General features: G+C 63.1%; 50 protein-coding genes and 4 pseudogenes. 24 read left to right on the forward strand and 30 right to left on the reverse strand.

Annotated elements, in window-relative coordinates:
• Positions 1-226, forward strand: a pseudogene (locus YY7_RS58620) (IS701 family transposase); the annotation flags it as partial.
• A 598-nt stretch (positions 227-824) separates the two neighbouring features.
• Here YY7_RS58620 and YY7_RS0130135 read toward each other — a convergent pair.
• Both YY7_RS0130135 and YY7_RS0130140 read right to left on the reverse strand, forming a co-directional pair.
• Positions 825-1,589, reverse strand: coding sequence for an MBL fold metallo-hydrolase (locus YY7_RS0130135; RefSeq protein ID WP_245287461.1), 765 nt, complete (start codon positions 1,587-1,589; stop codon positions 825-827).
• A gap of 91 nt (positions 1,590-1,680) precedes the next feature.
• Positions 1,681-2,664, reverse strand: coding sequence for a polysaccharide deacetylase family protein (locus tag YY7_RS0130140; RefSeq protein WP_035691279.1), 984 nt, complete (start codon positions 2,662-2,664; stop codon positions 1,681-1,683).
• A gap of 200 nt (positions 2,665-2,864) precedes the next feature.
• Between YY7_RS0130140 and YY7_RS0130145 the strand changes: the two genes are divergently transcribed.
• Both YY7_RS0130145 and YY7_RS64505 read left to right on the forward strand, forming a co-directional pair.
• Complete coding sequence (locus YY7_RS0130145; RefSeq protein ID WP_028166480.1) at positions 2,865-3,779, forward strand: LysR family transcriptional regulator; 915 nt, start codon at positions 2,865-2,867, stop codon at positions 3,777-3,779.
• 129 nt (positions 3,780-3,908) lie between these two features.
• Positions 3,909-4,142: pseudogene (locus YY7_RS64505) on the forward strand (IS5/IS1182 family transposase); the annotation flags it as partial.
• Between the two features lie 137 nt (positions 4,143-4,279).
• On the opposite strand, the gene YY7_RS0130150 reads toward YY7_RS64505, so the two are convergent.
• On the reverse strand, positions 4,280-5,461 hold the full coding sequence (locus tag YY7_RS0130150; RefSeq protein ID WP_028166481.1) for an MFS transporter: 1,182 nt from the start codon (positions 5,459-5,461) through the stop codon (positions 4,280-4,282).
• 103 nt (positions 5,462-5,564) lie between these two features.
• On the opposite strand from YY7_RS0130150, the gene YY7_RS0130155 reads away from it, so the two are divergent.
• Positions 5,565-6,524 carry a LysR family transcriptional regulator gene (locus tag YY7_RS0130155; RefSeq protein WP_028166482.1) on the forward strand — a complete coding sequence of 320 codons (960 nt, stop codon included), beginning with the start codon at positions 5,565-5,567 and terminating at the stop codon, positions 6,522-6,524.
• 263 nt (positions 6,525-6,787) lie between these two features.
• Positions 6,788-8,038: an acyltransferase family protein gene (locus YY7_RS0130160; protein ID WP_080663910.1), complete on the forward strand. Its 1,251-nt coding sequence runs from the start codon at positions 6,788-6,790 to the stop codon at positions 8,036-8,038.
• A gap of 2 nt (positions 8,039-8,040) precedes the next feature.
• On the opposite strand, the gene YY7_RS0130165 is transcribed toward YY7_RS0130160, so the two are convergent.
• From YY7_RS0130165 to YY7_RS0130180, 4 genes are all read right to left on the reverse strand, one after another.
• Positions 8,041-8,580 carry a c-type cytochrome gene (locus YY7_RS0130165; protein WP_028166484.1) on the reverse strand — a complete coding sequence of 180 codons (540 nt, stop codon included), beginning with the start codon at positions 8,578-8,580 and terminating at the stop codon, positions 8,041-8,043.
• Complete coding sequence (gene soxC / locus YY7_RS0130170; protein WP_028166485.1) at positions 8,567-9,832, reverse strand: sulfite dehydrogenase; 1,266 nt, start codon at positions 9,830-9,832, stop codon at positions 8,567-8,569. The genes YY7_RS0130165 and soxC overlap by 14 nt, the downstream gene beginning before the upstream one ends.
• 184 nt (positions 9,833-10,016) lie before the next feature.
• Complete coding sequence (locus YY7_RS0130175; RefSeq protein ID WP_028166486.1) at positions 10,017-11,504, reverse strand: amino acid permease; 1,488 nt, start codon at positions 11,502-11,504, stop codon at positions 10,017-10,019.
• Between the two features lie 73 nt (positions 11,505-11,577).
• Positions 11,578-12,786: a cytochrome P450 gene (locus YY7_RS0130180; RefSeq protein WP_028166487.1), complete on the reverse strand. Its 1,209-nt coding sequence runs from the start codon at positions 12,784-12,786 to the stop codon at positions 11,578-11,580.
• 175 nt (positions 12,787-12,961) lie between these two features.
• Between YY7_RS0130180 and YY7_RS0130185 the strand changes: the two genes are divergently transcribed.
• From YY7_RS0130185 to YY7_RS0130200, 4 genes are all read left to right on the forward strand, one after another.
• Positions 12,962-13,390 (forward strand): SRPBCC family protein, encoded by a 429-nt coding sequence (locus tag YY7_RS0130185; protein WP_028166488.1) that lies wholly within the window; start codon positions 12,962-12,964, stop codon positions 13,388-13,390.
• Between the two features lie 288 nt (positions 13,391-13,678).
• Complete coding sequence (locus YY7_RS0130190; RefSeq protein WP_028166489.1) at positions 13,679-15,415, forward strand: ATP-binding protein; 1,737 nt, start codon at positions 13,679-13,681, stop codon at positions 15,413-15,415.
• 84 nt (positions 15,416-15,499) lie between these two features.
• The gene (locus YY7_RS0130195; RefSeq protein WP_028166490.1) at positions 15,500-16,078 is read left to right on the forward strand and encodes a peroxidase-related enzyme; all 579 of its coding nucleotides are present in this window, start codon (positions 15,500-15,502) and stop codon (positions 16,076-16,078) included.
• Between the two features lie 21 nt (positions 16,079-16,099).
• The gene (locus tag YY7_RS0130200; protein ID WP_028166491.1) at positions 16,100-16,591 is read left to right on the forward strand and encodes an MgtC/SapB family protein; all 492 of its coding nucleotides are present in this window, start codon (positions 16,100-16,102) and stop codon (positions 16,589-16,591) included.
• Here YY7_RS0130200 and YY7_RS0130205 read toward each other — a convergent pair.
• Positions 16,588-17,214 (reverse strand): ParB-like protein, encoded by a 627-nt coding sequence (locus YY7_RS0130205; protein ID WP_028166492.1) that lies wholly within the window; start codon positions 17,212-17,214, stop codon positions 16,588-16,590. The two genes, YY7_RS0130200 and YY7_RS0130205, sit on opposite strands and share 4 nt — an antisense overlap.
• A gap of 294 nt (positions 17,215-17,508) precedes the next feature.
• Here YY7_RS0130205 and YY7_RS0130210 point away from each other — a divergent pair, with 294 nt between their 5' ends.
• The 6 genes from YY7_RS0130210 (at position 17,509) to YY7_RS0130235 (ending at position 22,335) form a co-directional block, all read left to right on the forward strand.
• The gene (locus tag YY7_RS0130210; RefSeq protein ID WP_028166493.1) at positions 17,509-17,850 is read left to right on the forward strand and encodes a hypothetical protein; all 342 of its coding nucleotides are present in this window, start codon (positions 17,509-17,511) and stop codon (positions 17,848-17,850) included.
• A 194-nt stretch (positions 17,851-18,044) separates the two neighbouring features.
• The gene (locus tag YY7_RS0130215) at positions 18,045-18,350 is read left to right on the forward strand and encodes an acyl carrier protein (protein ID WP_027583603.1); all 306 of its coding nucleotides are present in this window, start codon (positions 18,045-18,047) and stop codon (positions 18,348-18,350) included.
• An 11-nt stretch (positions 18,351-18,361) separates the two neighbouring features.
• A complete protein-coding gene (locus YY7_RS0130220; protein ID WP_028166494.1) occupies positions 18,362-18,835 on the forward strand; it encodes a 3-hydroxyacyl-ACP dehydratase FabZ family protein in 474 nt (157 codons plus the stop codon).
• Positions 18,828-20,015, forward strand: coding sequence for a beta-ketoacyl-ACP synthase (locus YY7_RS0130225; protein ID WP_028166495.1), 1,188 nt, complete (start codon positions 18,828-18,830; stop codon positions 20,013-20,015). The genes YY7_RS0130220 and YY7_RS0130225 overlap by 8 nt, the downstream gene beginning before the upstream one ends.
• Before the next feature lie 32 nt (positions 20,016-20,047).
• Positions 20,048-21,325: a beta-ketoacyl-ACP synthase gene (locus YY7_RS0130230; protein WP_028166496.1), complete on the forward strand. Its 1,278-nt coding sequence runs from the start codon at positions 20,048-20,050 to the stop codon at positions 21,323-21,325.
• A 74-nt stretch (positions 21,326-21,399) separates the two neighbouring features.
• Positions 21,400-22,335 carry a lipid A biosynthesis lauroyl acyltransferase gene (locus YY7_RS0130235; protein WP_028166497.1) on the forward strand — a complete coding sequence of 312 codons (936 nt, stop codon included), beginning with the start codon at positions 21,400-21,402 and terminating at the stop codon, positions 22,333-22,335.
• A 117-nt stretch (positions 22,336-22,452) separates the two neighbouring features.
• Here the strand turns inward: YY7_RS0130235 and YY7_RS0130240 are convergent, their stop codons facing one another.
• The 8 genes from YY7_RS0130240 to YY7_RS0130275 all read right to left on the reverse strand — a co-directional run bounded on the left by YY7_RS0130240 (position 22,453) and on the right by YY7_RS0130275 (position 31,973).
• Positions 22,453-23,562, reverse strand: a complete 1,110-nt coding sequence (locus YY7_RS0130240; protein WP_035691283.1) for a polyamine ABC transporter substrate-binding protein — start codon at positions 23,560-23,562, stop codon at positions 22,453-22,455.
• A 4-nt stretch (positions 23,563-23,566) separates the two neighbouring features.
• Positions 23,567-24,736, reverse strand: a complete 1,170-nt coding sequence (locus YY7_RS0130245; protein ID WP_028166499.1) for an aminotransferase — start codon at positions 24,734-24,736, stop codon at positions 23,567-23,569.
• A gap of 7 nt (positions 24,737-24,743) precedes the next feature.
• Positions 24,744-25,073: a rhodanese-like domain-containing protein gene (locus YY7_RS0130250; protein ID WP_028166500.1), complete on the reverse strand. Its 330-nt coding sequence runs from the start codon at positions 25,071-25,073 to the stop codon at positions 24,744-24,746.
• 110 nt (positions 25,074-25,183) lie between these two features.
• Positions 25,184-27,109, reverse strand: a complete 1,926-nt coding sequence (locus YY7_RS0130255) for a potassium transporter Kup (protein ID WP_028166501.1) — start codon at positions 27,107-27,109, stop codon at positions 25,184-25,186.
• Positions 27,110-27,257: 148 nt separating this feature from the next.
• Positions 27,258-29,156 carry a potassium transporter Kup gene (locus YY7_RS0130260; RefSeq protein WP_028166502.1) on the reverse strand — a complete coding sequence of 633 codons (1,899 nt, stop codon included), beginning with the start codon at positions 29,154-29,156 and terminating at the stop codon, positions 27,258-27,260.
• Between the two features lie 140 nt (positions 29,157-29,296).
• The gene (locus tag YY7_RS0130265; protein WP_028166503.1) at positions 29,297-30,127 is read right to left on the reverse strand and encodes an OmpA/MotB family protein; all 831 of its coding nucleotides are present in this window, start codon (positions 30,125-30,127) and stop codon (positions 29,297-29,299) included.
• 34 nt (positions 30,128-30,161) lie between these two features.
• The gene (locus tag YY7_RS0130270) at positions 30,162-30,935 is read right to left on the reverse strand and encodes a motility protein A (RefSeq protein WP_028166504.1); all 774 of its coding nucleotides are present in this window, start codon (positions 30,933-30,935) and stop codon (positions 30,162-30,164) included.
• A gap of 207 nt (positions 30,936-31,142) precedes the next feature.
• Positions 31,143-31,973, reverse strand: a complete 831-nt coding sequence (locus YY7_RS0130275) for an SDR family NAD(P)-dependent oxidoreductase (protein WP_028166505.1) — start codon at positions 31,971-31,973, stop codon at positions 31,143-31,145.
• A 121-nt stretch (positions 31,974-32,094) separates the two neighbouring features.
• Here YY7_RS0130275 and YY7_RS0130280 point away from each other — a divergent pair, with 121 nt between their 5' ends.
• Both YY7_RS0130280 and YY7_RS0130285 read left to right on the forward strand, forming a co-directional pair.
• Entirely contained in the window at positions 32,095-32,517 is a 423-nt protein-coding gene (locus tag YY7_RS0130280) for a hypothetical protein (protein ID WP_245287462.1), read from the forward strand.
• Between the two features lie 316 nt (positions 32,518-32,833).
• A complete protein-coding gene (locus YY7_RS0130285) occupies positions 32,834-33,460 on the forward strand; it encodes a TerC family protein (RefSeq protein ID WP_028166507.1) in 627 nt (208 codons plus the stop codon).
• A gap of 17 nt (positions 33,461-33,477) precedes the next feature.
• Here the strand turns inward: YY7_RS0130285 and YY7_RS0130290 are convergent, their stop codons facing one another.
• The 4 genes from YY7_RS0130290 to YY7_RS0130305 form a co-directional block, all read right to left on the reverse strand.
• Entirely contained in the window at positions 33,478-34,248 is a 771-nt protein-coding gene (locus tag YY7_RS0130290) for an RraA family protein (RefSeq protein ID WP_433994536.1), read from the reverse strand.
• Positions 34,249-34,440: 192 nt separating this feature from the next.
• Positions 34,441-35,322, reverse strand: a complete 882-nt coding sequence (pssA, locus tag YY7_RS0130295) for a CDP-diacylglycerol--serine O-phosphatidyltransferase (RefSeq protein ID WP_028166509.1) — start codon at positions 35,320-35,322, stop codon at positions 34,441-34,443.
• Positions 35,323-35,399: 77 nt separating this feature from the next.
• Positions 35,400-36,098, reverse strand: a complete 699-nt coding sequence (locus tag YY7_RS0130300; RefSeq protein ID WP_028166510.1) for a phosphatidylserine decarboxylase — start codon at positions 36,096-36,098, stop codon at positions 35,400-35,402.
• Between the two features lie 142 nt (positions 36,099-36,240).
• The gene (locus YY7_RS0130305; protein ID WP_051397007.1) at positions 36,241-38,214 is read right to left on the reverse strand and encodes an ABCB family ABC transporter ATP-binding protein/permease; all 1,974 of its coding nucleotides are present in this window, start codon (positions 38,212-38,214) and stop codon (positions 36,241-36,243) included.
• A gap of 230 nt (positions 38,215-38,444) precedes the next feature.
• On the opposite strand from YY7_RS0130305, the gene YY7_RS0130310 reads away from it, so the two are divergent.
• Positions 38,445-39,050, forward strand: coding sequence for a TIGR00730 family Rossman fold protein (locus YY7_RS0130310; RefSeq protein ID WP_028166512.1), 606 nt, complete (start codon positions 38,445-38,447; stop codon positions 39,048-39,050).
• A gap of 86 nt (positions 39,051-39,136) precedes the next feature.
• Here the strand turns inward: YY7_RS0130310 and YY7_RS0130315 are convergent, their stop codons facing one another.
• The 4 genes from YY7_RS0130315 to cysS all read right to left on the reverse strand — a co-directional run bounded on the left by YY7_RS0130315 (position 39,137) and on the right by cysS (position 43,169).
• The gene (locus tag YY7_RS0130315; RefSeq protein ID WP_028166513.1) at positions 39,137-39,514 is read right to left on the reverse strand and encodes a VOC family protein; all 378 of its coding nucleotides are present in this window, start codon (positions 39,512-39,514) and stop codon (positions 39,137-39,139) included.
• A gap of 135 nt (positions 39,515-39,649) precedes the next feature.
• A complete protein-coding gene (gene cimA, locus YY7_RS0130320) occupies positions 39,650-41,248 on the reverse strand; it encodes a citramalate synthase (protein ID WP_028166514.1) in 1,599 nt (532 codons plus the stop codon).
• Positions 41,245-41,757, reverse strand: coding sequence for a GNAT family N-acetyltransferase (locus YY7_RS0130325; RefSeq protein WP_028166515.1), 513 nt, complete (start codon positions 41,755-41,757; stop codon positions 41,245-41,247). The genes cimA and YY7_RS0130325 overlap by 4 nt, the downstream gene beginning before the upstream one ends.
• On the reverse strand, positions 41,757-43,169 hold the full coding sequence (gene cysS / locus YY7_RS0130330) for a cysteine--tRNA ligase (RefSeq protein ID WP_028166516.1): 1,413 nt from the start codon (positions 43,167-43,169) through the stop codon (positions 41,757-41,759). Before cysS ends, YY7_RS0130325 begins: the two co-directional genes overlap by 1 nt.
• Before the next feature lie 290 nt (positions 43,170-43,459).
• Between cysS and YY7_RS53235 the strand changes: the two are divergent.
• Positions 43,460-43,764: pseudogene (locus YY7_RS53235) on the forward strand (hypothetical protein).
• 157 nt (positions 43,765-43,921) lie between these two features.
• Entirely contained in the window at positions 43,922-45,097 is a 1,176-nt protein-coding gene (locus YY7_RS0130340; protein WP_051397008.1) for a DUF2865 domain-containing protein, read from the forward strand.
• On the opposite strand, the gene YY7_RS0130345 is transcribed toward YY7_RS0130340, so the two are convergent.
• From YY7_RS0130345 to YY7_RS0130355, 3 genes are read right to left on the reverse strand one after another with little or no spacing between them, the layout of a single operon-like run.
• Positions 45,098-46,849, reverse strand: coding sequence for an NAD+ synthase (locus tag YY7_RS0130345; RefSeq protein WP_028166518.1), 1,752 nt, complete (start codon positions 46,847-46,849; stop codon positions 45,098-45,100).
• Positions 46,850-46,894: 45 nt separating this feature from the next.
• Positions 46,895-47,248, reverse strand: a complete 354-nt coding sequence (locus tag YY7_RS0130350; RefSeq protein ID WP_028166519.1) for a diacylglycerol kinase — start codon at positions 47,246-47,248, stop codon at positions 46,895-46,897.
• Positions 47,249-47,251: 3 nt separating this feature from the next.
• Positions 47,252-48,640: a class II 3-deoxy-7-phosphoheptulonate synthase gene (locus tag YY7_RS0130355; protein WP_028166520.1), complete on the reverse strand. Its 1,389-nt coding sequence runs from the start codon at positions 48,638-48,640 to the stop codon at positions 47,252-47,254.
• A 171-nt stretch (positions 48,641-48,811) separates the two neighbouring features.
• Between YY7_RS0130355 and YY7_RS0130360 the strand changes: the two genes are divergently transcribed.
• Positions 48,812-49,717 (forward strand): alpha/beta hydrolase family protein, encoded by a 906-nt coding sequence (locus YY7_RS0130360; protein WP_028166521.1) that lies wholly within the window; start codon positions 48,812-48,814, stop codon positions 49,715-49,717.
• Between the two features lie 934 nt (positions 49,718-50,651).
• Positions 50,652-51,756: pseudogene (gene cax, locus YY7_RS53240) on the forward strand (calcium/proton exchanger).
• Between the two features lie 37 nt (positions 51,757-51,793).
• On the opposite strand, the gene YY7_RS62125 reads toward cax, so the two are convergent.
• On the reverse strand, positions 51,794-51,970 hold the full coding sequence (locus YY7_RS62125) for a hypothetical protein (protein WP_196237355.1): 177 nt from the start codon (positions 51,968-51,970) through the stop codon (positions 51,794-51,796).
• A gap of 293 nt (positions 51,971-52,263) precedes the next feature.
• On the reverse strand, positions 52,264-52,449 hold the full coding sequence (locus YY7_RS64810) for a hypothetical protein (RefSeq protein WP_155255377.1): 186 nt from the start codon (positions 52,447-52,449) through the stop codon (positions 52,264-52,266).
• Between the two features lie 517 nt (positions 52,450-52,966).
• On the opposite strand from YY7_RS64810, the gene YY7_RS0130385 reads away from it, so the two are divergent.
• Entirely contained in the window at positions 52,967-53,725 is a 759-nt protein-coding gene (locus YY7_RS0130385) for a Crp/Fnr family transcriptional regulator (RefSeq protein ID WP_035691291.1), read from the forward strand.
• A 772-nt stretch (positions 53,726-54,497) separates the two neighbouring features.
• Positions 54,498-56,456 carry a hybrid sensor histidine kinase/response regulator gene (locus YY7_RS0130395; RefSeq protein WP_028166524.1) on the forward strand — a complete coding sequence of 653 codons (1,959 nt, stop codon included), beginning with the start codon at positions 54,498-54,500 and terminating at the stop codon, positions 56,454-56,456.
• Between the two features lie 438 nt (positions 56,457-56,894).
• On the opposite strand, the gene YY7_RS0130400 is transcribed toward YY7_RS0130395, so the two are convergent.
• On the reverse strand, positions 56,895-57,299 hold the full coding sequence (locus YY7_RS0130400; RefSeq protein ID WP_028166525.1) for a four-helix bundle copper-binding protein: 405 nt from the start codon (positions 57,297-57,299) through the stop codon (positions 56,895-56,897).
• Positions 57,300-57,475 lie beyond the last annotated feature (176 nt).

The following is a 57,475-nucleotide window of genomic DNA, read 5'->3' on the forward strand; positions in this document are numbered from 1 at the left end:
TCACTTCGAAGGGCGATCATGGCAAGGTCTTCATCGCCACGCCTTGATGACAATGATTGCCTACGCCTTCCTGCAACATCGTCGCCTCGCATACGCGGGGCGGAAAAAAAAGAATCAACGGGCCTCCGCCTCAGCCAACCATGCCAGCCGTACGTCACGCCATCGTCGATCTCATCCTTCGGCCGCCGTCTCAGCAGTGCCCATATTGCCGAAAGCAAATCCGTGAAAAACAGCGGCGAAAACACAATCTGCCAAAGTAGTGTTAGGCCGTGTACCCACAAACCCTGCGGCGTGATGCGACGAACGCAATGTCCGCTTTGCCCCTATAGCGGCCGAGTTCGTGCGGCAGCGCAATATGTCGCGATGGGCCAAAACCCGAAATGGCTCGGTATTATTTCATCTCACCCATCGGCGACAATGAAGGATTATCCTTGTCGCCGCTGGTGAATCGGCCGCTCAGCGGCCCGAGCGATGGATCAATTCCGCCACGTTCGGCAGTACCCTCATCACGACCGCATCGAGTCCGGCTGAGTTTGGATGAAATCCGCTCCTTCGCACATTGGGCTGCGAGTCGTCCCCGCGCACTATCAAACTTCGGATAGAACAGCATACCGTGTTCGCTGGCGAACTGGAGAACATCGCGACGAACGCCTTGCTATTTCCTCGCCTAGGCAGGCGCGAGCCCGCGCTCCAAAGCGCAGCCCGATGAGAGGCTTCGCGGAAGCCATCCAGAAGCGTTCCGCGGAAAGGCTCTGGACTGTTTCGTCGCTTCGCCCCTCGCAATGACGAGTGGAGAGCGTGCCTCGGGCTATTTCGGCCTCCTGTCAAGCTACTGCGAATTCGAGTGGCATGCCCTTTTCGATTCGAGTCAGGCGATTTGCCAGACCGAACGTGCGGAAGACATCGGCGAGTTGTTCCTGGCTCTCCCGCAAGTGGCCCCAACCTTCGTTGTGAACCGAAACCAGTCTCGAATTCGGAAACGCGTGCGCGGCTTCCAAAGCATCCTCGCTACCCATTGTCATGCGGAAACGCCCTCGCGGCTCCGCGGCACCGGTGTACAGCACGACAACCTTTGGAGAGAAGCGGCGCGCAACGTCCGCGGTGCCATCGAACCAGAGAGTATCGCCGGTGATGTAGATGAGATCACCCGGCTCATTAACCCCGAGGGCAAATCCAACCACGTCGCCAGCGTCGACCCCGATCGGTCCATGGCGTGCCGGTGTCGCCGTCACGAACAGCTTCGTGCTGCGACCCACCTCGAGCGAGCGCGTCTCGAACGGCCTCAGGCCGACGACACTTCCGCCGAGACGCTGCGCCCCCGACTTTGTCGTGTAGATCACACCGATGCTGGGCAGAAGAGCGCGGCCAGAGTTGTCGAGATTGTCGAAATGATGGTCGTGGCTCAGCAACACGGCGTCGAGCCTGCCTATCTGCTCGACCGAAAGGGCAGGCCCTGCGGTCTTCAGGTGCTTCACAGGGCTATGTGGTCCCTGATACTGCCCGGGCGGGTCAAACGTCGGATCCGTCAGCAGGCGAATGTCGTCAATCTGAATGAGGACAGTCGGGCCGCCGATCAAGGTCAGCGTCATATTCGAGGCAGTCATGGCCACTCCTGGTCGATCGCGCTGTCCGGCCGAATGTCACACACGGCGGTAACCTTCGGCCAAGCCGTGCACTCCATCAGGCCGACGGCCCCGAAAGACCGGTCTTCTGCACAGGGCCACGATCGAGATACGGGGTCTTGTCGCGCGTCTTCAGCGCCCAATTCGCGATCTCGTCCTTACGGGCAAACCAGACGGCCGGCTTGCTCTTTGCGTATGTGAAAAAGCGATCAAGGGCGCGCACGCGATTGGCGTGACCGGAGAGGCGGTCATGGACCGCCATCACCATCATCCGACGGCGACTGGCCCCTTCCTCATAAAGCTGATCGAATTCGTCCTTGAGCGACTGCTCATAGGCAGCCGGGTTATAGCCCTCGAATGGGTAAGACACGATGTCGTTCAAATGGAAAGTGTAAGGCACTGTGACGAAATCGCCGCCCCTGACTGGCAGAATGAACGGCTCGTCCATACTGGCTTCGTCCAAATAGTAGGTGAAACCGAGCTCTTTTAGGATATCGAGTGTGTGCGGGCTGTTGCGTACCCAATAGGCGCTCCATCCCTTCGGCATCTGGCCGGTCGCGCGCTCGATGCTGTTCATGTTGTCGATGATGAACTGCCGCTCATCAGCCGGGCTCAGATCATAGCTCGCCGACCAGGTGCGGCCGTGGGCGGCCGCTTCGTGTCCGCGACGCACGACCTCTTGTGCCAAAGCGGGATCCTTGTCGACCGCTTGCCCGATCATGAAGGCGGTGACCTTGATGCCGTGCTTGTCGAACAGGTTGAGCAAACGCGGCGTGCCCTCGTAGATGCCGTACTGGAACACGCCGTTAGTCGGCATGTCCGGCAAGCCGTCCTTGATCGGTTCGGGGATCACGCCAGGAGCGCCGGAGAGGGGCTGACCGCCGCCTTCGTACATTAAGGAAATGCTGATCGCGAGACGCGCGCCATTGGGCCAGAGCGAGGAATTGTCTGTCATTGTCGCCTCCTTTCCTTCGACCGTTACATTCAGCGTCATTGCAGCAGCCGAGGCACCGGTGGAGGTCAGAAATTCGCGGCGGTTCATGATGGACCCTCCAAATCCGGGATCAGAAGTGCTGACGCGTCGCAAGTTATTACGCCTACGGATCGTCGAGGCCCACCAGGGCCTTGATGGAGTCGGCGAACTGCTTCTGGCTCTATCAGCCGTGGCTACCGTGAATAATTTGGCTCATGCAAACATTCGGAGTAGTCTAAAAAAATCACTTTCATAAATACGAGATCTGTATGAATGATCGCTTCACCTCAATGCGGCTGTTCGTGCGGGTCGCACGGAGCGGCAGTTTCTCCGTGGCAGCGCGCGAGATCGGGATTACGCAGCCGACCGCGTCTAGGATCGTGGCGGCGCTGGAGAAGCAAATCGGCGTCGCATTGTTGCTGCGCAGCACGCGGGCTGTGACGCTCACGGAAGCCGGCGCGGATTATCTCGCTCGGTGCGAGGCGATCCTCGCAGCGCTCGATGAAGCCGATCATGCTGCACGGGGCACCGGTGAGTTGCGCGGCACCCTGAGAGTGGCGGCGTCTCCGTCCTTCGCTTCTCGTACGATCATGCCAAAGCTCGCCAAGTTTAGCGATCGGCATCCGAAGCTGCGCATGGAATTTTCGCTCGACGATGCTCGGCACAACCTCATCGAAGATTCCGTGGACGTGGCCGTCAGGATAGGCTCCCTCGATGACAGCACCGCTGTGGCGCGCAAGATTGGCACTCTTCACCGGGTTCTCGTCGCCGCCCCGTCGTACCTGGCGCGAGCTGGTGCTCCTTCCGTGCCGGCTGAGATCACCAAGCACACGCTCATTGTGGGACCTGCGGGTGGGTCTTCAGAGGCATGGTCGTTTCGTAAAGCCAGAAAGGCTGTTTCAGTTCGCATCCAAGGACGATTTGTTATCAGCGCGACGGAAACAGCGTCTGCCGCTGCAGTTGCAGGCTTGGGTATCTGTTCGACCAGCCAGGGAAGCGTTCGGGCTGAGCTGCGGTCGGGAGCACTCGTCAGGATCTTGCCAGACTGGGAAGTTGGTTCGGCCGACATCAACGTGATTTTGCCGGCTGGCCGCGCCGCCAAGGCGTCAGCTCGTGCCTTCGCCGAGTTTATCGCGGAGCGAGTTCATGAAATGGAGCGGGACTTTCCCTGGGAAGGAAATTGAAATCGCCGGTATCCGTGACCTCGGGTCACTCGTGAGGAACCTCGACTCCTTTGCGTGATTTTTCTGCGGCCACGATGTCCGTTGTGGGTCATTTTCGACGGATTCAACAGGGGTTGTCGGCAGGTTAATGACGCCGACTGGATCAGAGAGCTTGCCATGAAGAAGGGCGCGTGGGCCAACATCCCGCCGAAAAGCAATCGCAGCGATCCGATCTGCTTCAGCCCCTATCTCTACCGCGCTCGCAACCAGGTCGACCGGTTCTTCAACAGGATCGAACAATGTCGTCGGGTGGCGACGCGTTACGACAGGCTCGCTGCCAACCACCTTGCCTTCGTTCAACTCGCGTCAATCAGGCTATGGCTGCGCCTTAATGAGTCCGCGTCCTTGCGCCCCACGCTCCGATATATCTCAAGGACGAAGGCGAGAAACGTAATCCGCCATTCGCTTTCGACCAAACTGGCCGGATTATTTCGAGCTTCACTGTGGAAATCGGCCGGCGCCTATTTCGCAGGACAGGTCGCCGCCCGGGCCTGCGGCCGATCCAGGCGCAGGCTCCACAGCGCCAGGACAAGACCGGCCGAGGTGATCGCCGCCGCAACCAGCGGCAGTGCGGTGAGACCGAGTCCATGATCGATGGTGATCCCGCCGGCCCAGGCGCCGAATGCATTGCCGAGATTGAAGGCGGCGATGTTGAGGCTCGAGGCGAGCGTCCGTCCGGCTTCGCCTGCCGTTTCGAGCACCCGGAGCTGCAGCGGCGCTACGGTCGCGAACGCCGCGATGCCGAGCAGTCCGACCAGCACGATGGTCAGCACCTTCAGCGGAAGCACAGCGGTCATTGCGACCAGGACGACCGCGAGCGCGGCCAGCGTTCCGATGAGAGCGCGCGGCAGGCCTCGATCGGCCAGCCGTCCGCCGGCAACATTTCCGATCGACAGCCCTACCCCGAACACCAGGAGGATTGGCGACACGGCCGCGTCGGAAAATCCGGTGACGCGTGTGAGGATCGGCTGGATATAGGTGAAGACCGTGAACACCCCGGCAAAGCCGAGCACCGTCATGGCGAGGCAGAGCTGGACCTGCGGACGAAGCATCACCGCCAGTTCATCTCGGACCTTCACCGCATTGCCGTCCTCGCCCACGTGGCCCGGCACGAACAACGCCACGATAGCAAAGGCCCCGACGCCGATCGCGGTGACCGCCCAGAACGCCGCGCGCCATCCGAGCGATAGCCCGATCCAGGCGCCGAACGGCACGCCGAGAATGGTCGCCACTGTGAGGCCGACGAACATCGTTGCGATCGCGGAAGCGCGCTTGTCCTCGGCGACGAGGCTTGTCGCGACCACCGAGCCGACGCCGAAAAACGTGCCGTGTGCCAATGAGGTCAGCACCCGCGCGGCCATCAGCAACCCATAGCTCGGCGCCAGCGCACAGGCGGCGTTGCCGAGTGTGAAAATGGCCATCAGCGCCAGCAGCACGGCCTTGCGCGGCATCCGCCGCGTCGCGAGCGTCAGGATCGGCGCGCCGACGAACACGCCCAGCGCGTAACCCGAAATGAGCAGGCCCGCGGCCGATACCGACACCTGCATGTCGGCAGCGACCTGCAGCAGAAGACCCATGATGACGAATTCAGTGGTACCGATGCCAAAGGCACCGGCGGTGAGCGCAAGGACAGCGATGGGCAAGGACGTGGCTCCGGACTGGAAGGACGGCAAGCCCGGAAATAGCGTTGTGACGTTGCGAGAATTAGAGGGCGACAAGTCCAATCATTTGTGACACCAGTTCAACATGGTTCGATCAGACACCAACCGCTCCGGCGAAATGGAAGTGTTCGTCCGCGTCGTCGATCGCGCCGGCTTTACTGCCGCAGCGCAGAGCCTGCGGCTCACGCCCTCGGGCGTCAGCAAGCTGGTGTCGCGGATGGAGGCACGCCTCGGCGCCAGACTGATCAACCGCTCCACGCGCAAGCTGCAGCTCACGCCGGAAGGTGAAGCCTTCTATCAACGTGCGGTCCGCATCCTCGCCGAGATCCAGGAAGCCGAACATGAAGCCGCCGCCGGTGCGACGCCTCGAGGCCATCTCACCGTCAACAGCAACATCCCGTTCGGCACATTGCATATCCTTCCGCTGGTACCGCGCTTTCTTGCCGAGCATCCCGGGATCACGCTCGATATCGTCCTTACCGACACCGTGATCGACCTGATGCAGGAGCGCGCGGACGTCGCGATCCGCGTCGGCCCGCTGCAGGTGTCGCGGCTGATCGCGCGCAAGCTCGCGACCAGCCGCATGGTCGTCGTGGCCTCGCCGGACTACCTCGCCAAACATGGCACGCCCAAGACGCCGACTGAGCTCGCCAACCACCGCGGCATCGGCTGGACCTTTCCACGCACGATCCGCGGCTGGCCATTCCGCAAGGGAGAGCGGATCGAAGAGGTGCTGCCGCCGCCGATGGTCCGTGCCAGCGACGGCGAAGCCGTGCGCCGGCTCGTTTTGGGCGGCGCAGGGCTGGCGCGCCTTGCTTTGTTCCACATCGGTCCGGACATCGAGGCCGGACGATTGGTGCCGGTGCTTCAAACTCTCAATCCCGAGGACCGCGAAGATATTCACGCGGTCTATGTGGGCCACGGCGGCCCCCTTCCCGCTCGCGTGCGCGCCTTCATCGATTTCCTGTCGCGCCACATCCGGCTCAGCGACCCCGCGCTCAAGCGAACGGCCGACGGCAAGTGGAAGCTGGTGAGGAAATCGTAAGGGGGCGGGTTAGCGTCCCACGCTGCGCGATAATCAACGAGCGCGGGAGAAGCGTAGTCCTGCCGTTCGCTCGTACGAATACGCCGTGGTCATTCCGGGGCGCGCGCCCGGAATGACGGCTCCGTCATTGCAATCGTAAGCGAATCATCCGCTGATTTACCAAACCTCAGAGAACCCCGATCACCCCGCCGCTCCGCCATCACCGCTGGCCCCCGCCTTGCTCAAGGACATGCCAAACGCATTGCCGGCGAAAGAGGCGTATCATGGCGGGACAGACATCTTCGGGCGTGGGCCGGTTTGAGGCACTTGATGCAATGCGCGGTATCTGCGCGCTGCTCGTGGTGCTCTTCCACATCCCCATTTACCATGCGCTGAAGGGCACCCAGCCGTTCGTGAACCTGCAATTCTGCGTCGACATGTTCTTTGCCCTGTCCGGCTTCGTGCTCTGTCACGCCTATGGCCAGCGCCTTCACCAAGCCGGCGATGGCGTCCGCTTCATGGCGATGCGGTTCGCGCGGCTCTGGCCGCTGCATATGGTGATGCTGGCGCTGTTCGTAATGATCGAAGTGAGCAAGATCGTCTTCATGCGCACCGACGGTTCGTTCTCGCTGGATTCGGTACCGTTCGGCGCCGGGCACACGCTCTACGAAGCCGTCACCAACATCCTGTTCCTCCAGTCCTTCAACCTGCATGGCGGCCTGACCTGGAACGGCCCCGCCTGGAGCGCGGCGGTCGAGTTCTACGTCTCGATGCTGTTCGCGGTCATCGTCGTGCTGTTCCCGCGCCGGCGGCGCGAGATCTTCCTTGGCCTCTGCCTTGCGGCCGGAATGCAGCTCTACGAACGTTCGCCGGGAACGCTGTTCGTCTCCAGCGATTGGGGCATGCTGCGCGCGATGTTCTCCTTCTTCGCGGGATGCCTGGTCTACGACCTGCGCCTCTATTCCAACGGCCGGCTCGACATGCCGAACATATTGGAGGTCTCGTGCGCGGTGCTGGTTGCCGTGTTCGTGTTGGTTACTCCATCCGGCGGACCACAATATCTGTTTCCACTGCTCGCCGCGGTCGTGATCTGCGTGTTCTCGTTCGACCAGGGCAAGATCTCGGCGGTGCTGCGCTCGCCTGCGCTGCAGAAGCTCGGGCTGTGGTCCTATTCGATCTATATGATCCACACCTTCATCTTCCAGATCATGCGGAGCGCCGCCTCCTTCCTCGGCCACAAGCTCCACCTCGAACTGGTGGCATGGCACAATGACGACAAGCTGGTGGTGCTGGGAACACCAACGCTGGCGCTGGTGGCCGCGCTGGTTCTTTCCGTGGTCCTCGTCGTCCCCGTCGCTGCGCTCACCTATCGCTGGATCGAGAAGCCCGCGATGGACATGGCCCGACACGCGCTCTCCGGGACGGCGCGCGCGGAAGCGCCGCTCGGCTTCGGCGCGGCAATATGGCGGCTGTTCAGTGCCGGCGTGATCCGCGCGGCGGCCGGCTTCCGCGCCGTTCGGCTGCGGCTGCCGTAGAGCTAGCGCACGTCTGGCCGCGGATCGGAAACGAAGTTGTCGCGATTGGGCATCTTGATAGCGGCGAGCGTCTTCGCGTCGAGCACAGCGTCCGCCGGAACGAGGCCGTTGAGATTGAGGATGTAGGCGGAGACCGCGTAGACATCCTCATCGCTCAGCGACTGCGGCGCGTTCTGCGGCATGGCGCGGCGGATATAGTCGAACAGTGTCGGAGCATAGGGCCAGTAGCTGCCGACGGTGCGCACCGGCTTTGCGCCTGCAAGCGTGCCCTGGCCGCCGACCAGGCGATCGCCGACACCGCCCTGCCCGTCGGCGCCGTGGCAGGCGGCGCATTGTTCGCTGACGACCACGCGGCCGCGCTCGACGTTGCCGCTGCCGGGCGGCAGGTTCGATCCATCATGGCCGATGTCGATGTCCCAGCCCTTGATTTCCCCCGGCGTCGCCGCGCGTCCGATATGGAAAGACTCCTCGGCCTGCGCGGCAGCAGCGAGCCCGGCGATCACGGCGGCCAGCAGGGCGACATGCGATCTAAGCCAGCGCATTGCTCACCTCCCCATTCGCGGTAATGCGCCACGGCCAGATCGCGTTGTTGTGGTAGTAATGATTGACGCCGCGAACCGCGAGCAATTCGGCGAGCGTCGGCTGCACATAGTCGGTCTCGTCGATCGCGCGGCTCTGGATCACGGCGGGAGTGCCGTCCCACTGCCAAGGCAGGCGAAAGCGGGTGAGCGCGCGGGTCAGGACCGGCTCCTGAAGTTTGGCCGTCTGCCAGCTCTTGCCGTCATCGACCGAAACCTCGACGCGCTTGATCTTGCCGTGCCCGCTCCAGGCGATGCCGGATATCTCATGGAAGCCGGTGTCGTTCAGTTTCTGTCCACCCGAGGGACGCAGGATGATCGATTTCGCCTCCATGGTGAAGGTGAACTCGCGTGCCGTTCCGTCGGGCATCAGGTCGGTATATTTGGAGGTCTCCTCGCGCGAATAGACAGGCTCCGCGGCGGCCTTCAGCCGCCGCAGCCATTTGATGTTCATGTTTCCCTCGAAGCCCGGCAGCAAGAGGCGCAACGGATAGCCCTGCTGAGGGCGCAGCCGCTCGCCGTTCTGGCTGTAGACCAGCATGGCGTCGTCGAGGCATTTCTCGATCGGGATCGAGCGCGTCATCGCCGCCGCATCCGCGCCCTCGGCCACGAGCCACTTCGCTTCCTTCTGCAGGCCGGCTTCGTCAAGGACGTCCTTCAGCATCACGCCGGTCCACTCGGCGCAGCTCACGAGGCCGACGAGGTCAGACGCGGTCTTGCCATAGGGCTTGGTGTAGACGGGATTGCCGGAACACTCGATGAAATGGATTCGCGACTGCGACGGGAAACGACGGATGTCGTCCATCGCGAAGATCAACGGACGGTCGACCAGGCCATGCAGCATCAGCCTGTGCTGCGCCGGATCGATGGTCGGCACACCGCCGTGATGGCGTTCGTAGAACAGCCCGTTCGGCGTGATGATGCCGTCAAGCTCCTGCAGCGGCGTGCGGCCGGACGCCGAGAGATATTGCGGCAGCGTCTTGGAGATGTTCTTGACGACGCCCTTCTCATAGACCGACGGCGTACCGTAGGGCTGATCGCCCATCGGTGCGCCGGGTGCCTTCATCCATTCGGGAATGTTGGGCGGAAGGTTGCCGGTGTCCGCCGCGCCTGGTGTCGCGCCCAGCGCGGCCCCGCCCGCGACCGCCGCGCCGGCTTGCAGGAAATGCCGGCGGGATGGTCGTCGTTCGCGGTTGGCGATTGTTCGCTCGCTCATGGACGTTCTCCCTTGCCGCTCTCGTTGATCGATCTCACGCTAGCACCGAACGCTAAGCACACACCTTCACATCTGCAAAATCACCCGAGCGTCATGTCACCGACGCAGCGCCTTCCAGAATATTTCGATCGGACGTGGACGATGCCTTGGATGAATTTGCTGCTGGCCGAATCGTTCCGCCGCGTCAGCGCTGATCGCCCGCGCGCAGACGACTATGCGTCCGGCCATAGGCGGCATAGATCACAAGGCCGATCACGAGCCACACCGCGAGCCGGATCCAGGTGTCCATCGGCAGGCTGAGCATCAGGAAGATCGAGGTTGCAGCCGCGGCCGGGCCCACCAGCCAGATCGCCGGCGCCCGGAACGGACGCGGCAGGTCGGGATCGACGACGCGCAGCACCATGGTGCCGATCGAGACCACGGCGAACGCGAACAGCGTGCCGATGCTGACGAGTTCGCCGACCAGCCCGATCGGCAGCAACCCGCCGAGAAGGGCAACGACGATGCCGGAACCGATCGTGGCGACATGAGGCGTCCTGAAACGCGGATGGATGTTTGCGATCGCCGGCGGCAGCAATCCATCATAGGCCATGGCGCGGAAGATCCGGGGCTGCGCCAGCAGCATCACCAGTATCACCGAGGTCAGGCCGAACAGGATGCCGAGTTTGATGACCGGCGACAGCCAGCCAACGCCGGCCGCATCGATCCCGACCGCAATCGGGTCGGGAACGTTCAGCCGGTCGAACGGGACGATGCCCGTCAGCACGAAGCCGACGGCGACATAGAGCGCCGCGCAGATCACGAGCGAGGCGAGAATGCCGATCGGCATGTCGCGCTCCGGCGACTTCGCCTCCTGCGCGGCGGTCGAGACCGCGTCGAAACCGATATAGGCGAAGAACACCACGGCCGCGCCGCGGAACACGCCGGACCAGCCGAAGACGCCGACGCCCGCATTCGGCGGAATGAAGGCCCCTTCGGGATTGCTCGCGGTGACCCAGTTCGCGGTCGTGAACGAGGAGATCGTGCAGGCGATGAAGAGCAGAATGACGATCAGCTTCACCGCGACGATGAAATTGTTGAACCGCGCCGACTCCCTGATCCCTGCAACCAGCAGCGCCGTGATGAAGACGATGACGACCATCGCCGGCACGTTGAAGATCGCGCCCGTCGACGACCATGCGTGCGTGGTCGCGTCATAGCTCAGCGGCGCAGACGCGAGCTCCGGCGGGATCGTAAGGCCAAAATCCCTGGCGAAGCTGACGGCATAGCCGGACCACCCGATCGAGACCGCGATAGCACCGACGGCATATTCCAGGATCAGGTCCCAGCCGATGATCCAGGCCACAAATTCGCCGAGCGTCGCATAGGCAAAGGTGTAGGCGCTGCCGCAGACCGGGACGGTCGATGACATCTCCGCATAGCAGAGACCCGCGAAAGCGCAGGCCACCGCGCCGAACGCGAAGGAAAGCGTCACCGCAGGTCCTGCATTTGCCGCCGCGGCGTGTCCGGTCAGGACGAAGATGCCCGCGCCGATGACGGCGCCGATCCCGAGCGCGACGAGATTGAGCGCCGACAGCGTGCGCCGCAGCGGCGAGGCCCGCGCGTCTCCTTCCACGCCTGCGGCCTCCTGCAGCAGGTCGGCTGTCGATTTCCTGGCCCAGATGTCTGCCAAGAACCGCCTCCTCGCAACTTCGACCCCGGCGGCCGGTCGTACAGGCTAGCATGGTCTCGATACGCTGCGCCGCTCACGCATTCGGCACCACGGGCAACTTCTCGATCATCCGTATCCCGGGACGGCGTCGCCAATGGATCTCCGACGGCTGAACCGCAAGCTGAAGCTTTGGCCAGCGGGTGAACAGCGCCTTGAGTGCGCAGATCGCCTCGATCCGCGCGAGCTGGTGACCGAGGCAGAAATGGATGCCCGTGCCGAAGGAGATGTGGCGGTTCGGACGCCGCTCGAGATCCATTTGCTCGGGTTGCACGTGCAATGCGGGATCGAAATTGGCCGCCACGATCATGGCCATCACGCGATCGTTCTTCTTCAGGGCGACGCCGCCGAGCTCGACATCGTGCCGCACATAGCGCGGCTTCGAGAATTGCACGGGCGAGACGTAGCGCAGGAATTCCTCGACCGCGAGGGCGGCGCGGTTCCAGTCCGCCTCGAGCCAGTTACGCATCTCAGGATTCTTCAACAGCTCGAACACCGATCCGCTGATCAGATGCGTCGTGGTTTCGGAACCCGCGCCGAGCAATAGCATCACCATCGACACCATTTCGTCTGCCGTGATGCGGCCGCCTTCTCTCTCGACCTGCACCAGTTCGGCAATGAGCCCCTCGCCGCCCTCTTTGCGCGCTACTTGGAGGCGTTCCTCCAGATAGCGCCGCATCTTCCCCAGGGTAAACAGCATCCGCACGAAGCCGAAGGCGTTCGTAATCTGCCCCATCGCATTCGCCCAGCCGATGAATTTCAGCCGGTCGGCCGCTGGCAAGCCGAGAAGCTCGCAGATGACGGAGAGCGGCAGGATGCGCGCATAGCGCTGCACCAGATCGGCGGGGCTACCCAATGCGAACAGTTGGTCCGCAAGGCCGTCCGCGATCGCCCGGATGTGCGGCTCCATCCCGAGCACGGCGCGACGGCGGAAGGCCTCATCGACGATGCCGCGCAACCGGCTGTGATCCGGCTCGTCCTTCGTCAACATGCTGTTGGCGATCGTCGCAATGGATTTCGGCATCCACCACTGCAGTCCCGCGAGCGCCCCGTCGTCCTTGCGCAGCGTGAACGTGGAGGAATCCTTCAGCATCTGTGCGGTGGTCTCATAGGTTGTGGTGACCCAGACTTTGCCCACGATCGGGAATCGCGTGGCAACCACAGGCGCACTGGCTCGCAGCGCCGCGACAGCGGTCGCGGGATCGCGGAAGAATTCTTCGCTGGTAAAATCGATGCGGGGCGCCATCGGTCCCCCCTCCACCTTGCCCCGATCAAGGTGGTGCGGCGCGCGCCAAGCGCAAGGCGCGATCGCGCGGCGGACATAGCACTGTTTTCCCGCCCTTTTTCGGGCGTTCCCGGAACCGCTGCGCCGCGAAATAGTTTGCGCCACGAGGCAAGCAGAATGACAGGGAGACTGACGCATGCCGCAAATCATCGTATCCGTGCCGATCGGCGAGAAATCCACGGACCTCTGGCGGGAGATCGGCTCCTTCGGCGCGGTGGGCCGATGGCACCCGATGCTGACGAGGGTGGAAAGCGAAGGAGACCACGAAGGCTGCGCGCGGGTTGCCGAGACGTGCGACGGCAAGCGACAGACCGAACGGCTGATCGAATTCGCACCGAATGAGCGCTTCTATCGCTACAGGATGGAGGCAACCGCGATGCCGATCCGCAACTATGTCGGCGAGTTCCGCATCGAGGACGCGCCGGACCACAGCAGCAGGGTCGTATGGTCCGCGCATTTCGACCTGATGTCGGACGAAGCATCCGGTGCGGCGGACGCGGTCAAATCATTCCTGAAAGCAGGTCTCGACCATCTTGCCAGTACCCACCCCCGACCTCCGGCGTGATCATTCCGCGAGGCGGTGCGGGGCGCGCGTAGTTGACAGCGCAGCCGCCGGTATCGTGCTCTTCTGAAGTGGTAAATCGATCGTTAATCGGAACCACAGGCCGAGTTCTAACCAGAAAACCCTGATTTTCCGGCGCAACTTGGCCCGCTGGCCAGCACCCAGTGGCAAATCCTGAATCGGATGATGTGGATTTAGCAAATTCGGAAGGGCGGCGGCTTAACCCTTTGTGCAGCCCCGCTTCCCATAGTGGGAATCCAGCTCAATCTCCCAACATCCGGGTCCGGAACTGTGACATCCTTTGGACGTGTGATTTCGGTGCGCGGCTCGCAAGCCCGCGTCGGACTCCTGGCAACCAGCCAGATGCCGTTTTCGGAAGTGCGCGCGACCGTCGGCCGCTTCGTCAGCATCCGGAGTGCGTCTTCCGTGATCGTCGCCATGATCACGGAGGTGAGCTGCGAAGACCTGCCGACATCAGACAATTATATCGCAACCGCCTCCGTCGACCTGCTCGGCGAAATCCTCGGCGGCGACCGTCCCAAATTCCAGCGCGGCGTCACCAACTACCCGACCATCGGCGACACCGTAGACCTGATCAGCGCAGAGGAACTGCGTACGATCTATGCGCCGAGCGGCTCCGACCAGATCAATGTCGGCACTCTGCAGCAGGACCGTTCAGTCACCGCCTATGTCGATATCGAGGAGATGCTGTCCAAGCACTTCGCCGTGCTCGGTTCGACCGGCGTCGGCAAGTCCACCGGCGTGTCGCTGCTCCTCAACGAGATCCTGAAGTCGCGGCCGACCCTGCGCATCTTCCTCCTTGACGTGCACAACGAATACGGGCGCTGCTTTGGCGACCGCGCCCAGGTGCTCAACCCGCGCAACCTGAAGCTGCCGTTCTGGCTGTTCAACTTCGAAGAGATCGTCGACGTGCTGTTCGGCGGCCGCCCCGGCGTGCCGGAAGAACTCGACATCCTTGCCGAAGTCATCCCGATGGCGAAGGGCATCTACACCCAATACCAGAATGCCGACCGTATCGGACTGAAGCGCATCGATCCCAAGCAGATCGGCTACACCGTCGACACGCCGGTGCCGTATCGTCTTGTCGACCTGATCGCGCTGATCGACGAGCGCATGGGCAAGCTCGAGAACCGCTCCTCGCGCATCATCTATCACAAGCTGATCTCGCGCATCGAAACCGTCCGCAACGATCCGCGCTACGCCTTCATGTTCGACAACGCCAATGTCGGCGGCGACACCATGGCGGAGGTCATCAGCCACCTGTTCCGCCTGCCCGCCAACGGCAAGCCGATGACAGTGATGCAGCTCGCCGGCTTCCCGGCCGAGGTCATCGATTCCGTCGTGAGCGTGCTCTGCCGGATGGCATTCGATTTCGGGCTGTGGAGCGACGGCGTCTCGCCGCTATTGTTCGTCTGCGAGGAGGCGCACCGCTACGCGTCCGCCGACCGCAATATCGGCTTTGGCCCGACCCGCAAGGCGGTCTCCCGTATCGCCAAGGAAGGCCGCAAATACGGCGTCTATCTCGGCCTCGTCACCCAGCGCCCGGCCGAGCTGGATGCCACCATCATCTCCCAGTGCAACACGCTGTTCACGATGCGGCTCGCCAACGACCGCGACCAGGCGCTGTTGCGCTCGGCGGTTTCCGACGCCGCGGCCAACCTGCTGTCGTTCGTGCCCTCGCTCGGCACTCGCGAGGTGTTGGCGTTCGGCGAGGGCGTGGCGCTGCCGACGCGGCTGCGCTTCAAGGAGGTGCCGCCGCATCAGCTTCCGCGCAGCGAAGCCACCATCGCGACCGTGCCGTCGGTTGCCGCCGGCCACGACATGCATTTCGTCTCGGCCGTCCTGGAGCGCTGGCGCGGCGCGACCTCGCACCGCGACGTGCCCAACGACCCCGCGATCAGCGAGCGGCCCGCCGCGCGCAGCACCACGCTGGATGCGCCGATGCTGCAGCCTTCGATGGGACTCGATCCGGACCGCTTCTCGCTCCTGAAGAAGCCATTGCGCTGAGCGCTTTCAGCCGGGCGCTTGCGCTCGCGCCATCATCGACTATGGTTCCGGCCAAGCTGCATTGCCTTGAGCCGGAACCCGCCCATGACTGAGCCGATCGCAACACGCTTTCCCACGCCTTCCCTCGACAAATTGCCCGAGGATATCCGCGAGCGTATCCTCGCAGTGCAGGAGAAATCCGGTTTCGTGCCGAACGTCTTCCTGGCGTTCGCCTTTCGCCCGGACGAGTTTCGCGCCTTCTTTGCCTATCACGACGCGCTGATGGAGAAGGCCAGCGGCCTCTCCAAGGCCGAGCGGGAAATGATCGTGGTGGCAACGAGCGCCGCCAACCAGTGCCACTACTGCGTGATCGCGCATGGCGCGATCCTGCGTATCCGTGCCAAGAATCCGCAGATCGCCGACCAGATCGCCGTCAACTATCGCAAGGCCGACATCACGCCGCGCCAACGCGCCATGCTGGATTTCGCGATGAAGGTGAGCCGCGAGGCGAGCACGATCTCGGAGACCGATTTCAGCGCGCTCGAAGCGCACGGGTTCAGCGACGACGACATCTGGGACATCGCGGCGATCGCCGCCTTCTTTGCACTGTCAAACCGGATGGCGAATTTCACCGCGATGCGCCCGAACGACGAGTTCTACATGATGGGACGGTTGCCGAAATAGCCGGCCGCCGAGGTACGCCGCGTGCTTGAATGGAGCGATATCATCCTGCGCCTTGGCGTCGCCACGCTGGCGGGCGCCCTGATCGGCCTCAATCGCGATCTGCGCGGAAAGCCGATCGGCTTGAAGACGCTCGGCATCGTCGGACTGTCCACCGCGACAGTCGTGGTGGTCGCCGTGCAGTTCACCGAAGTCGGCAAGATCACCGACGCGACCAGCCGAGTGATCCAGGGCATCTTGACCGGCATCGGCTTTCTCGGCGCCGGCGTCATCGTCCATGAGAGAGAACACTTCCGCGTCCGTGGATTGACGAGCGCCGCCTGTGCCTTTCTGGCCGCCTGTATCGGGATCGTCTCCGGAGCCGGAGAGTGGCGGATCGTCGCGACAGCCCTGGTGATCGCGCTCGTGCTCCTGACGGTCGGCCGCCGCACCGAGCGCTTGCTGCATCGCGCGCTGGGCGGCAACGGCGATTCGAACGAACACGGCACGCCACCGCAGCCGCCGACAGGCCGCTAATCATCCGAGGCTGGTCCGCACCAGCCCGGCAGGTAGACCGCGTCCTTGCTTTTTGCCGCCGCGAGCGCCTTCTCCATCGCCGTGTCGAAATCAGCGTCCACAAGCTTGCGGGCGACCCTGCGGCGCAGGAAATCTGCCCACAGGAATTCACTGAACGGCGTGGTATCCTTGGCAAAGCCGCCGGCACGGCGCAGTTCGCCGGCAAGGCTGCGGAACGGATCATCCTTCAGGTCGACCACCGATTTCGGCAGATCGCGAAAATGCCTGCGTTCACCCTTGGCGTCATAGGGATAGACCCAGCGCTTGTTGTCCATCACCCCCCAGAATGCATCGCGCTCGACCATGGTGAGATCGCCGATCACGGTGACAAGCACATCCTTGACGCCCTCATCGTGCAGCGCGCGGGCGAGATGGTGATGGTCGACGACGTAGTGGCGCTCATCGGGCCCGAGCACCACCGGGATCATGTGCTGGCCGAGCATTTCGGCGCGCTTCTTCGCTGACTTGTGCTCGCGCCAACGCTGACGCTTCTCCTTTACCTCCCTCATGCCGACCGTCATCTGAGTCGGGCGCAGGGACATGATCGTAACCGGCTTGAGAATCGGCTCACGCGTATTTGCCATGGTTCACTCCCTATTGCTGCCGACGGAAACCATCGAGGGCCGGTTCCACTATGGCACGGCGCCACCAGGGATTGAATTCCTTGGTCTCTCGTTTCGATGAGCTGTGAACAGAGGATCCCCCACGACGCGCGAGGGTGCATCGCACACATCGCCGCGATGCCTTGCGCCCATCGCGCCACTGTCAGTTCCATGAAGTGTCGCGGGGATCACGTTGCGAGAGCGCGCACCAATATTTTACGTGAGGACCGCGCACGGCGTGCTAAACAGGATCACAACTTCTGCGGACGGACGGCAGTGAAAACCCAGCGGCCTATCAGCTCGGACGGTGAGCACGTGGTGCTCAAATTCCGGCCGCGCACCTCCGCCCATCCGCCCGCCCACCACGAGCAATCGCTTGAGGCGGGAAAGCCCGGGCAAGTGGCCCGGGACCTTTCCCATTACGAGCGCCCGCGCGAGGAGCCCGATGACTTCCGCCAGCGCATGCTGGCCAATATCGCGGCCTTCGCTTTCACGGTGGCGCTGACCGCAATCGGCATCTGGTTGGCCGTGAGCATCGCCGACCTGCGCAAAACTCAGGATTGCGTCCTGATGGGCCGGCGCGATTGCGCGCGGATTTCGGTGATGCCGAGGGGCTAGCGCTGGAACCGCAGCCCTATCTGCTGCCCAACAAAGCGGCTCCACAGACAAGGCCAAGCTCCATTGAACTCGCGGCCCCGCTCCGATATACGGGCACTCGAGTCCGCCCGGGGGAACAGGGCATTCCGGGGCAAATCAGCCCGCCGCCTCCCGATCGTCCCGGAATTTATCGCCAATATATCAAAGGCTTAGTGATGTCTTCCACATTCGAGCAGATCGCCAACATTATCGCCGAGACCTGCGATATCCCGCGCGACACGATCAAGCCGGAAAGCCACGCCATCGACGATCTGGGGATCGACAGCCTCGACTTCCTCGACATCGCCTTTGCGATCGACAAGGCGTTCGGGATCAAGATGCCACTTGAGAAGTGGACCCAGGAAGTCAACGACGGCAAGGCCACGACCGAGCAGTACTTCGTGCTGAAGAACCTCGCTGACCGCATCGACGAACTGGTCGCGGCCAAGAACGCAGGCACGGGCACGGCGTCGGGCTCGTAACCGAGCGCCCCATGCAGCTCGAATATTTCACGCTCATCGATCGCATCGTCGACCTCAACATCGGCGACAAGACGATCGTGGTGGAAGCTGACGTTCCGCAGACCAGCACGATCTTCGAGGGCCATTTCCCGGGCTATCCGATCATGCCTGGCGTGCTGCTGACGGAAGCGATGGCGCAGTCGTCCGGCTGGCTACTGCTCGGCCTGATGAAGTTCGAGCGGATGCCCTTTCTCGCGATGATCAAGGAAGCCAAGATGCGTGGCTTCGTCAACCCGGGCGAGGTACTGACGATCGAGGCCAAGGTCGAGCATGAAGGTTCGGGCTTTGCGGTGACGTCGGCCAAGGTTCGGGTAGGCAAGGAATTGAAATGCAGCGCCGATCTGACATTCCGCCACATCCCCTTCCCCCATCCCGATCTTCGCGTGCACATGGACGCGATGGCCAAGAAGATCGGCTTTCCGCTGCAGGCGCTGACGCATGACTGAGCGGAAGGAAGTCTGGATCACCGGCATTGGCGTCCTTTCGTCGCTCGGCGAAGGACTGGACGCGCATTGGGATGCGCTCAACGCCAAGCGCATCAACATCGACGACAAGCGGTTCGCGCCCTACATCGTCCATCCGCTCGCCCCCGTCAGTTTCGACGCGCAGATCCCGAAGAAGGGCGACCAGCGCCAGATGGAAGCCTGGCAGCGCATCGGCACCTATGCTGCGGGGATGGCGCTGGATTCGGCCGGCGTCAAAGGCAATCAGGAAATCCTGTCCCGCATGGACATGATCGTCGCGGCCGGCGGCGGCGAGCGCGACCTCGCGGTCGATACGGCGATCCTGAACGCCGATGCGCGTGGCAATTTCAGCCCCGGCTTCCTCAACGAGCGGCTGATGAGCGAGCTGCGCCCGACGCTGTTCCTGGCGCAGCTCTCCAACCTGCTCGCCGGCAACATCGCCATCGTTCATGGCGTCCGCGGCACCTCGCGCACTTTCATGGGCGAGGAAGCCTCCAGCATCGATGCGGCGCGGATTGCGGTGGCGCGCATCGAGGCCGGCCAAAGCGACATTGCGCTGGTCGGCGGCGCCTATAATGGCGAACGCCTCGACCTGCTCGTCCTCTTCGAATTCGGCGACTTCAACCTGACCGGAGAGTTCACTCCGGTCTGGGCCCGCGAGAACAACAGCGGATTCGCGCTTGGTTCCGCCGGCGCGTTCCTGGTGCTGGAATCCCGTGAGCACGCCGAGGCGCGCGGCGCCAAGCCTTATGCCAAGCTCTCCAAGGTGGTCGCCGACCTCGCACAGCGTAAACAGCCGGGCGCGGTGACGAAGTCTCTGGAGGCGCTATGGTCGAAACTCGGCGTCGACGACGATGTCGGCGTGGTGGTCACCGGCGCGACCGGCGCCGAGCCCGTCACGTCAGAGGAGCGCGCGTTCCTGCGCCAGCACCAGGGCCTTGCCGTACGCGCCACCGGAACGATGTTCGGCCACACCGTGGAGGCCCAATTCCCGCTCGGCGTTGCCCTGGCGGCGCTCTCGGTCTCACGCGGCGCGCTGTTTCCGCCGAACGATCCGACCGGCTTCGAGGTTGAAAAATCCGATCCGCCGACCCAGATTGTAGTGATGGGAACCGGTCACTGGCAGGGCGAAGGGATGGCCCTGGTTGAGGCCGTCAAGTAGGGCGCATTCGCGCGAGCATCGACGGGGGAAGCATGGCGACACCACGCGATAAGTTTGGCAGGCCGATCGTTGTCGTGACCGGCATGGGCATCGTCACATCGCTCGGCGCCGGCAAAGCCGACAATTGGGCCAAGCTCGTTGCCGGCGAATCCGGCATCAAGACGGTCACCCGTTTTCCGATCGATGGACTGAGGACCACGATGGCGGGAACGGTGGATTTCGTCAGCGTCGATCCGTTCACCTCGACCAGTCTTTCTGAGCGCATCGCCGAAATCGCCACCGACGAAGCGCTGGCGCAATCCGGTATCGGCAGCAAGGGTGACTTTCCAGGCCCGCTCTTCCTCGCAGTTGCGCCGGTCGAGACCGAATGGCCGCAGCGGCTCGAACTCGGGCGCACGATCGACAAGAAGGAATTCGACTACTACGACATGCTGCGTGCGAGCGGTGGGGGCAGGTTCGCCCCCTATCATGATCGCTTCATGTTCGGTTCGGTCGCAAAATACCTCGCCGAGAACTTTGGTACCAAGGGCTCGCCGATCTCGCTGTCGACCGCCTGCGCCTCCGGCGCAACCGCGATCCAGCTCGGCGTCGAGGCGATCCGTCGTGGTGAGGCGGATGCGGCGCTCTGCGTTGCAACCGACGGCTCGGTAAATCCCGAGGCCGTGGTCCGCTTCTCCCTGCTCTCCGCACTGTCGACGCAGAACGATCCGCCGCAGGCTGCCTCCAAGCCCTTCTCCAAGAATCGCGATGGCTTCGTGATGGCGGAAGGCGCCGGCGCGCTGGTGCTGGAGAGCTATGAGGCGGCCACCGCGCGCGGCGCGAGGATCCTGGGTGTCGTCGCCGGCTGCGGCGAACTGACTGATTCGTTCCACCGCACCCGCTCGAGCCCGGACGGCAAGCCGATCATCGGCTGCATGCGCAAGACGCTGGCGGACGCCGGGATGGAGCCGGAGCAGATCGACCACATCAACGCGCACGGGACAGCGACGCCCGAGAACGACAAGATGGAATATCTGACGACCTCGGCGGTCTTCGGCGAGCAGATCTCGAAGATTCCGGTGTCGTCGAACAAATCGATGGTCGGCCACACGATCTCCGCGGCCGGTGCGGTCGAGGCGGTATTCTCGCTGCTCACGCTCGAGCATCAGCGGATTCCACCGACCATCAACTATGACGTACCCGATCCGACCATTCATTTCGACGTGGTCGGCAACAAGGCGCGCGACGCCCGCGTCACTGCCGTGATGTCCAATTCGTTCGGCTTTGGCGGGCAGAACGCCTCATTGATCCTGACGCGCGAGCCGGCCTAGAGCATGATCGGAAGAACTGATCTCCGGTTTTCCGAAGAGATCATGCTCAACCAAACGCTGCGCCGCTTGTCGCGATGAACCGCCTCCAGCTCCTTCGTGCCCGCGCGCGCCTTCGCGACGCCATCAAGCCCGTGGGCGAGGCGGCGGTGGGCGCGCTGACGATCGCTCTGTTGCGCACCACGCGCTGCTTCGATCCGTTCAAGACTGCCGATTTCTTCGGGCGCGCTGCGCATTTCATCGGTCGCAGGCTGCGTGAGGACCGGATCGGTCGCGAGAATCTGAAGGCCGCGTTTCCGGAAAAATCGCCTGAGGAGATCGAGAAGATCCTGGCCGGCGTCTGGGACAATCTCGGCCGCATCGGCGCCGAATTCGCCCATCTCGACCATATCTGGGACTACGACCGCGACCATCCCGAGAACAGCCGCATCGAATTGTCGCCGCGGACCATGGAGCTGTTCGATCAGATCAGGGACGACGGCAAGCCGGCGCTGATCTTTGCCGCGCATCTCGGCAATTGGGAATTGCCGGCGCTGGCGGCGGTTGCGCACGGGCTCGACACCGCGATTTTGTTCCGCCGGCCGAATAGCGAAGCCGCCGACCGTGCGATCGAGAAGATCCGCGCGATCAAGATGGGCACGCTGATCCCCGCCGGCCGCGACGCGCCGCTCCGGCTTGCGCAGGCGCTGCAAGACAACAAGCACGTCGCCATGCTCGTCGACCAATATCTGACCAACGGGGTCGAGGTCACCTTCTTCGGCCGCAAGACCAAGGCCAACCCGACGCTGGCGCGGCTCCGGCGTCAAGTGGAATGCCCGATCCACGGCGCCCGCATCATCCGCCTGCCCGACAACCGCTTCCGCGGCGAGCTGTCGGAGGAAGTGAAGCCCGTGTTCGACGCGTCCGGGCAGATCGATATTCAGGGCACGATGCAGGCCGTCACCAATGTGATCGAAGGCTGGGTGCGCGAATATCCGGAACAGTGGCTCTGGCTGCACCGCCGCTGGCGGTGAGCCGACTGCTGCCTTAGCGCGTCATTGCGAGCGTAAGCGAAGCAATCCATTGCGCCACTTGCGGAGATATGGATTGCTTCGTCGCTGCGCTGCTCGCAATGACGGCGGCAGCGAGCCTCACTTCCCCGTCTTCACCCTGGTCCAGAGCCGGTTGATGATCCGCTGGGTGGCCGGGTCGCGCGCGGTGATGACGAACAGTTTCTTCTGGGTCGCTTCGTCCGGGTAGATGTCCTTGTCGTTGAGAATCTTCGGATCGATCAGCTTCTGGCTGGCCAGGTTGCCGTTGGCGTAGGACAGGAAGTTCGAGTTCTTCGCAGCGACGTCCGGCCGGTAGAGGTAGTTGATCAGCTCATAGGCCTCGGCGACGTTCTTGGCGTCCGAAGGAATCGCGAGATTGTCGAAGAACATCTGCGCGCCCTCTTTCGGGATGGCGTAGCCGATTTCGATGCCGTTCTTGGCTTCGACCGCGCGGCTGCGCGCCTGCATGATGTCGCCCGACCAGCCCACCACGAAGCAGATCTCGCCGGAGGCGAGCGCGCTCAGATATTCCGAGGAATGAAACTTGCGAACATAAGGCCTGATCTTGCTGACGAGGTCAGCGGCCTTCTCGAGATCGGCTTGCTTGGTGGAGTTCGGATCAATGCCGAGATAGTTCAAGGCCGCGGGCAGGATGTCGTCAGCGGAATCAAGCATATGGATGCCGCAATCCTTGAACTTCGCGAGATTCTCCGGCTTGAACACCATGTCCCAGCTATCGATTCTGGCGTCGGGGCCGAGAATCTTCTGCGTCATTTGGACGTTGTAGCCGATGCCGGTGGTGCCCCACATGTAATTGGCGGCGTAGTTGTTGCCGGGATCGTAGGTCGCGAGCTCTTTGGTCACCACCGGCCAGGCATTGGCGAGATTCGGCAGTTTCGCTTTGTCGAGCTTGAGGAAGACCTTTGCGGTGATCTGGCGCTGCAGGAAATAGCCGGTCGGCACCACGACGTCGTAGCCGGACTTGCCCGCGAGCAGCCGCGTTTCCAGCGTCTCGTTGGCATCGAAGGTGTCGTACACCACCCTGATGCCGGTCTCCTTGGTGAAGTCCTCCAGAACACCCGGCGCCATATAGTTCGACCAATTGTAGAAATTGACCGTGCGTTCCTCGGCGCAGGCGGATGAGGAGACGAGCAGAGCCGCGGCAAACAGGGCGGCGAGACAAATTGAATGACGGCCCTGCCCGTGCATCTCTCTACCTCTTTCGACGGTGCACCGCGTCCGACAGACGCTCGAGCGCAGTGTCGAGGGTTGCATCCTTCTTTGCAAAGCAAAAACGTACGACCGAGGTCACCGCGTCCTTTTCGTAGAAGGCCGAGACGGGGATCGCCGCCACCTTGTAGTCGGTCACGATGCGCCGGCAGAACGCCTCGTCGGTCTCGTTGAGCCCGAGCGGAGACAGGTCGACGGTGAGGAAATAGGTACCTTGCGATTTCAGGACGGGAAAGCCGAGGCTCTCCAGTCCCTTTGTCAGCCTATCCCTGCTCCGCGCCAGATCCTTGCGCATGTCGTGAAAATACGCATCCGTCTTGCCGAGCCCATAGGCTACCGCCGCCTGCAGGTTGGGCGCGGTGGTGAAGGTAAGGAACTGATGCACCTTGGCGGCAACCCGCAGAAGCGGCGGCGCGGCGCAGACAAAACCGATCTTCCAGCCGGTGAGTGAAAAGATCTTGCCGGCGCTACCGACCTTGATGGTGCGGTCCCGCATGCCCGGCAGCGTGATCAGCGGGATGTGCTCGCGGCCATCGAAGATCACGTGCTCCCAGACCTCGTCGCAGATCGCGACCACGTCGAACTCCTGGCAGAACCGCGCCAGCAGTTCGAGGTCCTCGCGCGGATAGACCACGGCGGACGGATTGAGCGGATTGTTGAACAGCACCGCCTTGGTCTTGTGATTGAAGACGCTCCGCAGCATCTCCTCGTTCAAGCGCCAGTGCGGCGGCTCCAGCCGCAACAGGCGCGGAATGCCTCCGGCCTGACGGATGATCGGTAGATAGGAATCGTACACCGGCTGGAAGACGACCACTTCATCGCCCGGTTCGACCACGGCCAGGATCGATGATGTCAGCGCCTCGGTGCCGCCCGAGGTCACCATGACTTCCGTCATGGGATCGAGGTCAAGTCCGTGCCAGCGGCCGTAATGGGTCGCGATCGCCTGCCTGAGCTCGGGGATGCCCATCATCGACGGGTACTGGTTGTAGCCGTTGACGGAAGCGTCCGCGGCCGCGCGGCGGATGTCTTCCGGACCGGGATCGTCCGGAAAGCCCTGGCCGAGATTGATGGCATTATTGTCGCGCGCGAGCTGCGACATCGCTTCGAAGATGGTGACGGGAAGGTCTGCGAAGACCTTGTTCATGGAAGTCATGGAAAGGTCAGCCGCCCGTCTTGGTCGGCAATCCCGCAGCCTTCCAGCCCAACATGCCCCCTGCCAGATGCTTGTCGTAAGGCAACCCCGCCGCCTGCGCCGCGAGCGATGCCGTCACCGAGCGCTTGCCTGAGCGGCAGGCAAACACGACCTCTTTGCCCTGCGGATCCGGAATCTCGTCCGGATCAAACGTCGACAGCGGCACGACGACGCCATCCGGATAGGCCTCAGCTGCGACCTCGTTGGGCTCGCGGACGTCGACCAGGAGATAGCGTCCATCCGCTATCCCGTTCGACACTTCCTGAGGCGTTAGATCATGCACCTTGTGGTCGGCCACGCGCGTTCTCCAGACAATTCTTGGGCTCAGCCAGCCCCGGTTTCGGGCGCAAAGTCGCCTCTTGCGCGGGGAAAATCAAGCACCGCAAACAGCTTAGGACCGGCAAAAAGCTAGATCGTGACCTGCGTTCCGACCTCGACGACGCGGCCGGTCGGGATCTGGAAATAGTCGGTGGCGTCGTTGGAGGCGCGGCTGAGCGCGATGAACAGATGGTCCTGCCAACGCGGCATGCCGGAATGCGCGGCGGGCTTGAGCGAGCGCCGCGACAGGAAGAACGAGGTCGACATGATGTCGAACTGCCAGCCGAGCTTGCGGGCGATCGCCAGCGTCTTCGGCACATTCGGCGATTCCATGAAGCCGAAGCGCAGCGTCACCTTGGAGAAAGTCGGGCTGATCTGCTCCATTCGCACCCGCTCGGACGGGTCGATCCGCGGCGTCGGCGCGGTCTCGATGGTGAGAATGACGTTCTTCTCATGCAGCACTTTGTAGTGTTTTAGACTATGCATCAGCGCGGTCGGCGCGCTGGCGGGATCGCTGGTCAGGAACACCGCTGTGCCCGAGACGCGCTGCGGTGGCCGCTTCTCCAGCATCGCCACCAGATCGGCGAGCGGGAATTCCAGCTTGCGCGACTTCTCGAACAACAGCCGGCTGCCGCGCCGCCACGTGATCATCAGCGCCATCACGGCGCCGCCGAGCGCCAGCGGCACCCAGCCGCCCTCAAGCACCTTCAGAAGGTTTGCCGTCAGGAAGGTGAAGTCGAGAAACAGGAAGGGCGCGATCAGCGCGGCGGCGGCGATCGGCGACCATCGCCAAACCTTCCACACCACGACAAAGCCCATCATGCCCGTGACCACCATGGTGCCGGTCACCGCGATGCCGTAGGCCGCGGCCAGCGCGCTGGAGGAGCGGAACATCAGCACCAGCAACAGCACCGCGATGAGCAGCATCCGGTTGATGCGGGGAATAAAGATCTGCCCCGAATGGGCTTCCGAGGTATGGCGAATCTCGAAACGCGGCAGCAGGCCGAGTTGGATCGCCTGGCGCGTCAGCGAATAGGCGCCGGTGATGACGGCCTGGCTGGCAATGACGGTCGCGACGGTGGCAAGCACGACCATCGGGATCAGCGCCCAATCCGGGAACATCAGGAAGAACGGATTCTCGATCGCCTTGGGATCGACGATGACGAGCGCGGCCTGCCCCATATAATTCAGCACCAGCGCCGGCAGCACGATGAACATCCAGGCGAACTGGATCGGCCGTTTGCCGAAGTGCCCGAGATCGGCATAGAGCGCTTCCGCGCCGGTGACGGCGAGAAACACCGCGCCGAGGGTGACGAACCCGATCACACCGTGATGAAGCATGAAGGAGACCGCATACAGCGGATTAAAGGCCAGAAGGACCTCGGGATGCTTGATGATCTGCGGCACGGCTGCAATCGCCAGCACCGCAAACCAGACGCACATGATCGGTCCGAAAAATGCGGCGACCCGCGCTGTGCCATGGGATTGCACGGCAAACAGCACCACCAGGATCAACGCCGTGACCGGCACGACATAATGTTCGAAGGTCGCGGTGACGAGCTTGATGCCTTCGATCGCCGACAGCACCGACAGCGCCGGCGTGATCACCGCGTCGCCGTAGAACAAGGCCCCGCTGATGATGCCGAGCATCACGACCGCGCCGGCGCCCTTGGTAACGGCGCGTTCGGCCAGTGCCATCAGCGCCAGCGTTCCACCCTCGCCGTGGTTATCGGCGCGCAGCAGGATCACCACATATTTGAGCGTGACGACGACAATCAGCGCCCATAGGATCAGGGAGAGCACGCCGAGGACCGCCTGCGTCGTGGCGACGCCACTGTGCTCGCTGGCCGCGACAACGGCTTCGCGCAGGGCGTAGAGCGGGCTGGTGCCGATGTCTCCGTAGACGACGCCGATGCTGCCGAGCGTCAGCGCTCCGAACCCTGCCGTGGAATGCGCCTCTCCATGTCCACTGGCCGCGGGCGTTTCCGCCGCGGTGACCGCACTCTCGGACGACATGGGAGGGAGCCTCTATTGTTCACTGCACAATGAAACAGCGCGGCAGGCCTATATCCTCGCTCGAATGCATAGGTTAGGCGAGAAATGGGTTTCCGCCATGCATTTTACACATAGCTCGGTCGTTTAACCAGCCACAATCGTGCGCCGGTCAAATAGTTACCTGGGTGCCGACCTCAACCACCCGCCCCGTCGGAATCTGAAAATAGTCGGTGGCGTCGTTGGCGGAGCGGCTCATGGCGATGAACAAGTGATCCTGCCACAGCGGCATGCCCGACTGCGCCGCGGGCTTGAGAGACCGCCGCGACACGAAGAATGACGTCGCCATGATATCAAACTGCCAGCCGAGCTTGCGGGCGATCACCAGCGCTTTCGGAACGTTCGGCGACTCCATGAAGCCGAACCTGAGGCGCACCTTGGAAAACTTGTCGCTGGTGCGTTCCATGTAGACGCGCTCGGAAACATCAACGCGCGGCGTCTGCGCCGTCTCGATGGTCAGGATGACATTCTGCTCGTGCAGCACCTTGTTGTGCTTGAGATTGTGCAGCAGCGCGGTCGGCACGAAGCCGGGATCGCTGGTGAGGAAAACCGCGGTGCCCTTGACGATGTGCGGCGGCCGCTTCTCCAGGCTCTTGATCAGATCGTCAAGCGGCACCTCGATGCGCCGGGTCTTGGCGATCAGGATGGCCGTCCCGCGCCGCCAGGTCCAGATCATGGCCGCCATGGCTGCGCCGAACAAAAGCGGCACCCAGGCGCCCTCGAATAGTTTGAGGAGATTGGCGCTCAGGAACGTCATGTCGACCACCACGAACGGCACGATCACCGCGGCCGCGGTCGCTGCGCGCCAGTTCCACAATTTCCAGATCACCACAAAGCCCATGATGCCGTCGGCGACCATGGTGGTGGAGACGGCGATGCCGTAGGCCGATGCCAGTCCGCTCGAGGTGTGGAACATCAGCACCAGCAAGAGGACGCCGACCAGCAGCAAGCGGTTGACGCGCGGCAGATAGATTTGCCCGGCATGGGACTCCGAGGTGTAGCGGACCTCGAAACGCGGCAGCAGGCCGAGCTGCACCGCCTGCCGGACCAGCGAATAGGCGCCGGTGATGACGGCCTGGCTCGCGATCACGGTGGCTGCGGTCGCGAGCACCACCAACGGCAGCAGCAGGAAGTCGGGAACCATCCGATAGAACGAATTCTCGATCGCGGATGGGTCGGAGAGCACCAGCGCCCCCTGCCCGAAATAATTGAGCAGAAGCGACGGCAGCACGAAGAACAGCCAGCCGGACTGGATCGGCTTGCGGCCGAAATGGCCGAGATCGGCATAAAGCGCCTCGCCGCCGGTGACGGCCAGGAACACCGCGCCCAGCGTCACCAGCCCGATGGTGCCATGCGTGAGCAGGAACTGGAGCGCGTAATAGGGATTGATCGCCGCCAGTACAGATGGGTCATCCTTGATGTGGACCAGCCCCATCACGGCGAGCGTGGCGAACCAGACCACCATCACGGGCCCGAAGGCGGAGGCTACCCGCCCGGTGCCGATGCGCTGGACCGAGAACAAGACGACCAGGATGACGATCGTGACAGGCACCACGTAATGTTGGAGTGCGGGCGTCGCGAGCTTGAGGCCTTCGACCGCCGACAGCACGGAAATCGCCGGCGTGATCATGGAATCGCCGATGAACATCGAGGCGCCGACCACGCCGAGCGCCAGCAACAGCCAGCTTCTCCGCCCCAGCGCCCGCTGCCCCAGGGCCATCAGCGAGAGCGTGCCACCCTCGCCGTTGTTGTCGGCGCGCAGGAGCAGCAGCACGTATTTCGACGTGACGACAATGAAGAGCGCCCACAGGATCAGCGACAGCACACCCAGGACGATGATTCGGGATACCGGCTGTCCATGCGTCGCGCCGGCAACTGCCTCGCGGAACGCATAGAGCGGCGAGGTACCGATATCGCCGAACACCACGCCGATACTGCCCAGCGTCAAGGCCCAGAAGTTGGACGTGACCGGCCCTTCTTGGACCTCGCTGGATGAGACGCTGACAGCCATGGCGGGAGGAACGCCCCATCTGCTAGTTTGATCCGGCGCCGCTATCCACGCTTCCGCGTTCCCTGTCAACGGTTGCGGCGGCCGCGACAAGCGCGTAACGGTCTCCGGCGGGACTGGCGGCCGATAGTAAATTCGGCGGATTACGGCTTCAAGCCGGGCGGCAGCGGCGGATCCTCACGCATCAAGGTGATGGTGACGCGACGGTTTGCCGCGAGCGAAGGATCGTCCGGAAACAACGGCTGGCTGTCGGCCTTGCCCGAGACGGCGAAGATGTGCGAGGGGGGCAGCCCTTCGCGCTCCAGGATCTGGCGCACCGCGTTGGCGCGGTCCGCCGACAGGTCGAACGCTCCGTAGTCGCTGCGCGCCGGCACGAAACCGGCGGCGGTGTGGCCGACGATGGATACGCGCAGGGGCGTTGCCTTAAGCGGCCCGGCGAGCTTCTGGATCAGCCGCCGTGTCCGGTCGTAAGGTACCTTGGAGCCGTCGGCGAACATCGAGCGGCCGTCCTGGTCGATGATCTCGAGGTTGAGGCCCTCCTTGGTTTCCTCGAACATGATGTGCTTGGACATTTCGGTCAATTCCGGCATGTCCTGCAGCGCCTGCCGCAGCGAAGCGGACGCGAGCGCGAAGGCGCGGTCGGTGTGCAGCTTGGCGCCGTTCTCCTGGTTGCGCTCCTTTTCGTCGGGCGTCGGCTTGTCCGACGTCTCCTCCGGAGAGATATGCTCGACATTCTTCAACTTCGGCCGCGTCGGCAGGCCGTCGGATTCGATGATACCGGAATAGCGCACATTGGTCTGCGAGCCGAAGGCGTCGCGCATCGAGCCTGCGACGATCTTCAGCTTGTTGTTGTCCATGCTGGAGAAGGCGACGAGCATCACGAAGAAGCTCATCATCAGCCCCATCAGGTCGGCGAAGGTCACGAACCAGCCGTGACCTCCGGTATGTGCGTCGCCGCGCTTTTTCTTGGCCATCGGGTGAAGCTCCGGACCGCTGCCAGGCCGAAGGTCAGGCCGGCACCGGCTCGCCCTCTCCTTCGCGGTGCTTTTCGGGCAGATAGGCGAGCAGCATTTCGCGGACCAAAGCCGGGCTCTTCGAATCGCGGATCATCAGGATGCCGTCGATGATCAGGGTGCGATTGGTCTCCTCGTCGAGGAGCTTGCCGTGCAGCTTGTCGGCGATCGGCAGGCAGAACAGGTTCGCAACCAGCGCGCCGTAAAGCGTGGCCAGCAGCGCGGTCGCCATGAACGGGCCGAGCTTGGAGGGATCGGTCATGTTGGCGAACATCTGCACCATGCCGATCAGCGTGCCGATCATGCCGAAGGCCGGCGCGCAGTCGCCGATCGCGCGGTAGATCTTGCTGCCCTCGTCGAGATGCATCAGGAAATTGTCGCGGTCGCGTTCGAGATTGTCGCGAATGAATTCGAGGTCGTAGCCGTCGGCGACGTAGCGGATTCCCTTGGCCAGGAAGGGCTCGTTGGTCTCGACCTTTTCAAGGCCCACCGGCCCCTGCTTGCGGGCGATCTCGGCGATCCGGGCCAGCTCGTCGACGAGATCGCGTGCCGAAAGCCGGCTCATGGTGAAGGCGAATTTGGCGCCCAGCGGCAGGCCATGCAGGATCGCGGCCAATGGAAAGCGGATCATCGTGGCCGCGATCGATCCGCCGAAAATGATGATCATCGCATGTTCGGAAATGAACATGTGCAGGTCGCCGCCCATCAGCATCATCGCTGAGATCACGATGATGCCCATCACGAGCCCGACGCCCGTCATAATATCCATGGGAGACTCCAACGCGTACGCTACACACCGCCTGTCCTGGACGGTGCACGACCCAACCCCGGACCGCGCCGGAAAACCCTACGTGGCCGCCATTAAAGACCCGTAAAGGTTAAGCCGAAGAGGAACCCGTAAAATCCCGAGTGGCCGGATCAGGCCTGAGCGCAGCGCTGGTCTCAATCTTTCGCTAACCATAATCGCCGGCGCCGCTCAGTGACCGCTATCGAGCCCCGTGAGTTCGAGACTGAGCGCGCGCAGCCGTCTCCGCGCCGACGCCTCATAGGCCTGCGGATTGGCCCTGGCCTCGTTCATGCCGTTGAAGAACAGCCCGCTCTCATCGGCGACATCGTCTCCCGACACCAGATGCAGGATCGCTTCGCCGCCCTGCTCGACGGTCGAGATCGGGGTGATGCCGCCGGCGCGCACCATCGTGGTGTTCATATAGGTTGCCGGGTGCAGCGAATTTGCGGTGACGCCCGAGGCTTTCAGCTCTTCTGCGAGATCGATCGTGAACATGATCTGCGCAAGCTTGCTCTGGGCATACGCGCGCGAGCCGCTGTAGTTCTTCGTGATCATCACGTCGTCGAAGTCGATCGGATGCTGGCCGAGCGAAGCGACATTGACGATCCGCGACGGCGCGCTCGCCTTCAACAGCGGCAGCAACAGACGCGCGAGCAGGAAACCCGCAAGGTAGTTCACGGCAAAGCGCAGCTCATAGCCGTCCCTGCTGGTCTGCCGCGCGGGTCCCTCGTTCTGCGAGCCGATCCCGGCATTGCTGATGAAGACGTCGAGCCGCTTGTGGTTCGCGAGCACGGCCTCGCCGAGCGTTCGCGTCTCGGCAAGCGAGGACAGGTCGGCTTGGTAGAAAATAGGCTCGCGGCCTCCTGCCCGCCTGATCTCTTCGATCAGCGATGCCCCGCGCGCTTTGTCGCGCCCGTGGACCAGCACGCTGGCGCCGCCGATGGCGAGCCTCTTCGCAACGTAGCGGCCGACACCGTCGGTTGAGCCCGTGATGAACACGGTCTTGTCACGCATTTCCATCGCACACCTCCGGTCCCTGCCCGCGCGGGTTCCACACGGCGGTCGAAGGACAACTACACCCGTCTGCGGCGCTGCGCCACGGGTCAGAAACCTCCCGCGCGCAAGAGTGTTTTGCTATTGGTTGCCGCAATGGCTCGTCAGCAGATGCTGCGCGGCTGCTATTGGGCGTTCGTTCATTCAAAGGGAACCGATGTTGGCCTCCAGTTCGAACTGGATCATGCGAAATGCTCCGTCGCTGGAGCCTTTCGGTCTGTTCGCACTGTTCGGCGCCCTGACGGTGTTCCCTGCCATCCTGATGATCCGCGTGCTCGAACCCGAGCTCGTGCTGCCTGCGTTCAGCATCCTGCTGTTCGCGGAGGCCGCAGTGGCCGCCATCCTGGCGCGCCTGATCAAGGCTCAGGAGAACTCAGGGAAAGTCACGTGGTGGGATTTTGCCGGTGCATTCACCTTCATGGGGTGTGCAGCGGCAATTTTTGGCGAACCGGACCAGGCGGCGCTGTTCTTCGAGGAAGAAGCCGTCGCGCGTCCGAATTCGCGACCGTAACTAGAGCATGATCCGGAAAAGTGGAAACCGGTTTTCCCTCGCGACAAACGCGAAGCGTTTGCGCGGAGATCATGCTCGAACTCAAAGAGATGAGATCATGATCCGTCTCATCGGATCATGATCTGAAGCGTACCAGGCCGGGCCCCTCTGGCAGCCGACAGGCTGCGATGTCGGACTGGAGTTAAGTTGGAGTGGCCCTACTTTGATCTGCGGCATTGATCGCGGGACGTATCGGTGAATCCCTCACCGATGTGCGTCGCCATCAAGCCGGTATCTCATCCGGGTCACTCTCCAGACCAGAAGGGGAGCATGACCCGTGTCCGAATTTCTTGGCTTTGAATTTCTCACCGCGCTGTTGCAGGTCGTCCTGATCGACCTGGTGCTCGCCGGCGACAATGCCGTCGTGATCGGCCTTGCCGCAGCCGGCCTGCCCGAGAAGCAACGCAGCAAGGCGATCCTGATCGGCATTCTGGCGGCGACCGTGCTGCGCATCATGTTTGCCGTCGTGGCAACGCAGATCATGCAGATCGTCGGCCTCTTGCTTGCCGGCGGAATCCTGCTGTTGTGGGTGTGCTGGAAAATGTGGCGCGAGCTGCGCGCCACCGCGAAAGAGGAAGCCGACGCAGAGCTCGGTGGCGCGTCTGCAGACGGGGCGCCCCGGAAGACGCTCTTCCAGGCCACGACGCAGATCATCGTCGCCGACGTGTCGATGTCGCTCGACAACGTCCTGGCTGTCGCGGGAGCGGCCCGCGAGCACCCGAGCGTGCTGATTTTCGGCCTGATCCTCTCCATCGCATTGATGGGCGCAGCCGCGACCTTCATCGCGCGGCTGCTGCAGAAGCATCGCTGGATCGCCTATGTCGGCCTCGCCGTCATCCTCTACGTCGCCATCGACATGGTCATTCGCGGCGCCCACGACGTCGCCAAGGTCGCGGCGCTCTGAGCCGCGACCTATTGGAGTTAGTGGATCTCGGCCGAGCGCTTCAGCGCTTCCTTCAGCTTCTCGAGCGAGAAGTCCGGGCTGCGTGCGATCTCCAGGATCGGCGTCTCGCGACGCGCGCAGAGTTCGGCCGCATCCGGCAGCTTGGCGGCGACATCGTTCGGGATCACGATCGCACCATGGCTGTCGGCATGGATAAGGTCGTCGGAGCGCACGGTCATTCCGGCAACCCGCACCTCGCCGCCGAAGCTCTCGGCATGCACCCAGGCATGCGACGGGCCGATCGATCCGGCGAGCGCCTGGAAGCCCGGCGCCCATTGCGGGATGTCGCGGATCGAGCCGTCAGTGATCACGCCGAGACAGCCGAGCGCCTTGTGCACATTGCTCTGCACCTCGCCCCAAAATGCGCCGTAGCCGACATCGGCGCCATCGATATCCTGGATCACGGCGATGCGCGGACCAAAGCCGGTGCCGACATATTCGTAATATTCGATGCGGCGCTTGGCCTGCTCGGCCGCCGGCAGACCGGATTGCAGCACGGAGCGGATCGTCACGGTGCGGGCATAGCCGACGATCGGCGGCAGGTCCGGAAACGGGCAGACCAGCGGCTTGGTGGTGTAGCCGATCAACCGCCGTTCCGGCGCAACGATCTCCATCGCGTTGCAGATCGTCGGCGTGTCATAGCGCGCCAAGGCTTCGAGCACGGACGCGGGCAGCGGGGCAGTGACGGCTTTATTCACGGCGTTTCTCCTGGCAAATGGACGCTTCTTGACGAGACGATCTTGGCCCATGCCTATAGCCGAGATCGGCCGTGAACCCAACCAAGCTTCCGCTCATGGCTGATATTTGGGGGAAAGCCAACTGCCGCCCCTCATGGTGAGGAGGCGCGTCTTCGCGCCGTCTCGAACCATGAGGCCCGTCTGTGGCCTCATCCTTCGAGACGCTTGCTACGCAAGCTCCTCAGGATGAGGGTCGAGCATTGTTCAATTAAGCCGCGCCGGACGGTCGTCGTGGTCGGCGTCAGCGACACCCGGATAGCTCGGCGACGGAGTTGCCGACGTCGGGGCTCCGGTCGGCACAGCGGCCTGCGCCTCCGCGGCGCGCGCGTGGTCGCGATACGTTTTCCAGCCCCATGGCAGGCTGATCAGATAGAGCACCGAGCCCGCGGAGATAATCTGCCAAGGATAGCTCACCAGCAGCGCGATGAAGAGCACCACCGAGACGATGACCGGCAGCAGCATTTCCGGCGGCACGCGCATACGCATGGTCTTGCCGGAGAACACCGGCAGGCGCGACACCATCAGGAACGCAATCAGCAGCGTGTAGAAGGCCGTCAGCACGGCCGGCGGCGAGGTAATGCCCAGGAAGGCCAGATAGACCGGCAGCAGGACCGTGATGGCGCCAGCCGGCGCCGGCACGCCGGTGAAATAGTTCGCCGCGAACGCCGGCTTGTTTGGATCGTCGATCGAGGCGTTGAAGCGGGCGAGCCGCAGCCCGCCGCTGATCGCGAACACCATCGCCGCGATCCAGCCGCCATTGCCCAATTCGTGGAGTTGCCAGAAATAGAGGATCAGGCCCGGCGCCACGCCGAAATTGACGAAATCCGCGAGACTGTCGAGCTCGGCGCCGAATTTCGACTGGCCCTTGATCAGGCGCGCAATGCGCCCGTCGATGCCGTCGAGCGCTGCCGCAAACACGATCGCGGCGACCGCGAGCTCCATCCGCCCTTCGGTCGACAGGCGGATCGCGGTGAGGCCGGCGCAGATCGCAAGCAGCGTGATGACATTGGGCACCAGCAACCGCACCGGAATCTGGCGAAACCGCCGGCGGCGCAGTTCCGGGTATTTGGAATCGATCGGCATCATGGCTCGCGATTATATAGCAAGCGCCGGCGCCCTCCGCCATTGCAGCGGCAAGGCGCCGCAATTGGCGGTGCCGATGGTTAATCGGCCCGGTACGTCCACCCCGGCTCGGGGGTGCGGAAATCGGCCAGAACGGTCTCGCCCGCGATCGCCGTCTGGCCCTCGGATACCAGCGGCTTGGTGCCTTCGGGCAGGTAGACATCGAGCCGCGAGCCGAACCGGATCAGGCCGAACCGTTCGCCGGCGCCGATCGACTGGCCTTCGCGCACGAAGGAGACGATGCGCCGCGCCACCAGGCCTGCGATCTGGACCACGCCGATGCGGCCGTTGGGCGTCGAGATCACGAGCGAGTTGCGCTCATTGTCCTCGCTGGCCTTGTCGAGCTCCGCATTGATGAAGACGCCCGGCCGGTAGGCGATCCGGTCGATCCGCCCCGCAACCGGACTGCGGTTCACGTGACAGTTGAACACGCTCATGAAGATCGAGACCCGCGTCAGCGGCCGGTCGCCTAGCCCCAGTTCGGCCGGCGGCAGGGCTTGGGTGATCATCGAGACGCGCCCGTCGGCGGGCGCCACCACCAGCCCGTCCCGCACCGGCGTCACCCGCACCGGATCGCGGAAGAACAGCGCGCACCAGACCGTCAGCACGGTCCCGATCCAACCCAGCGGCGTCCAGATCCAGAACAGGATCAGGCTCGCCAGCGCGAAGCCGCCGATGAACGGATAGCCCTCAGGATGAATGGGCGGAATCTGCGCGCGGATGGAATTGGCGATCGACATCGAATCTCACTCGGTTTTCCGGTCCTAGAGCATGATCCGGAAAAGTGGAAACCGGTTTTCCGAAAAGATCATGCTCAAACAAAGAGATGAGAGCCTGATCCGATTCCGTCTAATCGGATCAGGCTCGCGACGGAGATGGAGCCTATTCGGCGGCCGTCGGCAAGGACTTCTCGACGGGATCAGGCTCGGGTTCGTCGACCGGCGGCGGCTCGCGGTTCGGCGCCTCGCTTCCGTCGTCGACCATCGCCAGCTTCTCCCGCGCCTCCTCGGCCTCGCGCTGCCGGTTCCACATACTGGCATAAAGCCCGCCCTGCGCCAAAAGCCGGGGGTGGGTTCCGCGCTCGGCGATGCGGCCCTGGTCGATGACGATGATCTCGTCGGCCCCGACGATGGTCGAGAGCCGGTGCGCGATTACCAGCGAGGTGCGGTTGCGCGAGACCCGCTCGAGCGCAGCCTGGATCTCATGCTCGGTGTGGCTATCGAGCGCGGACGTCGCCTCGTCCAGCACCAGGATCGGCGGCGCCTTCAGCACCGTGCGGGCGATCGCCACCCGCTGCTTCTCGCCGCCCGACAGCTTCAGGCCGCGCTCGCCGACCTGGGTCTCGTACCCCTTCGTCGACATCCGGATGAACGCATCGATCTGCGCGAGCTTCGCCGCCTCTTCCACCTCGGCATCGTCAGCATCCCAACGGCCATACCGGATGTTGTAGCGGATGGTGTCGTTGAACAGCACGGTGTCCTGCGGCACCATGCCGATCGAGGCCCGGAGCGAATTTTGCGTGACGTTGCGGATGTCCTGGCCGTCGATCAGGATGCTGCCGCTGGAGACGTCGTAGAGGCGGAACAACAGCCGCGAGATCGTGGACTTGCCGGCGCCCGAGGGACCGACGATCGCGACCGTCTTGCCGGCCGGCACCTCGAAGGAGAGGCCTTTCAGGATCGGGCGATCAGGCTCGTAGGCGAACCGCACATCCTCGAACCGCACGCTGCCCGCCGTCACCACGAGCGGCTTGGCATCGGCCGCGTCCTTGATCTCCGCCTTGCGCGCCAGCACGCCGAACATCTTCTCGATGTCGATGATCGCCTGCTTGATCTCGCGATAGACCATGCCCATGAAATTGAGCGGTTGGTAGAGCTGGATCATCATGGCGTTGACCAGCACGAAATCGCCCACCGTGTTGCTGCCATTGCGGATGCCGATCGCGCACAGCAGCATGATCGCCGTCAGGCCGGCGGTGAAGATGATCGCCTGGCCGGTGTTGAGGATCGCCAGCGACGTATAGGTCTTGATGCTGGCGTGCTCATAGCGCTCCATCGAGCGGTCGTAGCGCTCGGCCTCGCGCGCCTCGGCGCCGAAATATTTCACGGTCTCGTAGTTGAGGAGCGAGTCGATCGCTTTCGTGTTCGCTTCGGTGTCGGAGTCGTTCATCTTGCGGCGGATCTCGATCCGCCACTCGGTCGCGACATAGGTGTAGTACATGAACGCCGCGACAGTGATCACGACGACGCCGACATAGCGCCAATCGAACTGCCAAAGCAGCACGGCCGTCAATAGCGCAACCTCGACCACCGTCGGGATCAACTGCAGGATCACCATCCGCACGATGGTCTCGATGCCGGTGCGGCCGCGTTCGAGGATGCGCGTCAGTCCGCCGGTCTTGCGTTCCAGGTGAAAGCGCAGCGACAATTCGTGCATGTGCACGAAGGTGAGATAGGCAAGCCGCCGCACCGCATGCATGGCGACGCGGGCAAAGATGCCGTCGCGCCATTGCGTCAGCACCGCCATCAGGACACGCACCGCGCCGTACCCAGCCGTCAACAGGAGCGGCGAAGCGATCAGCCACATCGTCCAGTTCGACGATTGCAGCGGCGCGCTGGGCGTGCCGTTCAGCGCGTCGATCGCCCATTTGAAGGTGAAGGGCACTGACAGCGTCGCGAGCTTGGCGAGGAGCAGAAGCACCATCGACCACAAGACGCGCATCTTCAGATCAGTGCGGTCGCCAGGCCAGATATAGGGCCACAGATGCGCGAGCGTACCGACCAGGGTCGCCTTCTCGGCTCTGTTTGCGTCGGCAGATGACATATCGTTCAGGCGCAGTTGGGGTTGGGACGACATTAAGCCATCGCCGACGTCAGGACGGCGCGCCGGTTCGCTGTCACGTGATTTGCATGGATCCGCATTGTGCCCGTCATATAGGGGATTTTGACCTCGCGGAAACCCTCATGGAGTGGATCTTTCACGATTTTCAGCGATTTACGCCACTTTTACGCCACGACACGTGAAATGCCGGGCTTGACGTTTTTTTCGTTGCAGTGCCACATGAGCGGATGAACCAAATCAGACCTATGAACCAGATCAAAACCGTCTGCGTCTATTGTGGCTCCGGCCCCGGCACCAGCCCCAGCTTCGTCGAAGCAGCCAACGCGCTCGGAAGGATCTTTGCCGAGAGTGATATCCGCCTCGTCTATGGCGGCGGCTCGATCGGACTGATGGGCGCGGTCGCGACCTCCACGCTCGACCATGGCGGCAAGGTCACCGGCATCATCCCGGATTTTCTCCGCGCCCGCGAGAACGCGCTCACCCGCGTCCAGGAGATGATCGTCACACCCGACATGCACGAGCGCAAGCGGCTGATGTTCGAGCGCTCGGACGCCTTCGTGGCGCTGCCCGGCGGCATCGGCACGCTGGAAGAGCTGGTCGAGCAGCTCACCTGGCAGCAGCTCGGCCGGCACACCAAGCCGGTGCTGCTCGCCAATATCGACGGCTTCTGGGAGCCGCTGCTCGCGCTGCTCGATCATATGCGCTCGACGGCCTTCATCCGCCCGACGCTGCCGCTCGAGGTGCTGACGGCCGACCGCGTCGAGGACATCGTGCCGCGCCTGCGCGCCGCTGCCGCGCGCGCGCCCGAGGCCGGCAAGGAACTCGCGCCAGACGTGGCGCGGCGACTGTAAGAGCATGATCCGGAAAAGTGGAAACCGGTTTTCCCTCGCGACAAACGCGAAGCGTTTGCGCGGAGATCATGCTCCAACGAAGAGGCTCACTCGCTCGGAAACGTCACCGCCTCGATGCGGTTGCCGTCGGGATCGGTGACGAACGCCGCGTAGTATCTGACACGGTCGTGCGGGCGCAGGCCAGGCGCGCCGTCGGAACGGCCGCCGGCACTCAGGGCCGCGGCATGGAAGGCATCGACCTCGGCGGTTGATTTCGCCCGCAGGCAGATGTGACTGCCCGTATCAGACGCGACCGGCTTCATGCCGGCGCGCAGGTTGATCCAGAATTCGGGATAGCTCTTGCCGAACCCGATCGTGGCCGGACGCGTGACCAGGCGCGAGAGGCCAAGCGGCGCGAACGTTGCTTCATAGAAGCGCGCGGAACGTTCGAGATCGCTCACACCGACAGAGAGATGGTCGATCATGCGTTACCCTCACCCCAGGTTCACCGTCATTGCGAGGAGCGAAGCGACGAAGCAATCCATGCTTCCACGCGTGGAGAGATGGATTGCTTCGCTGCGCTCGCAATGACGGTGTTTGCCGATGCGTCGCCGCGCCCCTCACCCCGTCGCGCCTGACTTCACCAGTTTGTAGAATACCGAATCCATCAACGCCTGGAACGAAGCATCGATGATGTTCGGCGACACGCCGACCGTGGTCCAGCTTTCGCCGGTCTCGTCTTCACTCTCGATCAACACGCGCGTCACTGCCTCGGTGCCTCCATTGAGGATACGCACGCGGTAATCGATCAGTTTCAATCCCTCGATGTATTTCTGATACTTGCCGAGGTCCTTGCGCAAGGCGACGTCGAGCGCGTTGACGGGGCCGTTGCCTTCAGCGGCCGAGATCAGCCGCTCGCCCGCGACGTTGACCTTCACTACCGCGAGCGCGACCGTGACGCGCTGGCCGAGGGCATTGTCGCGCTGCTCGACATTGACGTCGAACTGCTCGACCTTGAAATATTCCGGCACCTTTCCGAGCGTACGCCGCGCCAGCAGCTCGAACGAGGCGTTGGCGGATTCATAGGCGAAGCCCGCGGCCTCGCGCTCCTTCAGCTCGGCGACGAGCCGCGTCAGCTTCGGATCGTTCTTCTCGTAGGGAATGCCGGCCCGGTCGAGCTCGGCGATGACGTTGGAGCGTCCGGCCTGGTCCGACACCAGCACCTTGCGGTGATTGCCGACGGATTCTGGCGGCACGTGCTCGTAGGTCTGTGGGTCCTTCAGCACGGCGGACGCATGGATGCCGGTCTTGGTGACGAAGGCGCTTTCGCCGACATAAGCCGCGTGCCGGTTGGGCGCGCGGTTGAGCATGTCGTCGAGCGTGCGCGACACCTTCATCAGCGTCGTCATCTTCTCTGGCGTAACGCCGATCTCAAGCTTCTCGGAGAACTCCTTCTTCAGCCTGAGCGTCGGGATCAGCGAGCAGAGATTGGCGTTGCCGCAGCGCTCCCCTAACCCGTTCAGCGTGCCCTGGATCTGGCGCACGCCGGCGCGCACCGCCGCAAGCGAGTTCGCCACCGCCTGCTCGGTATCGTTATGGGCGTGGATGCCGAGATGGCTGCCGGGGATGTGGCGCACAACGTCGCCGACGATGGTTTCGATCTCATGTGGCATGGTGCCGCCATTGGTGTCGCACAACACCACCCAGCGCGCGCCGGACTCATAGGCGGCCTTGGCGCACGCCAGCGCGAATTCGGCGTTTTCCTTGTAGCCGTCGAAGAAATGCTCGCAATCGACCATCACCTCGCGCCCGGCAGCCGTCGCCGCGGCGACGCTGTCACGGATCGAAGCGAGGTTCTCCTCGTTCGTGGTCTCCAGCGCGACGCGCACCTGATAGGCGCTCGATTTCGCGACGAAGCAGATCGCGTCCGCCTTCGCCTCCAGGATCGTCGCCAACCCGGGATCGTTGGACGCCGAGCGGCCTGGACGCCGCGTCATGCCGAAGGCGGTGAAGCGTGCATGGTCGAATTTCGGCTTTGCCCAGAAGAATTCGGTGTCGGTCGGGTTGGCGCCGGGATAACCGCCCTCGACATAGTCGATGCCGAGTTCGTCCAGCATCTGCGCGATCACCTGCTTATCCTGCAAGGTGAAATCGACGCCATTGGTCTGCGCGCCGTCGCGCAGGGTGGTGTCGAAGAGATAGAGACGTTCGCGGCTCACGGCGTGCCTCCCGCTGCAGTGCCATTCGCCAGCGTCTTCTGCATCGTGGTGTTGGCGAGCCACTCGCCCTCAATACTCACGCTGTTGCGCTGCTTGGCGACGTAGCCGCGCTTGCGGAAGAAATCGAGCGCGTTGTCGCTGGCATCGACCGAAAGCGTCTTGGTGCCGCGCGCGCCGGCGAGCTTTTCCAGCGCGTCGCACAGCATCGCGCCGACGCCCTGCCCGGCCACGCTCGGATGCACGTAGAGCATGTCGATCTGGTTGTTGTTCTTCAGCGAAGCAAAGCCGACCGGCGAATTCTGGATGGTTGCGATCAGCGTCAACTCCCCGGCGAGCTTCTTGCCGAAGGCCACCTCGTCATCAGCCAGGGCTGCCCAGGCTTCCTGCTGCGTCTCGCCGTAGTCGTCGCCGGTCAGTTCCTGGATCGCGGCCACGAAGATCGCCGCCAGCATCGGCGTATCCGCCGGCAGGAACGGTCGCAGTCCGGGTTGTGGGAGTGCCTGTGCCATCATGCCAACTCCCATGTGGTCACGGGTTTGCCATCGGCCCCCTTGCCGTCTTTCAGCACGACGCCCTTGGCCGCAAGCTCGTCGCGGATGCGATCGGACTCCTTGAAATCCTTCCGCGCACGTGCGGCCGCACGATCCAAGATCAGGCCTTCAACCCATTTCGGATCGATGCCACTCGCCTGCTGCTTGCGGCCCTTCCATTCCGCAGCACTCTGGCCGAGGAAGCCCAGGAAGCGGAGCGATGCCGCAAAAGTGCCGCGCGCCTCTCCATCGCTCACAGCCGCATTCCGCAACCCGTGCAGCGCCGTGATCGTCTGCGCCGTGTTGAGGTCGTCGGACAATGCCTCGACCACGCCCTCAGCCGGCCGATCGCCCACGGCATCTGCTGCCACGGCGTACCAGTCGTCGAGCGTCCTGGCGCTTTCTTCCAATCCCTTTAGCGTCCAGTCGATCGGCGAGCGATAGTGCGTCTTGAGCATGTTCAGGCGCAGCACTTCGCCCGGCCAATCCGCCAGCAACTCCCTGATCGTGACGAAGTTGCCGAGCGACTTCGACATCTTCTCGCCTTCGACCTGCAGGAAGCCGTTGTGCATCCAGGTGTTCGCCATGCGCGCTTCGTGGAAGGCGCAGCAGCTTTGCGCGAGCTCGTTCTCATGATGCGGGAACACGAGGTCGATGCCGCCGCCATGGATGTCGAACTGCTCGCCGAGATGCTTCCACGCCATTGCCGAGCATTCGATATGCCAGCCCGGACGGCCCGGCACAGCGATGCCTGACGGTGACGGCCACGACGGCTCGCCGGGCTTGGACGGCTTCCACAGCACGAAATCGGTGTTGTCGCGCTTGTAGGGAGCAACGTCGACGCGGGCGCCCGCGATCATCTCGTCCAGCGAGCGGTTGGCGAGCGCGCCGTAACGCGGCAGCACGCCATTGGCGGCGTTCATCGCCTGCGGCGAGAACAGCACGTGGTCTTCGGCGACATAGGCAAAACCGTCCGCGACCAGCTTTTCGATCAGCACACGCATCTCCGCGATGTGCTCCGTCGCGCGCGGCTCGACGGTGGGGCGCAACGCGCCGAGCGCGTCGACGTCCTCGTGAAACTGGCGCTCCGTCTGCTCGGTGACCTTGCGGATCGCCTCGTTCAGCGGCAGGCCGGGATAATCCCGCGCAGCGCGGTCGTTGATCTTGTCGTCGACGTCGGTGACGTTCCGGACATATTTGACGCGGTTCTCGCCATAGACGTGCCGCAGCAAGCGGAACAGCACGTCGAAGACGATCACCGGGCGCGCGTTGCCGATATGGGCGAAGTCATAGACCGTCGGCCCGCAGACATACATGCGCACATTGTTGGGATCGAGCGGCACGAAGGGCCGCTTTTCCCGGGTCAATGTATCGTACAGACGCAATTGCATGGAATACCCGTCCCTTGTGGCCGGGTCGTCACGTGATCTCGATGTGAGAAAAGACGGCCTCAGCCAGCGAATCGCTAGCTAATAATCTCGCGGCAAATGCTGCAGATGGCGAGGTGGCCGTTCATGGTTCCACCATGGCGCCATCCGGGGGACGGCGTCAAGGGCTGTTTGCGCCCCTTCTGAAGGCGCTTCCGCCCCTTCCGATGATTCCAAACGCACCATGGTTAATCATTATTAACGTATTGGGCGTAATCGGATAGGCACTGGTTCCCTTCCCCACTCGGTGCTCCATGCGATTTCGATCGACATTCCTTGCCTGCACATTCATTTTAGCCACCTCCGCCGCACTGGCCGACAGCCGCGTCTTCATCATCGCCAACCATGATGACGGCTATGGTGTCGACGAATGCCTCGCGCGGGGCGACAAGTGCGGGGCGCACGCCGCCCGCTCCTATTGCCAGTCACGAGATTTTGCCCAGGCCACCGCCTATCGCCGCGTCGATCCTGACGAAATTACCGGCGCCGTTCCGAAGGCCGCGGGAAACTGCAGCGGCAGCGCCTGCGGCGAAATATCGCCATCACCTGCCAGCGCTGATCCGGCCAAGGGGCAGCCAAGGGCCGGTATTCTCACGGGGTTTTGCCACATCGGGGCCCCGGAAACGACGTGACGCTGCCCCGAGAAACGGCTATTGCAGGCGGCCTTGGCCGCGCCGTCGGCTCGCCCGCCGCGCGGCGTCATTCTGTGACTGGACATGCCCAATCGTCTGAACTCTTGCTTCTCCCGCTGGATTTTGATGTGCGCCCTTCTGGTCGGCACTGCCCTGCCGGCCACTGATGCCTTGGCGCAGACGCCTGACGATGCTTACGCGCAGATGTCTCAGGACGCGCCGCCGGGCGCGCCGTCCAATCCGATCTGCATCCGGCTCGAGGGTCAGCTTGCGAGCATCGACCGCGGAGGCGGCAGCGGCGATTCGATCAGGGACGAGCAGATCCGCCGCTACCAGGAAGCCGCCTCGAGACAGCAGGCCGAGCTCGACCGTGTGATCGCGCAGGGGCGGCGCATGGGCTGCGATGGCTCCGGCTTCTTCTCGCTGTTCAACAACGGCCCGGCGCAATGCGGTCCGATCAACACCCAGATCCAGCAGATGCGCAGCAATCTCGATCAAATCATGATGACCCTGGAGCGGATGCGCAGCGGCGGGCTCGGCGGCGGCGACCGCGAGAACCAGCGCCGCTCGGTGTTGACTGCGCTCGCGCAGAACAATTGCGGCCCGCAATATGCCAATGCCGTGCGGGGGCCTGGCAATTTCCTCGACAATCTCTTTGGCAATCGTAACGATGATAACGTGACCATTGCGCCGCCGACCGGCGACCTCGCCCCGCAATCCGGCACCTACCGTACGGTCTGCGTGCGAAGCTGTGACGGCGCCTATTTCCCGATCTCGTTTGCGACGGTGCAGGGACGCTTCGCCGACGACGAGAAGACCTGCAAGGCGCAGTGCCCGGCGGCGGAAGCAACCCTGTTCGCCTATCGCAATCCCGGCGAGGACATCAACCAGGCGGTCTCGGTCAATGGCCAGCCCTATACGTCGCTGCCGAACGCGTTCAAGTTCCGCACCGAGTTCAACCCGTCCTGCTCCTGCAAGCCGGCGGGGCAGACCTGGGCGGAGGCGCTGAAATCGGTCGACGACAAGGCCGCTGTCGAGCAGCAGGGCGACATCATCGTCACCGAGGAGAGCGCGCGGAAGATGCAGCAACGCGCGCAACAGCAGTCCACCAAGCAGGCCCCGGCCGGGAAGAAGGGCGCGACATCAGCGAATGCCAGCCCGGCGCCCGACGCACCGGCAGCGCCGGTCGACCAGACCCCGCCGGGAGATCGGCCGATCCGCACCGTTGGCCCGACTTTCCTCCCGAAGAAACAACAATAATCAGCCCTCGAACGCCTCCACCGAAGCGCGGGTACCGCGCGTCACCAGCTTCTCGTCCGGCTGCGGCAACGCCTCGCCGCGATCGCGGAAGCGGTTGGTGATGGGATAGCGGCGGTCGCGGCCGAAATTCTTTGGTGTGACCTTGACGCCGGGCGCGGCCTGCCGGCGCTTGTATTCGGCGATGGAAAGCAGCCGGTCGATACGCGCGACCAGTTCGCGATCGAAGCCAGCGGCGACGATCGACGCGAGCGGCTCCTCGCGCTCGACCAGTCGTTCCAGGATCGCATCGAGCACATCATAGGGCGGCAGCGAGTCCTGATCGGTCTGGTTCTCGCGCAGTTCGGCCGTCGGCGGCCGCGTGATGATCGAGGGCGGGATCACCTCGCCCGACGGGCCGAGCGCGCCGTCCGGCTTCCAGGTGTTGCGCAGGGCGGAAAGCCGGAACACCTCGGTCTTGTAGATGTCCTTGATCGGGTTGAAGCCGCCGTTCATGTCGCCGTAGAGCGTGGCATAGCCGACCGACATCTCCGACTTGTTGCCGGTGGTCACCACCATCGCGCCGGTTTTGTTGGAGAGCGCCATCAACAAGGTGCCGCGGGTCCGCGCCTGCAAATTCTCCTCGGTGATGTCGCGCGGCAGGCCCTTGAACGGCTCGGCAAGGATCTTCTCGAACCCGTTCACGGCGTTCGCGATCGGCAGCACCTCGTAGCGGATGCCGAGCATCCTGGTCAGGCTTGCCGCATCATCCAGCGACACCTGCGCGGTATAGCGGAACGGCAGCATCACGCCGTGGACCTGCTCAGTACCGAGTGCGTCCACCGCAATCGCCGCGCAGAGCGCCGAATCGATGCCGCCGGAGACGCCGAGCAGCACCCCCGGAAAGCCGTTCTTGCGGACATAATCCCGCAAACCGAGCACGCAGGCCGCATAGTCCGCCTTGTCGCCCTCGAGCAGTGGCATGATCGGTCCGTTGCAGCGCCAGCCCGCCTCGCTCTTGGTCCAGCGCAGCGTCGTGATGCTCTCCTCGAAGGCCGGAAGCTGCGCCGCCACCGACAGATCAGCGTTGAGCGCGAACGAGGCGCCGTCGAACACCAGTTCGTCCTGCCCGCCCACCTCGTTCAGATAGATCAGCGGCAAGCCGCTCTCGGTGACGCGGGCGACCGCGATCGAAAGCCGGAGATCGTTCTTGTCGCGCGCATAGGGCGAGCCGTTCGGCACCACTAGGATTTCCGCGCCGGTCTCGGCGAGACATTCGACGACGTTCTCATAATCCTCGGACTCTTCGAGCCAGATGTCCTCGCAAATGGGCACGCCGACCCGGACACCCTTCACGGTGACCGGCCCCGGCGCCGGTCCGCGTGCGAACAGCCGCTTCTCGTCGAACACGCCGTAGTTCGGCAAGTTGGCCTTGAAGCGCAGCGCTGCGATGCGGCCGCCGTCGAGCAGCGCGCAGGCGTTATAGAGCTTGCCGTCCTCGACCCAGGGCGTCCCGATCAGGACCGCCGGACCGCCATCAGCCGTCTCGCGCGCCAGTTCCTCGACTGCGGCACGGCAGGCGGCCTGGAACGCCGGCTTCAGGACCAGGTCTTCCGGCGGATAGCCGGCGATGAACAGCTCCGACAGCACCATGAGATCGGCGCCGGCGGCTTTCGCCGTCTGCCGCGCGGCGCTCGCCTTCGCGGCGTTGCCGGCGACGTCGCCGACAGTCGGATTGAGTTGCGCCAGTGTAACAATGAACTCAGGTTCGCTCATGGGATCAATGGTGCCTTGCACCCCTGTAAACTGCAATCGCCTGCGTTAGATCATGCCCATGCGCTCGGCGAGGGCGAACAGCCAGAACAGCCCGGCCATCACCAGCGCAACGCCGACCGCGGCGGAGCCCATGTCCTTGACCCGACCGATCTGCGGATCATGGTCCGTGGTCAGGCGGTCGGCGAGCTTCTCGATCGCGGTGTTGAGCAGCTCGATCACGAGCACCAGCACCACCGATGCAACGAGCTCGACGGAGCGCATCACGGTGGCGCCGATCAGCCACGCCGCCGGCACCGACAACAACAGCGCCACCACCTCCTCGCGAACCGCCTGCTCGGAACGGATCGCAAAGCCAAGGCCGTTCCACGAATTGATGGTGGCCCGCCAGAACCGCAGCAAGTGTTAGAGCCCCGCTACTGCCGGCATCGGTTTGACCTTGCTCGCCCGCTCCTGTTTCAGGAGCTCTGCGATCAGGAAGGCCATATCGATCGACTGTTCGGCGTTGAGACGGGGATCGCAGACCGTGTGGTAGCGGTCGTTGAGATCCTCGTCCGTGATCGCGCGCGCGCCGCCGATGCATTCGGTGACGTCCTGCCCGGTCATCTCCAGGTGAACGCCGCCGGCGTAGGTGCCTTCGGCCTGGTGGACGGCGAAGAACGACTTCACTTCCGACAGCACTCGGTCGAACGGCCGGGTCTTGTAGCCTGATGTCGAGGTGATGGTGTTGCCGTGCATGGGATCGCAGGACCACACCACGGTCCGCCCTTCCCGCTTCACCGTCCGGATCAGCGCCGGCAGATGCTCGCCGACCTTGTCGGCGCCGAAGCGGGCGATCAACGTCAGCCGGCCGGGCTCGTTGTCAGGGTTCAGCACGTCGATCAGCTTCAACAACTCATCGGCCTTCAGGGACGGGCCGCATTTCAGGCCGATCGGATTCTTGATGCCGCGGAAATATTCGACATGGCCGTTCTCGAGCTGGCGGGTGCGGTCGCCGATCCAGATCATGTGGCCCGAGGTCGCGTACCAGTCGCCGGTCGTGGAATCGACCCGCGTCAGCGCCTGCTCATAGCCGAGCAGCAGGGCCTCGTGGCTGGTATAGAAATCGGTCGATCGCAGTTCCGGATGGCTCTCGAGGTCTAGGCCGCAGGCACGCATGAAGTTCAGCGCTTCCGAGATGCGGTCGGCGAGTTCCTTGTAGCGGCGTGACTGCGGCGAGTCCTTCAGGAAGCCGAGCATCCACTGGTGCACGCTCCCAAGATTGGCGAAGCCGCCGGTGGCGAACGCCCGCAGCAAATTGAGGGTCGCCGCCGACTGCCGATAGGCCATCAACTGGCGCTGCGGATCGGGCGTGCGCGCCTCCTTCGTGAAGGCAATGTCGTTGATGATGTCGCCGCGATAGCTCGGCAGTTCGACGTCGCCTGCCTTCTCGGTCGGCGAGGAGCGCGGCTTGGCGAATTGTCCGGCGATGCGGCCAACCTTCACCACTGGCAGCGCGCCGGCATAGGTCAGGACCACCGCCATCTGCAGCAGCACACGGAAGAAGTCGCGGATGTTGTTGGCGCCGTGCTCGGCAAAACTCTCCGCGCAGTCGCCGCCCTGCAAGAGGAAAGCCTCACCGGCAGCGACACGCGCCAGCGCCTTCTTCAGGTTGCGGGCTTCGCCCGCGAACACCAGCGGCGGAAAGGTCGCAAGCTGCGCCTCCACGTCGGCCAGTACCTTGGCATCCGGATAGTCCGGCATCTGCAAGACCGTCTTGGCGCGCCAACTGTCGGGTGTCCAGCGCTCGGACATGGGCGTTAACTCCTGAGCAAAAACCGCTACTTATCCGGGAAAGCGAAGCTATATATACAGGCTGTTGAAGGACCGCCAGCCGGAATTCCATCTGTCCGCTCAAGCTCTTGCAACAACAGTCGAATTCGCATTTGTTAGAGCAAAACGTCAACGCTTAAGGAAAATCCGTAAGTGGCTGAGGCTGCGCTCGACGACGTCTTCGCCGACGACATCATTGTACCCGCCATCGACGGCTACCCTCTCGGAGCGACGCTGTTCCTGCCCCGCGGCGCCAAGCGGCAAGCGGTCCTGATCAATTCGGCGACCGCCGTGCCGCGCAAGGTCTACAAGGGCTTTGCCGCCTATCTCGCCAAGCGCGGCTCCGTCGTCCTCACCTACGATTATCGCGGCACCGGCGATTCCGGGCCGAAGTCCGTGAGCGGAGACAAGCAGCCGAAATCGCTGGTCGGCTTCAAGGCTTCGATGTCGGACTGGGCCGCGCTCGACGTCACCGCCGCCGTGAGATGGATGCGCGAGCGCAACCGGGCGCTGCCGCTCGCTTATATCGGCCATTCCTTCGGCGGCCAGGCGCTGGGACTGATCCCGAACAACATCGAGGTGTCGCGCGCGCTCCTGGTCGCCTCGCAGGCCGCGACCTGGCGATTGATGGCCTCGCCCGAACGCTATCGGGTCTTTGCCGCCATGAACTACGTCCTCCTGCCGTTGACCCGCATGCTCGGCTACACACCCGGCTGGGCCGGGCTCGGCATGGATTTGCCGAAGGGGGTGTTCGAGCAATGGACGAATTGGGTGAACAGCCCGCGCTATCTGTTCGATGATGCCGCGCTCACCGCGCTGCCTAATTTCGCCAAGTTCGAGGGCGCCCTGCGCGCACTCTGCATCAGCGACGATCCCTGGGCGACGCGGCCCGCGGTCGAATTGCTCTGCTCGGGATTTGGTGCCGCCAAACCGGAGATCATCTCGATCACGCCTGATGATGCCGGCGTTGCGAAGATCGGCCATTTCGGTTTCTTCCGTCCCGAGCACCGCGACACGCTCTGGCGCGGCGCCGCGGAATGGCTCGAGGCAAGCGAGTGAGGTCAGGCCGTAGGATGGGTAGAGCGCAGCGAAACCCATCGCGATGGAGCAAGCGGGACAATGATGGGTTTCGCTGCGCTCTACCCATCCTACTGATTCAAATGTCAAACAGTTCTTCGCTGTCATTGCCCGCGAAAGCGGACGATCCAGTATTCCAGAGACAGCCGTACTTGAGCCGAGAGGCCGCCGAATACTGGATGCCCGCCTTCGCGGGCAGGACGGTGGAGTGAGGGGATATAAGTTCGCGTTCTCGCGACGCTTTGCGCCCGAACTTTGCCTCACTTTCCAGCCTCCGCGATAGCAGGGGGCGCAGGGAAGGCCGGGTGCCGGTTGCACCCATGGGTCCTGCGCAACAAAAAGCATGGGGGTACGATCCAATGACATAGATCAAGCCGAGGGCGGGCAGAACGAATATACTTGCGACCTTGGGGCAACCAAGCAAGGAGGCAGTCATGATTTCTCGACGGAAGCTTCTTTCTTCTTTGGGCTTGGCCACCGCAATGGCAGCGTTCCCGACCGTGCTGATGGTCCCTGATGCGGAGGCGCAGACGGCTGGCATGGAAAGGCGGCAAGATCGACGCGAGGGGCGGCGCGAACGCCGCGAGGGGCGCCGTGAAGCGCGCGAAGTGCGGCGTGAGGGTCGCCGTGAAGCGCGCCAAATACGGCGCGGAGCTACGCCGGCGCCAGGCGTTACGACGGGGACAGCTAAGTAGCTTGGCTACAGCGTCTAGGGTTCGATAGGTCATCATCTGCGCTCATCGTCCCGGTGCAGCGCCCGCTGTAGCTCGCGTGCATGGAGGGAAGAAATGATCGAGATGTGGCACGCTGCATCCTTTTACTCAGCAGGTCCTTAGCGCTTGAGCTAAATCAATAAAACGAGTGGGCTTTCACGCTCAGAAAAGTATCGTTGATCAGCTTGCGGCGGAGCAAGGCAATGAACCTTCTGCTCAAGGAAATCCGGCACACTCCCCTGCTGTGGATGCTGGTTTTCGTGCCTCTCGTGTTGGTAGCCGAAAGAACGGCGCCGACGGCTCACACAGTCCTGTTTGTACTCGCTGTCCTGGCTATCGTACCGCTTGCCGCTCTGCTTAGTCACGCAACCGAGAGCGTTGCTGAAAAGACGGGTGATGCGATAGGTGGCCTGCTCAACGCGACGTTAGGAAATCTAACCGAGCTGATCATCGCGATAGCCGCGCTACGCGCTGGAGAGTACATGCTGGTGAAAGCATCGATCGCTGGCGCCATCGTCACCAATTCGCTGTTCATGCTGGGAGCCTCATTTCTGCTCGGCGGGCTCCGGTATCACGTTCAGGACTACAATCGCGCCGGAGGAAGGCTGTATTCGGCATTGCTGTTGATGGCTACGATCGCTCTGCTCGCACCTGCAGCGGTCGCCGACCTCGATCTGGCACGAGGCGCAGTGATGGCACAGAAGCTCAGTGCAGGCCTTGCCGTATTGCTCATACTTGCCTACGCGCTGGGCCTGCTGTTCTCGCTCAAGACGCACAAGGAACTCTTCGCGAGCGAGGATCACGGCGAGGCGGGCGGAGCTGGTTGGCCGATTGGACCTAGCGATCGGCACACTCGTTGTTGTCACGGTGCTGGTCGCCCTGGTGAGCGAGATATTCGTCAGTTCGGTGCAGAAGGCAGGAGAGACCTTGGGGATAAGCCCTGCCTTCGTCGGTTTCATCATCGTCGCGCTTGTCGGCGCTGCGGCGGAAATGACGGTTGCGTTTTCTGCGGCCCGCAAGAACCGCCTCGATATGAGCGTCAGCATTGCGCTCGGAAGCGCCTCGCAGATTGCCCTGTTTGTTGCGCCGGTACTGGTGCTTCTCAGCTACGTTATCGGTCCGAAACCAATGGACCTGCAGTTCTGGCCGGGCGCCGTCACCATGGTGATGATCGCCACCGTTACATCCTGCTTCATCACCAACAGCGGACGGTCAGCATGGTTTATTGGTGCCTTGCTGCTATTCATCTACGCGATCTTCGCCATGACGCTCTATATGGTGCCACCCGGATCGCACGAACCGATCTGAGTGACACGAACCCGCTCAACGGCCGCTGGTACCGCGCTCAATCCTGCTTGCGCCGGTTCTGATCGAGGCGAAGCCTCTGCGCCCTCATGCGCTTGATCTCCTCATCGAGCTCCTCCATTTTTTCGCCGAACCGCTCGTTCTTCGATTTCGGCGACTCGCTGCCGCGCAGCTTTTCAAGCGCTTTCTCAACTGAGAGCTTGGGAGTGTCGGCCATGTTAGATCAACCTCAACTGAGAGCAGGCGGCAGCCGCGTTACCGAACTGCCGTCCGCAATGGATGGTGTTCGTCAGTATCGATATCCGTAAGGATACTGACCCGGGCAGACCCAATTGCCGTAGGTGTCGTAGGAGCAGCTATTGTAGCCGCCGTAGTAGCCGTAGGCTCCGGCCGCGGCAGCTCCTACCGCTGCCGCACCGAGGCCATAGGCCGCCCCTCTCCACGCCCCGCGATATGCCGCATTGCGGTAAACCCCTCCGGCAACTGCCGCGCGGGCGACCGGGCGCCCCGCTATTGGCCGATATCCGTATCCCCGTCCGGCGACTCTGTATCCACCGACGCGCCCGGCGCGAACGGCACCGCCCCTGAACTGAGCGGCGCGCATGCCGCCACCATGAAATCCGCCACCAGCGCGGAACCCTCCGCCTCCACCACGGCGGGCAAAAGCGTCATCTGGAACCAAACTGGCAGCGACAAGAATGGCTGCCGCGAAGCCGATGAGACCGTAACGAGCCATGGGCATCCTCCCGATTGTGGAGTGCCGTCGATCCGATAGCTCCGGCAGAGATGCCCGCGCCAACGGGGACCAGCACCATCAACAGTTTTCGTTGCGAGCCTGCATTTCGTTTGACTTAGATCAAAGCCTTCCACGAGTTCACCGCCCCATCCGCCGAGCTTGATCCAGATCAAAACGCCCCGAGGTTCTTACGAAATCGTTCATCGTGAAGGGCTAGCGCGATTTTGGATTTAGGCGCATAATTTTTGGCATTGCTGGTGGCGTTTATTGCGGGCGTCGGTAACCGAGAGATCGGTTGTGCTCCCGCCGGTTGCGGACGGTAAGGCGCTTCGCGAAGAGGCTGCCAAGCTACCACCACTGCGTTTCAAGCAGGACACCTTAGCGAAATGAAAGACCATCAGGCGCGGCACCGCAGCCTGCCCCCCGAAATTCTCTGCAGAGAGCCGCGCGTCCGTCGAGGGAAGGAGCTTTCCCGTGATGGAGCACCCTACCAGGGTTGGTAATCGACTGTTAGCTGCACTGCCGCCGGCAGATTTTAATTTGCTCGCTCCCTACCTCCGAAACGTATCGCTTGAACGCGACGAGGTTCTGATACGATCGACGGAGCGAATTGAGCAGATCTATTTCCCCTGCAGCGCGACGATTTCGTTCATGCTGGACATGCCCAACGGACAAACGGTGGCAACCGCTGTCATCGGGAATGAGGCAGCCGCGGGGCTGTTGTCGGCGCTGGGCCCCACCCGCTCTGAGGCGACCGCGATCGTGCTCGTCGCTGGGACATCGTTGCAGATTTCTCCTGCAAGGTTTCATGCGGCCTTCAGCCACAGTGGCGCGATCAGGGATTTGGTTAGGGCCCACACCGGGGTCCTGATGACGCAATTCCAGTACGTGGGCGCCTGCAATGCGCTGCACTCGGTCGACGCCCGCTTGGCGCGGTGGCTGCTCCACATCCACGATAGAATTCATGGTGACATCCTGCCGGTGACGCAGGAGGAACTTTCGATGTTGCTCGGCGTGCGGCGAACGACCGTAACGCAGGCCGTGCACAAGCTTCGAGTGTCGCGCGCCATCCGGTCCAATCGGCGGGGTCTGATTGAGATTGATAGACCGCGGCTCGAAGCAGCGGCATGCGATTGCTACAAGGCTATGTGCCGTAGAATCGATCGCATTCTGTCGTCGCCGGAAAGGAGGCCTCACAGTCACGCCGCGCCGGGCGCACAAATTCCACGAGAGTGAAATCGCATTTTGCCCAAGTCCGGCATTGAGTCCATTTCGCCGTTCACGCTGTGGCCTAATGGATTCTCTGATGTGCAAGAGCACATCATAGCTCGTCCTTCGCTTTAATGGTGGCTGGACCGTCGCTTCGATTGGCCGCGCTTCTTCTTCGCGAGCAAGCGCTTCAACTTGGCCCGCAGGCGAAGAATCTCTTCGTACTGGGCGCGCAGATCGTTTCTGATCCAGGGCGCTGATGGCGGCTCATTGCGGCGGTTGCGGTTTGGCATACCGCAACCTAGTGCCAACATTTCCCGGCCGCAGCACAATACCGGAATTAAGCTTGATGCTGCGGATTCAGGTTAATTCCGGAACCAGATTTCCTCACTTTCCATCCGCGCCAACGCAAGCCGGATTTCCAAACAAACCGAAAAGGCTGCGGCCGCAACGATCCATCGCAGCCCGCGGCTGCAGGAATAAAAATCCCCAGCTCCGCATGAGCTGGGGACCGGAGGCCTGCCGGACTCACAAGGGGTGTCAATAGTCCGGCACGTCATGCGCACAGCCGCCGCCGACTCGCGCCACAACCTATGTCTATGCGGCCGTCGCTAGGGGTGAAGCGAACCGGTCGATCATCACTGCCTATCGGTCACGGTAAGCCGTTTGGCCGATAGCGGAACTAGCTGGGGCTACTGCTATTATTGTCAGCAACACCGCCAATCGTGTAGCGCAGAACCTGCACGGCCCCAATCACTCCGACCGAGTATGCCTCGACACGCGAGCAGCCTTCCCAAGCATGGAACACCCCGTAAACCAGATAGCGGACGCTGAACGCCTTCAACTCCTCATCGACGCCATTGTCGACTACGCCATCTACATGGTCGAGCCGGATGGCACGATCGCGAGCTGGAATTCCGGCGCCGCGCGCCTGAAGGGCTACCGCGCCGATGAAATCATCGGAAAATCGTTCTCGATGTTCTACCCACCCGAGGATCGCGACGCTGGGCTGCCAGAACGGGCGCTCGCCACTGCCCGCGAGAAAGGACGGTTCACTGCCGAAGGCTGGCGGGTGCGCAAGGACGGCAGCCGGTTCTGGGCAATGGTCGTGCTCGATGCCATCAAGGATGAACAAGGAAGGCTGCTTGGCTTCGCCAAGCTGACCCGCGACATCACCGAGCGGCAGGAGGCCCACCAGAGGCTCTTGGAGAGCGAGCAGCGCTATCGGCGGTTGATCGAAGCGGTCGTCGATTATGCGATCTTCCAGCTCGATGCTGCTGGCAACATCGTTACCTGGAACCCCGGTGCGCAGCGGATCAAGGGCTACGAGCCGGACGAGATCATCGGCCAGCATTTCTCACGCTTCTACAGCGAAGAGGATCGCGCCCTCGAGATTCCGAAGAAGGCGCTGGAGCAGGCCGCGCGCCAAGGCCGGTTCGAGGCCGAGGGCTGGCGAATCCGCAAGGATGGCTCGAAGTTCTGGGCCTCCGTGGTGATCGACAGGATCACCGACGAGAACGGCGAATTGATCGGATTTGCCAAGGTCACGCGGGACATCAGCGAGCGCAAGGAGGCCCAGGATAAGCTGGCGGAAATTCAAAACCAGCTGGTCGCCTCGCAGAAGCTCGAAGCGGTCGGACAGCTCAGCGGCGGCATCGCGCATGATTTCAACAACCTCTTGATGATCGTGATGGGCAATCTCGAAACCGCCGAACGCCATCTCAAGCAGGTTCCGGCCAACAGCAGCATCCAACGCGCGCTCGCTCACGCCAAGCGCGGCGCCCAACGTGCGGCCGCGCTGACCAGCAGGCTGCTCGCTTTCTCGCGCCGCCAGGCGCTTGACCCCAGGTCGATCAACCTCAACAACTTCCTGGCCGGCCTGCAGGACTTCCTGCAGCGGACCCTTGGTGAGCGGATCGAAGTGCAGACCGTCGGCAGCGCCGGCCTCTGGCAGGTGGAGGTCGATCCCAACCACCTGGAATCGGCGCTCGTCAACCTCGCGATCAACGCGCGCGATGCCATGCCGGAGGGCGGCAAGCTCACGATCGAAGCGGTGAACGTCGCCGCCGACGAGGAATATTGCTCACGCAATCCCGAGCTGACGCCGGGCCAGTATGTGGTCGTATGCGTCACCGACAACGGCGTGGGCATGAACCAGGACGTGCTGCATCACGCCTTCGAGCCCTTCTTCACGACAAAGGAAGCCGGCCACGGCACGGGCCTCGGTCTCAGCCAAGTCTACGGATTCGTCAAGCAGTCGGGCGGACACGTCAAGATCTACAGCGAGGTGGGACAGGGAACAACCATCAAGATGTATTTCCCGCGCCACCATGGCGCGGTCATGGAAGCGGAAGAGATCAGCGAGCCTTTCGCCGAAGGCGACACGGTTGAGACAATCCTTGTTGTTGAGGACGACGAAGATCTCCGCGCCTATGTAGGTGAGCTGCTGCGCGACCTGAATTATCGCGTGCTCACCGCTCCAAGCGCGCAAGCGGCGCTCACGCTGCTGCTGCAGGATCAGCCGCACATCAATCTCATGCTGACGGACGTGGTGATGCCCGGCATGAACGGCAGGGAACTGGGCAAACGAGCGATCCAAATCCGGCCGGAACTCAAAATCCTCTATATGACCGGCTATTCGCGCAACGCCATTGTGCACCAAGGCCGGCTGGATCAAGGGGTCGATCTCCTGGAAAAGCCCGTATCCCAAGCAAAGCTTGCTTTGCGCGTCCGCGAGATACTCGACCGCCCCGGTTAGCCGGATACGGACAGGCTCTCGGATGGCGGCTGGCGGGAGCCCCCGCAGCGCGGCCGATGCTCCTGGCAGGTGAGATTTCTCCCCGCTATGGGCCCAAGGTGGCCTTTCGCGTAACGTGGTGAGGCTGACGGACAGTCGAGCGCTTCGCGCGTGAAGCGGCCACCGCGCATGACGAATCCTCCCAGATCAATTCGGTGCAGCGACCACACTCGAATATCCGAATACGCTCTCTTTTCTCCATGTCCCAAACTGTCTCCACGTGCGTCAGCGGCAGATGACAGTTTGGACAGCTCCATATGATGGACAGGGCGAGCATGTGGTCCTCGCCGCTCTGCTCGAAACCAAAACTCCTGTTCTGATAAGCCAATACCGGCCGCTTCGTTCCTGCGGCAAGGCGGTGAGCAGCCGCGTCGACAGATGGCTGTCGGGTCAGTTCCGTCAATGCGCCATGCTGCGTCCGGCCTCGTCACAGGCCTGCATGCAGCGGCGGCAGGCGTCGGCGCAGATGCGGCAATGCTCGTGCTCGCCTGCGTGCTTCTGGCATTCGTCGGCGCAGAGCCGGCAGGCAGCGGCGCAAGTGTGCAGCATGCGGCGGATCATTTCGTCGTCCCAGCCGGTCTGACGGGTGGCCATCCTGCCGGTGATATTGCAGACGTCTGCGCAGTCGAGATTGAGGCGGATGCATTGCGTCAGCGACTTGACCATGTCCTCGGCGAGGCAGGCGTCGGCGCAAGACGTGCAGATCTGGGCGCAGGAATAGCATTCTTCGATGCAGCGGACGAGCAGGCCATCGCCCTGGCCATGGGCCCGTGGGTGCCGACTGATCATTTCCTGGACTTGCATGGAACTCTCCGCAAGGTTTTGAGGGGCTTCCTCGTTCGCCTAATCGCCGAACTCCGGAAAGGTTCTTGAGCGCTTGCTGGCGCGGAGGCGCCGCCGCGGAAGCAAAATGCGTCGCATGGGCATTCAAGTTTCCGGTGTCATGGCCGGATCGCCCCCGCTGCGCACCGTGTTCGCAG

The organism is Bradyrhizobium elkanii WSM2783 (assembly GCF_000472865.1).
Classification (GTDB): domain Bacteria; phylum Pseudomonadota; class Alphaproteobacteria; order Rhizobiales; family Xanthobacteraceae; genus Bradyrhizobium; species Bradyrhizobium elkanii_A.

Bases quoted from the DNA above. Each gene is read 5' to 3' on its own strand.
- YY7_RS0130275 (WP_028166505.1), bottom strand. From the start codon at position 31,973: ATGGAAATGCGTGACAAGACCGTGTTCATCACGGGCTCAACCGACGGT.
- YY7_RS0130245 (WP_028166499.1), bottom strand. From the start codon at position 24,736: ATGACTTCCATGAACAAGGTCTTCGCAGACCTTCCCGTCACCATCTTC.
- YY7_RS0130220 (WP_028166494.1), top strand. From the start codon at position 18,362: ATGCAGCTCGAATATTTCACGCTCATCGATCGCATCGTCGACCTCAAC.
- YY7_RS0130160 (WP_080663910.1), top strand. From the start codon at position 6,788: ATGGCGGGACAGACATCTTCGGGCGTGGGCCGGTTTGAGGCACTTGAT.
- YY7_RS62125 (WP_196237355.1), bottom strand. From the start codon at position 51,970: ATGGCCGACACTCCCAAGCTCTCAGTTGAGAAAGCGCTTGAAAAGCTG.
- YY7_RS0130215 (WP_027583603.1), top strand. From the start codon at position 18,045: ATGTCTTCCACATTCGAGCAGATCGCCAACATTATCGCCGAGACCTGC.
- pssA (WP_028166509.1), bottom strand. From the start codon at position 35,322: ATGATGCCGATCGATTCCAAATACCCGGAACTGCGCCGCCGGCGGTTT.
- YY7_RS0130225 (WP_028166495.1), top strand. From the start codon at position 18,828: ATGACTGAGCGGAAGGAAGTCTGGATCACCGGCATTGGCGTCCTTTCG.
- YY7_RS0130315 (WP_028166513.1), bottom strand. From the start codon at position 39,514: ATGATCGACCATCTCTCTGTCGGTGTGAGCGATCTCGAACGTTCCGCG.
- YY7_RS0130340 (WP_051397008.1), top strand. From the start codon at position 43,922: ATGCCCAATCGTCTGAACTCTTGCTTCTCCCGCTGGATTTTGATGTGC.
- YY7_RS0130260 (WP_028166502.1), bottom strand. From the start codon at position 29,156: ATGGCTGTCAGCGTCTCATCCAGCGAGGTCCAAGAAGGGCCGGTCACG.
- YY7_RS0130325 (WP_028166515.1), bottom strand. From the start codon at position 41,757: ATGGCACAGGCACTCCCACAACCCGGACTGCGACCGTTCCTGCCGGCG.
- YY7_RS0130180 (WP_028166487.1), bottom strand. From the start codon at position 12,786: ATGGCGCCCCGCATCGATTTTACCAGCGAAGAATTCTTCCGCGATCCC.
- YY7_RS0130310 (WP_028166512.1), top strand. From the start codon at position 38,445: ATGAACCAGATCAAAACCGTCTGCGTCTATTGTGGCTCCGGCCCCGGC.
- YY7_RS0130185 (WP_028166488.1), top strand. From the start codon at position 12,962: ATGCCGCAAATCATCGTATCCGTGCCGATCGGCGAGAAATCCACGGAC.
- YY7_RS0130400 (WP_028166525.1), bottom strand. From the start codon at position 57,299: ATGCAAGTCCAGGAAATGATCAGTCGGCACCCACGGGCCCATGGCCAG.
- YY7_RS0130155 (WP_028166482.1), top strand. From the start codon at position 5,565: ATGGTTCGATCAGACACCAACCGCTCCGGCGAAATGGAAGTGTTCGTC.
- YY7_RS0130195 (WP_028166490.1), top strand. From the start codon at position 15,500: ATGACTGAGCCGATCGCAACACGCTTTCCCACGCCTTCCCTCGACAAA.
- YY7_RS0130135 (WP_245287461.1), bottom strand. From the start codon at position 1,589: ATGACGCTGACCTTGATCGGCGGCCCGACTGTCCTCATTCAGATTGAC.
- YY7_RS0130385 (WP_035691291.1), top strand. From the start codon at position 52,967: ATGGAGCACCCTACCAGGGTTGGTAATCGACTGTTAGCTGCACTGCCG.
- YY7_RS0130255 (WP_028166501.1), bottom strand. From the start codon at position 27,109: ATGTCGTCCGAGAGTGCGGTCACCGCGGCGGAAACGCCCGCGGCCAGT.
- YY7_RS0130140 (WP_035691279.1), bottom strand. From the start codon at position 2,664: ATGAACCGCCGCGAATTTCTGACCTCCACCGGTGCCTCGGCTGCTGCA.
- YY7_RS0130165 (WP_028166484.1), bottom strand. From the start codon at position 8,580: ATGCGCTGGCTTAGATCGCATGTCGCCCTGCTGGCCGCCGTGATCGCC.
- YY7_RS0130145 (WP_028166480.1), top strand. From the start codon at position 2,865: ATGAATGATCGCTTCACCTCAATGCGGCTGTTCGTGCGGGTCGCACGG.
- YY7_RS0130270 (WP_028166504.1), bottom strand. From the start codon at position 30,935: ATGGATATTATGACGGGCGTCGGGCTCGTGATGGGCATCATCGTGATC.
- YY7_RS0130300 (WP_028166510.1), bottom strand. From the start codon at position 36,098: ATGTCGATCGCCAATTCCATCCGCGCGCAGATTCCGCCCATTCATCCT.
- soxC (WP_028166485.1), bottom strand. From the start codon at position 9,832: ATGAGCGAGCGAACAATCGCCAACCGCGAACGACGACCATCCCGCCGG.
- YY7_RS0130235 (WP_028166497.1), top strand. From the start codon at position 21,400: ATGAACCGCCTCCAGCTCCTTCGTGCCCGCGCGCGCCTTCGCGACGCC.
- YY7_RS0130290 (WP_433994536.1), bottom strand. From the start codon at position 34,248: ATGGGCCAAGATCGTCTCGTCAAGAAGCGTCCATTTGCCAGGAGAAAC.
- cysS (WP_028166516.1), bottom strand. From the start codon at position 43,169: ATGCAATTGCGTCTGTACGATACATTGACCCGGGAAAAGCGGCCCTTC.
- YY7_RS0130305 (WP_051397007.1), bottom strand. From the start codon at position 38,214: ATGTCGTCCCAACCCCAACTGCGCCTGAACGATATGTCATCTGCCGAC.
- YY7_RS0130265 (WP_028166503.1), bottom strand. From the start codon at position 30,127: ATGGCCAAGAAAAAGCGCGGCGACGCACATACCGGAGGTCACGGCTGG.
- YY7_RS0130240 (WP_035691283.1), bottom strand. From the start codon at position 23,562: ATGCACGGGCAGGGCCGTCATTCAATTTGTCTCGCCGCCCTGTTTGCC.
- YY7_RS0130230 (WP_028166496.1), top strand. From the start codon at position 20,048: ATGGCGACACCACGCGATAAGTTTGGCAGGCCGATCGTTGTCGTGACC.
- YY7_RS0130205 (WP_028166492.1), bottom strand. From the start codon at position 17,214: ATGGCAAATACGCGTGAGCCGATTCTCAAGCCGGTTACGATCATGTCC.
- YY7_RS0130395 (WP_028166524.1), top strand. From the start codon at position 54,498: ATGGAACACCCCGTAAACCAGATAGCGGACGCTGAACGCCTTCAACTC.
- YY7_RS0130355 (WP_028166520.1), bottom strand. From the start codon at position 48,640: ATGTCCGAGCGCTGGACACCCGACAGTTGGCGCGCCAAGACGGTCTTG.
- YY7_RS0130345 (WP_028166518.1), bottom strand. From the start codon at position 46,849: ATGAGCGAACCTGAGTTCATTGTTACACTGGCGCAACTCAATCCGACT.